We start from the raw sequence: 42,161 nt of genomic DNA on the forward strand, positions 1-42,161 counted from the left end.
TTACCACAAAAACAAGAATGCCTGTTCTATTACAATCAATCTCAGTTGTAAAGCAGGTATAAGTGTTTATAAAGAAAATTGCATAAAAATCAGTAAATAATGCTGACGAGGCAAGCTAAAATATAGACACCCTGAACACCAGTAGTCCATTTAGCCTAGCCCCAAGGATAGGTTAAACCAATTAGTATTTAGGTTAATATTAGAGCTGGGTTTAAAGGTTTATGAGAAAACAATAATGCTGAAATAAAATCACGAAATATTTTAAGTGACATATATATTTCTCCATTTGATAAGTTTTCATCCCAACTTTTTTACCAGCAATGCAACACACTGTAATGTATGATGCTGCAATTTGTGTTCGGATAGCCCTGTACTACCGACAAAATAAGAAGCAGTAACAACGATATCCCGCAAACGAAGACTGGAGTGTCGGAGATTTGAAATGGTTGTAAATACTTTATGTCGTCTACCACATGGCAGATCTGCCAGAATCTTATCCTCTCTCACTCTAGGGGCGCTGATACTCTCCAGCAATGCATTTGGCTGGGGCACAGAAGACCAACGCAAACAGATTTTTGATCGTATCGCAGGGGTTCCGCCATCTGAATCAGAAATGACTGCAATGGATGCTGCCGGCAGTGCAGCCGAGGCAGCTCAGGTAGCCTTGGACAGCCCCTACTTTTATGATGTCACCCTGAAAAACATGGTGACGCCCTGGACAAACGAAGAACAAACCGTCTTCGCACCATTGAACGATTACACTGCCACCGTTATAGGGCTCGTTAGAGATAAAGCGGATTTTCGGAGCGTTCTTTATACTGACCAGGTTTATGTTGCCAAGTCGAGTTACCGGGACGCCAGCAACAATCCCCTTCCTGCTTATTCTCTGGCGAATAATAGCCATTACGAAGAAATTGAAGATTTAATGGACCGGGGCAACAGCCTGTTTGATATTTTGACCCCTACCACCCAAACACTACCTGCAGGTGCCCGGGCCGGAGTCATGAGCACTCGTGCTGCTGGGAGAGCCTTTTTCAGTGCAGGCACCAACCGGGCGATGCTCAGATTTACCTTGATCAACCATCTTTGTATGGATCTGGAACAGTTTAAGGATACATCGCTTCCCGCTGACCGAATTCGGCAGGACGTATCAAGAAGCCCAGGCGGGGACAGCAGCATATTCTTGAACAATTGTATCGGTTGCCATAGTGGAATGGATCCTTTGGTACAAGCCTTTGCCTATTACGACTTTGACTATGGCGGAGATGATACCAACATCGAAAATGGTACCCTGGTATATAACTCCGCAGGAACGGTTGACCCCGACACCGTATCATTGCTCGACGGATCTCCAAATCTCTCTCGCGTATCCGACCCTAACGTTCTATATAGAGTGCAGGACAAATACTTTATCAACTTCACCAACTTCCCCTATGGTTATGTCACCAATTCTGACCAATGGACCAATTATTGGAGAGAAGGAAGAAACAGCGGTGTGGAATGGAATGCAGGCGGCGAATCCCCTGGAGCATCGGGAATAGGAGCTGGAAGCCTCGGTAGAGAACTCGCCAACTCACAGGCATTTGCTCAGTGCCATGTTAAACGAGTATTTAAGACCGTGTGCCTCAGAGATCCGGATAGCGCCGCGGACGCCAATGAAATCACTAATCTGACAACATCGTTTATGGGCAGCGGATACCATCTGGACGAGGTATTCGCTTCGGCCGCTGCCTACTGCGTCGAATAAGAAAAGGATGAGAACAATGACTGACAATGGCAATACATTTGTTCTTGGTAAGAGCGTGATTCTAATCACACACAACTTGTATACCACCAGATAAAGCAGTCGGGCACATTATGATGAATTCAGCAGTTTTAAACGTTTTCACTCGTGCAGTGTCGGGCCTTCTTGTTGCGCTCGCACTGGCAACGGTTACCGGTTGTGGTGGCGGAGGAGCTGGAACTGAAGCACTCCCAAATACCGGAACCGTGACTTCCAGTAATTACAACGGCCCCTCTCCAAAGACGGAAGACGTCCAGCTCTTCAAGCTGAATGTCTGGGACAATCTTGTCGGCTCCAACCGTTGTGGCTCATGTCATGGTACTGGAGGTCAATCACCCCAGTTCGTCCGTTCAGATAACATTAACTCAGCCTACGAGGCAGCCAACACAGTAGTGAATCTGAATGAACCCTCAGAGTCCACTATGGTGCAAAAAGTCGGAGGCGGTCATAACTGCTGGCTGTCTTCACCCCAAGCTTGCGCAGACACTATTACCCAGTACATCACACGATGGGCAGGTGGCAGTACGGGAGAAGTTCAACGTGTTGTATTGCAATCAGTTACAGATCTGCAGGATCCAGGTGAAACACTTACACTAAGTGATGACTCATCAGACTATAGTGCACTCTACGATCTGTTCACGGGTCCGGCAAAATGCAGTCGCTGCCACTCCCAGGACAGCACAGGACAAAAACAATCACCCTATTTTGCAGATACCTCGCAGGCCACCCGCGCAGCCAATCTGGCCATGGCCTACGATGCCGCCAAGTCAAAAATTGATGTCAACAGCCCAGAACTTTCACGGTTTTATATTCGTCTGAAAAATGAATCCCATAACTGCTGGACAGACTGTGACAGTGATGCCCAGGCAATTCTTGATCTTATAGTCGCCCTTGCCGGCAGCCTGGAGACAACGGCCCTGCCTGACGGTACCATATCGAGCAAACTTTCTCCCAAACTGGCCGATGGAACTCCCGCCAGCTCTGGAGGTCGTTATGAATCAAACGTCATCGCCAAGTGGGAATTCAAGACTGGTGACGGAACTATTGCCTATGACACCAGCGGCGTGGAACCTGCTATCAACCTGAACCTTATTGGAGACGTCTCCTGGGTAGGTGGCTGGGGTATTAGCCTTAACGGTGGCAAGGCTCAAGGAACTACAGCCAGTAGTAAGAAAGTTCACGACCTGATTAAAACTACCGGCGAATATTCCGTCGAAGCCTGGGTCGCCCCTGGCAATGTGACACAAGAAGGTCCGGCAGTGATTGTTAACTATGGTGGCAGCGATATACGTCGCAACTTTACCATTGGTCAAACAATGTATAACTATGACTATCTCCATCGCAGCAGTACCACTGGCCTAAATGGAGACCCAGCTCTTTCCACTCCGGATGGAGATGAAGTATTACAAGCAACTCTGCAGCATGTTGTAGCGACTTTCAGTCCATCAGCAGGACGTAAACTTTACGTCAACGGTCGTTTGATTGATGAGCCGGATCCATCCTCCCCCGGAAATCTGGTTGACTGGAATGATACCTATGCATTGGTTATGGGCAGCGAGCCCTCAGGAGCCAATGTCTGGCAAGGCACCATTCGGATGGTTGCAATTCACAATCGGGCGCTGACTGCTGAACAAATTGAGAACAACTATGATGTAGGTGTCGGCCAGAAGTTTTATCTCCTGTTCAACATTTCTGAACATATCGATTTGCCGGAGAGTTATATCGTATTCGAGGTAAGTCAGTTCGACAGTTACAGCTATCTGTTCAATGCGCCCTTCTTTATCAGCCTTGACTCAAATGTTACTCCAGAAAACATTTCCATTGGGGGAATGCGCATTGGCATCAACGGTGAAGAAGCCAAGGCTGGGCAGGCCTTTACCAATCTGCTCGTCGACGAGCTTGATTCTGCCTATTACACCCCTGAGCAAGGAGAGCAATTGTCGAATGTTGGAACAATTATTGGTCTCAAGTCCGGACCAGACAATGATCAGTTCTTCCTGATATTTGACGAACTAAATGGGGAAACAGGCGTCGTCAGCGATCCCGGCGATAAGGCGGACCATTTGGCGATCGATATTGCTGACTCTCCACAACCCCGAATTGGCGTGAGAAACTTTGGAGAGATCAGCGCCTCAATGGCCAAGCTAACAGGCGTTACTCCAGAGGTAGTGAACTCGCAGTTTGATAATTTCAGCGAATTTGAACGGTCTATGCCGGCTGACGACAACGCATTATCCTTTGTCCCATCACACCCTGTTGCCATTACTCAGTTGGCCATTCTGTACTGCGATGCACTGATCAATGACACCAGCCTCAGAGATGGCGTATTTGATAGTGGCTTATTCAGTGGCGCAGATTTTTCCGGCCCGGACAAAAACACATTAATCGATAATCTTTACGATGCCTTTATCGGCAACGGCTTTGAATTTCAGCCAGAAAATGCTGATGTAGAAGATGCTGTTGGTACGTTAGTCGATAATCTAGCAGCAGACTGTGCAGGTAGCTGTAACAGCACACAAACAGCTAACGTTGTAAAAGGGGCCTGCGCTGCAGTACTGGGTAGCGCCACTATGATGGTTCAATAGACGGAAGTAGCGAATAGTCTGACGGCGCGACCAATATCGCGCCTGCTTGAAAGAATTTAACCACTGCTTGCAGTAACGTTTGAGGTAGCCTAGTCATGGCAAGAAAACAAAGAAGTCTTCATCCTGACGAACCACTCCGCCATTCAGACCACCGACGCCCGGTGAGCCGTAGAGAGTTTATATCTCAAGGATTCTTATCTGGCGGTGCAGCAGCTTTTGGCCTATCCCCTTTAGCGTCCTTATTGTTTGCTCGTAAAGCGAACGCATTGGACCTGGGAAGTGCCTTTGACAGTAACCCGGATAATCTTAGATCACTTTGCAACGTAGGCTTCCTAGGAGCGAATAAAGTACCCTTTATTTGTTTCGATTTATCTGGTGGCGCTAATATCGCAGGGTCAAATGTTTTGGTAGGTGGTGAAGGTGGTCAGGAAGATGTACTAACTACCGCTGGTTACTCTAAGCTAGGCATTAAAAGCGACAACATCCCTTCACCCGGAGGGGCATCAAGCTTTATTAATGAAGAGTTTGGCCTCAGGTTCCACAGTACCAGCGCAATGCTGGAAGGCATGATGGAAACTGCACGAGCAACAACTCGGGGCTTTATTAATGGTATGGTTATTCCGGCTCGCTCAGAAAACGACACAGCCAACAATCCTCATAACCCTACTTTCGGGATATATCGAGCAGGTGCCGATGGTGGTCTGCTTTCGCTTATCGGCTCTAGAAACAGTGAGTCTGGCGGCAATTCCATGGCGCCCCCATCTCTCGTCGTGCCTTCTGCACTTCCAACCAAAATAGACCGGGCCTCAGATTCTCTCGGACTGGTAGATACAGGCAAGCTGACCACTCTGCTGGATACAGCAAAAGCCGTTAACGTTATGGAAGCTATGTATAAAATCACTAACGCCAAGCTCTCAACGATTGACAGCGGTGATGGGGATGATACAACCAACCAGATTCGTTGCGCCTACGCAAAGAGCGCAGACAACATTGAAACCTATGGCGACCAAAGCCAGCTAGACATACGCCAAGATGAACATATCCTCCTAGGCGCCGACCCTATCTTCAGTGAAGAGCTTTTTAATCAAAGTCGTGAATATGAGAAAACAGCAACCATTATGAAGCTTGTTATTAATGGCTTCGCCGGTGCTGGCACGATCACCATGGGTGGATATGATTACCATACTGGAGACAGAGTCACTGGTGAAGCCAGGGACAAGCGTGCAGGACACTGTATTGGTGCATGTCTTGAGTACGCACACCGTGTAGGTAAGCCGCTGATGATTTATGTTTTCTCTGATGGAGGTATTTCCAGTAATGGACGCGAAGATCCTAATGCAGGCGGAAAACCTGAGTGGACTGGCGACAACCAAGCCACCGGCGCAGCATTCATTCTTGTCTATAACCCAAGCGGCGTGACCTCCATACGCAATCAATTGGGCTACATGACCCCAGAAGGCAATGCGGCTACCAATGGCAGCCCTGCAGCAAACAGCGTGACTCAGTTGGTTAATACCGTCATTCTAAATTACATGGCGCTGCATGATGAAATAGGTAATTTCTCCAGTATCTTTGGCGGCGCAGACCATGGCCTTGGTAGCGACCTTAATTCACTAGTAGGATTCGAACCCATAGTCAGCGGGACGATCAGTTAAACTGGTTCTGCATCCCAGAGGTATATAAAGGGACGATAGCATCGTCCCTTTTCTCTTAGGCAAATTTACTTTATACCTTTCCGTTTCAGCCTTAGTACCATCCTCAGACTTCAACACTTTGCCATAGACCATTTGCCCTACTCCCAATCCCCTTTCATAAATGTTAAATTACGCCCGCGTAATGTAATTATTTGTAACTATTCACCTTAGCAGTTTCCTGATTCTGACATGGAACTCAAACAGACCAGCTCAAGGAAGGTTTCTTTGTTTGCCTGTAACTCCCTGAAAAAACACAAGCTTTCATCTTTAACTGTAGCTTTGGCAGCGATTGGTGCAGTCAGTCATACACTTGCGGCCTCTCCTACTGCAGTAGATGACACCCGCACGGTACCGGCTAATTCGAGCATCACGATCAATGTACTGAGTAACGATTTCGATACAGATGGTGATCCAGTTCACGTTACGGAAATTCTCCAGCCGGAACATGGAGCCGTTAAACTGAATTCAGACAGCAGCATTACCTATACGCCGGACAAGGATTATCAGGGAGCCGACAGCTTTACCTATTTTATAGAGGACGAAACCGATCGACCTTCAGTTTCATCAGCGGTCGTCTCTATCAGTGTGACCTCTCCCACTACCTACATCAGCGAGACATCCAACACAGCCAAAGTAGCAACAACCTTGTCTGATACCTGTACCACACTCCAGGACAAGCCGACAGAACAGCTAACCGCCAGCCAACGGGATCTGCTGGAACGATGCCTGGAAGTCTCCGAGTTGGAAATCAGCAATCCAGAACAACTAGAGGAAGTCGTACGCCAGATTGCACCAGAGGAAACGACGGCAAAAATGCGTACCGCCACCAACTCCAGCCGTTCTCAAACCCAAGCGGTTCAGCAACGCATAGGATTGGTAAAAGGCAGCTCCGGCTCTGTCTCATTTAACGGTCAGTCATTAACGAATGGGTTAGCTTCCTCAGCAGGATTCCAGGGAGGAAGTGCCGGAGACAATCAAAGTCCATGGTCCAGACTCGGTATATTTGCCTCGATCCAGCAGGAAGGTGCAGAGCATGACGAAACCACACTTGAATCAGGTTATGAATACACCGGGAACAATGTCACTGTTGGTGCTGACTACTTAGTTACCCCACATTTAATTTTTGGCGGCGCGTTGGGCTGGACCCAGAGTGACACCGACCTAACCGGTGGAAATGGGAACTTCACCTCCGATATCTATACCTTCATCGCCTACGGTACCTATTTCACTGATTCCTTCAGTGTTGACCTGCAGGCTGGATACGGAAACCTGGATTTTGAATCCAGCCGCCGGATTCACTATACCGCCACGAAAACAACTGACGTGACGGCTGAGGGCTTCACTTCAGGTGATCAGTTCCTGCTTAACGGCCAGGTTGATTGGCAATGGAATAGCAATGCTCTTACCGTTCTGCCATTTCTCCGTTTTGACTACGTGACCAGCCAGATCGATGGGTATGGCGAGAATGGTGCCGGCGGTTTGAATATGACCATTGGCGAACAAACTATTGACCAGCTGACCCTATCGACCGGATTTCAGACTACCTACGCTATCAGCAACACATGGGGAGTTTTGATCCCGACGGCAAATGTACGTCTGCTTAGTGAAGTTCAATCCAACCGCGATCCGGTCTATGGGCAATTTGCCTCGGATCCGGATCCCGACAATAGATTTACCCTTTCCTCCGATGACGCAGACACTCTGTACTATCAGGTTGGGGTCGGAACTTCTGCCGTATTGAAAGGTGGAATGTCGCTATTTATTGAATACCAGCAGCTCTTGGGACAGGACAATCTGTCCACATACCAGATTCAATCCGGTATTCGCTGCGAATTATAAGAGAAACAAGTGCAACCTTTTCATCAGGGACCGACCGTGTTTAAAAAACTTATCAGAAATATCGTTCTACTGACATTACTGGCAGTTATCACTACCGCTTGTGGCGGGGGGTCATCGAGCACCAGCCCGGAAGAAAATTCTGGAAATAACACCTCCACCAGTGGCCAGGGCGGCACGCCAGGAAGAACTGATGGAGACGTCAACTCCAATGACAACGGCACTCCTTCACCCAGCACGGTACGGCCCCTGGTGTATGCAGGCATTGATCAATATGCGGATTCAAATGTCGCTCTGACATTATCCGGAAGTGCCCAGGGCAAAAATGACGCCCAGATTGTTCATACCGTCTGGACACAACGCTACGGACCAACTCTCGATATCCCTACCCCCGAGAGTTTAACGAATATATTGGTAGCACCTGACGTAACAGAGCTTCAGAGATACACATTCGAGTTGGTCGCCACTGATTCTTACGGAAATATTAACTCCGACACTGTTAACCTCTTTATACGACCACTGTATAGCGCAGCCCGCATCACTAGCAACAGCATCAATGAGAACTCCGGAGAAGCAGAACTCAGGGTGATTCTGTCCGGCCCTCAACACAGTCCATTGACGTTGGATTATGAAACCTTAGATGGATCTGCAAGAGCAGGGTCGGATTTTGTCTACAAGAGAGGCTCCATAACCTTTGAGCCCGGTACAACCGAGAAAACACTCCGTGTCAGTATCATCGATGATTCCGTCAACGAGGTTGATGAACTCTTCTACGTAAGAATCAGCAATGCAGAAAACGGCTCCATTGCCCAAAGTACAGGAACGATCATCATCCGTAGAGGGGAAGACTCAAATCCGGAATTGCAACCTCAGTCCATTCGGTTCATGGCACAAGGTCCGGTGGATGTTGAAATTGGTGAGGGCTTTACCAATGTGGCCGTTGATGCCAATGAAGCTCAGCACGGCACTGGAGTAGTAAGCTATAGTTCAAGCAGACCTGAAGTGGCCGCAGTAGACCCAAATACCGGGGTTGTACAGACGTTTTCCCAGGGCAACGGTATTATTATTACCGCCGTCAAAGAAGCCGACGCTAACTTCCGTTCGGCAGTGAGCAGTTATACCCTCAATGTGGTCAAGCACTCCCAGGTTTTGAGTTTTGAAGATCCCGGCCCCATTGACGTGGAGGTTAGCACCAGCTTTAGCAATCCTGTAGTGGTTGATCCAGACCAGTCTCCAGGAACCGGGGCCGTCACCTATGCTTCAAGTAATGAGAATGTTGCCGTCGTCGATCCGCTTACCGGTGAAGTCGATACCCTGACAGTCGGCTCGGCAATCATTACTGTAACCAAAGAGGCGGACACCGACTATGAAACAGCAACAGCCACTTATGCACTAACCGTATCTCTTCCCTCAACCGGCCGTTTGGAGCAATCAATTTCCTTCTCAGGAGATGAAACCAGAAGCTGCCAGGTCACCAAAACGTTGACTATCCCATTATCCGAGACAGGAACCGGGACTGGTGCGATCACCTACTCTTCCAACCAGCCGAGCCTGGCAAGTGTTAATGCCAGCACCGGGAAAATCAACTTGCTGGCACCCGGCACGGCCATCATTACGGTGACCAAAGCTGGAGATGACACCTACCTTCCAGCCTCGGATTCAGTAACCTTGAACATTGAAAGATTACCTCAAAGTATTGAGTTTACTGACACAGGTCCGATTAACGGCTACGTTGGCAGCACACTGACCAATATTATTGCGGTCGGCAGCCCAGGTACCGGCCTGATATCCTATTCTTCTGACAGTCCTGCTGTGGCGACCGTCGACAAAGATACCGGAAAAGTTGAATTGGTAAGTCAGGGAAGCGCCACGATTACGGCTGTAAAAGCACAGGATAATACCTATGCAGAAGCAACAGCCAGCTATCAATTGAATGTCAGCAAACAGACCCAAACCGTCAACTTTACTCAACCGTCAATTTCAGGATCTGTGGGCGATGTCATCACCAACACTGCCAGTGGTCAGGGCTCTGGGGCTATCACCTACTCTACAAGTGATCTCTCTATAGCACGTGTGGATACCAATACCGGGGAGCTCACCCTGGCAGGTGCAGGCACAGCCACTATCACTGCCAATATCGAAGCAGATACAAAATTTGAAGCAGCCTCTGCCACTTATCAGGTAACAGTAGGAAAACTGGTACAGACTCTGGCATTTGACCAGAGCGGTCCACTTAATGGTACTGTCGGTGATGTGCTTTCAAACAAGGCAAGTGGATCCGGCTCCGGACAGGTCGCCTACGTATCAAGCGATTCTGGGGTTGTGAGTGTAGATGCTCAAACCGGCGAGGCAACCTTGCTTGGTCAAGGGTCCGCTACCATTACAGCGACTATTGAAGCGGATACTCAGTACGAGTCTGCGACAGCTAGCTATGTCATCAACGTAGGGCTCAAATCAGTAGCCTTGTCCTTTACCGATAGCGGCCCTTTGAGCGGACAGACCGGCACCTCACTATCTAATCCGGTGATTGTCTCTCCATCTGATGCCAATACCAACATCACCATCACTTCCTCTGATAACAGTGTCGCAACCTATAACAATGCCACGAAGAAATTTGATCTATTAACCTCCGGCAGTGTACAGATTACTGCAACCAAAGCAGCGGATTCTGTTTACGGTAGCGCTACTGCCAGTTTTACCCTGAGCGTTACCACTCAGGAACAATCGTTCGAATTTAGCAATCGAGGACCAATAACTGCCGGTGTTGGTGAGACTTTTACCAATACGGCTACTGGTGACGGCACTGGAGCAGTGAGCTATAACACTCCCGACTCCGATATTGCTTCAGTGGATCCTGAAACTGGATTTATAACTCCCTTAAGTGCTGGGACTGCGATTATATATGCTGAGAAAGCTGCAGATCCCGTGTACAGCTTCGCCTCCACTAAATTCACATTAACTGTTGTAAAAGTGGACCAGACTCTGACTTTCGCTAACCCGGCGGGGATAACCGGCACTGTCGGCGAACAGTACAGCAACCCGGCCACCGCACCGGGAAGCGGCACCATCACCTATGCCTCAGCAAACACCGGTATTGCCACTGTTGACAATACCGGGAAAGTGACCCTGGTTGGCGGCGGAAGTACGACGATTACAGCATCAATCGCCGCTGACTCAAAATATAACGCCACATCAGCTGCCTACTCACTGACGGCAAATAACGACACTACCCCTGATGATTTTGAACTGGGTTCCATCAGCAACGCCACGTTGGGTGGTGAAGCCAATTCAAACACCGTCACCATCAGCGGTCTTACTGCCACTGCGACCATCAGTATTACCGGCGGTGAATATACAATTAACGGCAGTGGTAGGACGAGTAGTCCTGGGGTTGTCAGTAATGGGAATAATGTCACTGTGATTGTTCCCGTTGGGACTGATCCGGGTGTGACAAAAACCGCCGTTCTGACCGTCGGTACTTTCAGTGACGATTTTATCGTCACCTCCGAGCCGGCAGATACCGTGCCCGATGAATTTTCCTTTACCAGTATCAGCGATGTTCCTGCCAATACACTTCAGATCTCCTCGGCAATCACAGTAACAGGCATTAACGTTGAAACGCCGATTCAGGTAACTAACGGAGAGTACTCTCTCGACAGCAACATTTACACCACGGCAGACGGCGTCGTGAATAACGGTGATAGTGTCTGGCTGAGACTAACCTCTTCGTCGACTGCTGGAGAAACCGTTACCGCCTCACTGTCCATCGGGGGCATTGAAGGAACCTTTAGCGTCACCACTGAGGCCAATCAGCCACCTACAGTCACCAATGTGAAGCTGACAGATGACAATGGGGGCTATGCGTTGGCGGGTGACCAGATTACTGCAACCTACTCCTATAGCGATCCTGACGGGGACCCTGAAGGTGCCACCAATATACGCTGGAGAAGCAAAGGTACCGTTATATTTGGACAGACCGGACTGACCTATACTCTCAAGTCAACTGATGTGCCAGCCTTGATCACGATAGAAGTAACTCCTGTCGCAACCACAGGAACGACGCAGGGCTCCACTGTAACAGCGGAGATTGCAACGGGCACTCCACCGACGGTAAGTAGCGGAAAAAGTGCAACTTATCTCGACAGCAATATGAATGCTACCGTGGATGCCGGAGATCAAATCGTCATCCCATTCAGCAGCCTGATCAGAGTCAATGGAGGAGATGAGAGTGAACTTCAGATGCCTCTCTCATCAGACAGCTTAGGCACGGGTGCTGTTCTATCTCCACAATACACCAGCGGTAACTCTGGTGTAATTGTAACACTTGGAGAGTTCCCTTCTCTTTCCACCCGTGGCGAATACTCAGAATCAGACACGAGTTTCGGCTCACCTTCAGGTATAGACGTCAGCTCCAGCCCTACCCCTAATATGATTGAAGATTATTGGAGCAAATTGGATGCGGTTGCCTCAACGCCCATTGATATCAAAGCAGGGTTTGTTTATACCGGCAGTGACCTTGGCAGCTCGGATAGCCATGGCATCGTTCTCGGGGACCTGGATAATGACGAAGATCTGGACATTGTTGTCGCCAACCACGGTGGAAATCATGTTTATCTGAATAATGGCAACGGGGAGTTCAGCCCCACAGATCAGGAACTTGGCTCTTACGATACCGAAGAAATTAAGCTTGCTGATGTAAACAATGACAAAAAACTGGACATCATTACATGCAATATTTCCAATGAAGGCAGCCGCATTTACCTCAATCAAGGCCTGGGCAGCTTCAGCGATTCCGGTCAGACATTAGGGGATGGCGCATGCCGAGATATTGCGGTGGGAGACATTGATCACGATAACGATATAGACCTTGTGGTGGCCAATGTAGGAACCACGGGATCACTTAAAACGACCAGAGTATGGCTTAACAATGGCTCAGGAACATTTACCGACAGCGGGCAGCAATATGGAACCAATGACAGTATAGCGGTTGAACTTGGTGACTTGGATGGCGACGACTACCCAGATCTGATTATCGGTCAATCCAGAAACCCAACTCTCGTGCTGATGAATCACCGGGAGGGCGGATTCTATACGTCAGAACCTGTCCAGCTAGGGAGCTTTGCTTATGACATTAAGATCGAAGATATGGACGGCGATGGCGATCGGGATGTTGTCCTTGGCCTGGATAAAGAAGATCAGATCTGGACCAACACCGGTGGAGGAAACCTATCCTTAACCAGCACCGTCGGAAAAAGCACTTCTCCAAGTTATACCATCGCGGTAATAGACTTGGACGGTGATGGCTTCAAAGATGTGCTCGCCACCGGAGCATCCTCTTCTTATGTCTATATGTACATGAACAAACAGAATGGGGTTTTTACTCTTTCTGACCTTACCCTATATTCTGAAAACAAAGGGGTTTACGGTATGAGCACAGGAGATATTGACGGTGACGGAGATGAAGATTTAGTGCAAGCTGCAGGAACTTACCTGGAGAAGCCCAGAGGTAATAACGTCTTCAAGCATTCTTTGGCCGGATCGTATTTTACGATAACGCCGATGTAGCCCTATCAAACAAAAAAGCCTCTGAAAATTCAGAGGCTTTTTTTATTCCGGGGCCTGGTAGTAAAAATTGCGTTTTGATCAGCTTGCCAATTGCTGACACTTATCAATGACGTCTAAACAGATCTTGAGACCGGTCGTCTCCGTCTGCATACATGACAAACAAATAATTGAGGAGTTAATACCAACAGAGTTACCGGGTTCATCCATGCGATGAGACTGCCATTCAATGAAATTGCTCTGCCCACAGTCTTTGCATACGTATCTTGATAGGTCTTCCATAACGTCTTCCATGAATTTCAGTGCACTTGAAGTGTTTTTCGAGAAGCGGAGATGATATCCCTTCCGCTAATCGAAAACTATCAGTAGTTGTACAAAATGTTAACAGTTGGACATTTATTCACCGGGTGTCGACAGTTCAGAAGAATAGTGCATTTTCCTGTGCTGATCTACGATGATGGCATCGATTCCCGGCAGACGTTCTACCAATTCAAGACCCTTCTCCACACCCAGAACAAACACCGTTGTCGACAGAGCATCAGTCGTGGTGGAGTCAGGACCAAGAATCGTCACGCTTTGCACTTCTCCTGCTGACCTACCGGTTTTTGGGGAAATGATATGGTGATAACGAACACCGTCCTGAATAAAGTAGCGCTCATAGTCACCGGAGGTGGATATCGCCGTATTTTCCAAAGGTAACAGTACCGCACTCTCTTCTTCCCGACGGGGATCTTTAATTCCCACAATCCAGGGTTTGCCCAATTTGTTGCCTATTAGTTGAGTATCTCCACCAGCACTGACCATCCCGGAAATAACTCCTCCTTGTCTCAAGATATCGATAGCCCGATCAACAGCATATCCCTTCGCAATACCGCCAAGGTCGATATATACATGAGGATGAGTAAAGGAAATCGTGGAAGCCTTCTCATCGACCACCACATGGCGATAATCGATCGCATCCAGGTTAGCCTCGATCTGACTCTCATCCGGTGCCTGATTTTTCCGATAATCGTAATAGCGCCCGACGGAGGCATAGGTAATATCAAATGCGCCGTTGCTGATCTTTGATACCTGGAATGACTTCTTTATCAAATCGATCAGTTCCCTGCTGACCTTGACCGGTGCTTCAGCGGCGTTTTGGTTCACTATTGAAACTTCGCTGGTGTCTATATAGCTGCTCATCGATTCTTCCAGGCGATAAAATTCCCTGAATACCTGATCAAACAGTAGATTCGCATGGGACTCGGATTCATCCGAAACTTCCACATGGATTCGTGTCCCCATCGCATTCCAGGAGCGCTCGTACCACTGCGCATTGGTAAACGCCGATATCAGCAATAGAAGACTTCCGGTCAACAGGCGGCAGTATCTTTCTATAAATAAATGGCGGGCTTTAAATTGATAGCTGACTCTATAAAGGCAGCTGAATTTTTCAAATTGTATGAGTGACATAAAAACCAATTAGTGATCGATTATGGAATTGATTGGGTCAAAGTATATTTATCAAGCGGCAGTATCGTTGAGCTCCTCTGTAACAATATCGAAGATATCCGCCGTATCTGAGAGAATTCTATAGTGCTTTCTGCTGGTTCTGAAACCATTGCTGTAGAAAAGTCACACATTTAATCAAAGGAGGCGGCAGATGATGTCTTGCCGGATATAATGCGTAGAGTGTCAGCTTTGGCCGTTCAGCATCGGGCAGAATCTCTTCCACCTCTCCTTCAGCCAACATCTTGCGACATACAAAACTCGGAATGAAGCCAACCCCCAAACCAGCCTTGATGCACTCCATCATAAAAGGCGTGCTGTTCACACGGAGTTTCCCTTTTACTGCAACGCCCTCCCCCAGCGGCCACACACTCCTGCCCTGAAAATAGCTATAGATAAAACAGTTATGACCTGCCAGATCATCGGGTGTTTGTATTTTCTCATGAGCATCAAGATAAGCTCGAGCTGCGCATACCTTGTAGGTAAATTGCGTCAGTGGTCTGCCGATGTAGCTGGAGTCCATCAACCGGCTGGAGACCCTGAAGCCAAGATCGAATCCCTGCTCGATTAAGTCGATAGGTTCATCATTCAAATGGATATCCAATTCTACATCCGGGTATTGTTTCATGAATTCAGCAAACAGAGTCGCCAGATCAAGAACTCCCAATGCCATGGGCGCATTGATGCGCAATCTGCCTTTAGGCATTGTCTGTTGACTACTCACATAGCTCTCAGCATCCGCCAGTTTTATCAGGATTTCCCTGCAGTGCTGTAAATACCCTTCCCCCACAGGGGTCAATTGCAGGTTACGCGTTGATCTGTGCAGCAAGCGTGCGCCAATGTCGTCTTCCAGTCTCGTAATTTCCTTGCTGATCATTGATTTGGAAGCGTTTATTTCTTCCGCAACCCGGGTAAAGCTTCCCACATCAGCCAAGCGTACAAAGAGTTTGATCGCCCTGAGCTTATCCATTTTGTTTCCATTTCATAAACGCCGAGTTTCTATTGTAGCTATTTTTAGAACATTACCAACTCCCTAGAATGTCTCCATGTTCCAACTGAGCTGAATATCCAGCAGTAAAACCTTTAAGGAGAGATACATGTATACCCTCTACTACCTTCCAAATGCCTGTTCACTCGCCACTCAAATCGTCCTCAGAGAACTTGGACAGGAAATGACTTTGGTCAACAAGAATTCTTCTGAAGATTTTTCCGCCCTTAATCCCGTCGGTATGGTTCCAGTTCTGATTGATAACGACACCACCGTCCGGGAAGGCGCAGCTGTCATGCTTCACATCCTGAGCAAGCACCAGAATAGTTTTCTTCCCACTGAACACAGCGCTAGAACCAAGGCAATTCAGGACATCATGTTCGCCAATGCAACCATGCACCCTGCCTACAGCAGACTCTTCTTCATCGCTAACAACCTGGCGGATGGTGATGCGAAAAATCAGGCATTCGAAAGTGCCGCCACAGCCATCAATAAACTGTGGCAGGTGGTTGATGAACAGCTGTCCAAGCAGCCATTCCTCGGAGGATCTCAGTTTGGAGTGGCAGATATCATGCTGACCGTATACTCCCGCTGGGGAGAGTTTTTCCCAGTGGATATCCGGTTTGGAGAAAACACGGAACGTATGCTGGCGGCCATTCAGAGCCTTCCTTCATTTCAGGAATCAATTGCAGCAGAACAGGCTCAAGCTGCCTGACTATAGGCTGGCATTGATCCCCCTGGAGACCCAGGTCTCCAGGAGACTAACGGCCCCCAGAAAACTCAATTACTCAGGAAGCTTTCGCATGTCAGCGAACCCCAGGAATACATCCGGTCAGCAGAGCTTTGAAATACTGCAGTCCATGATTCAGGAATATTTCGACGGACTCTATTACGCCGATACAGAAAAACTACGTCGCATATTCCATCGAGACACCGTACTAAAAGCTCCCGGACTCAGGCGTACACGCGATGAATGGCTGGAACAGGTGGCCAACAGGCCGGTTCCTTCAGAAGTCGGCTCCCCTTATGGATTTCGCTTGATCTCCCTTGAAGTTGTACAGGATCAGGCCATGGCAAAGGTGGAATGCCCGTTGTTTGATTTTTCCTATGTGGACTTTCTGGGGTTTCTTCGAGAAAACGGCCAATGGATGATCGTCAGCAAAATGTATGTCGATACGAAAGCTGAACAGCACTGAGAGCGCTCGCTCTCTTCTGCCATCCCTCGCCTTTACCATTTTTTATAGCAACAGAATCAGGAGCCAATCATGCCCTATGTAAATATTAAAGTGACTGACGAAAATGTTACCCGGGACCAGAAAGAGAAACTGGTAAAAGGCGTGACCCAATTACTGGTGGATGTTTTGAACAAAAGCCCGGCAACCACTTTTGTCGTGATAGACGAAGTTAACTCTGACAATTGGGGGATAGGTTACGATCTTGTCTCGGATCTTCGAAGGGTCGCAGGCTAATCCGTTTATAGCGCCTATTCGTATTATGGAACTTATCTGTTTTATAGAGCCTAGCCGTTTTATAGTACCCAACCGATACTAAGCAGATAACGGCGGCCTTTCTCCACTTTGGTTACCGAATGCTCTGATACATCCGGCCGGAAAAGTTTAATCCGTCTTGTTTCGAAGATAGGATTTTGACAAATAAATTCCCCACCTTTTCCGGCTTCTTTCAATACAACATTCAACCGAAAATGACGCCCTTGTTTCACTTCATCTACATGAGGTTTAATTGCACTGCCTTCAGGGAATCTGAGCAAATATGAGTCAAACCTGAGCGGCCACATTGCCGTGCACAGGAGCATCTTGTCATAACCTGACTGCTGACGCCCCTGCTCCCACCTGAATAGTTTCTGAAATATCGACACGATCAATAATTCATCATAGAGCAGTCATTCATCAGATAGGCGCTCTCTCTCAAAAAAGCTACTAGCCATCAAAAAGCCGCTAGCCGTCGGAAAGCGCCAGCTTGATTCCCAAAGCGCCGAATGCACTGGCAAAGCCTCTGCGAAACCACTTCATCACACCTGGTCTGGAAATGACATAACGCCTTGTAGCAGAGGCAAAAGCGCCATAGCCAAGGAAAACAACAAATGTCATAAGCATAAAAACACCAGCTAATTCCAGCATATATTGCGTGGCGCTGGCAGCATTCACAGGTACAAATTGAGGTAGGAAGGCCAGGAAAAACAAAGAGAGTTTCGGGTTCAGAATATTAAATAGAATGGCATTGGCAATAATTCGACGAGAGCTATTGTCGGCGTTGCTGTCACTGATTTCCATCGTCCCACCGTCACGCAGGATTCCCCAGGCCATATAGAACAAATAAGCAACCCCCAGATATTTCACTACCTGAAATGCCACAGCACTCGTATGCAGAAGAGCAGCCAACCCGGCAATACTGGCAGCAATATGCGGCAGGATCCCCAAAGTACAGCCAAAAGCTGCCACCGCACTGGCCTTCCACCCACGACTAAGCCCATAGGCCATGGTATATAACACCCCGGTACCAGGTAAAAGTACGATGACCAAAGATGTCAGAATATATTCCAATGACATTTAACGCCTCCATATAAGGTAACTCGCCAATATTTGGCAGACTATCCTTGCGATTGAGCGACTCCGAAAGACCGATCTGAATCCAGCGCCCTCCATCTTACAATTTCTGGATCGCCATTTTCACCAACTGTACGATTCGTTCGACATCACTGTTCTCTACAATAGGTAACTCAATCCACTGAGAGTTCTTTGAGCGGTTCGGATGAACTCTTGAGTTTTCAGGATGACTCAGGCCTTCCCGGGCAATCAACGTCTTGGTTAACTTCAGATCCAGCTCAAAGTCGTCATGAAAATGAGCAAATTCCTTTCCTCGATACAGCAAGGATGAAAATCCATCATCCCGGCCCGGCCAATGCTTTTCCTCCAATCCGGGAATCTGCATAAGCTCATCCAGAAGCTTTTCTTTCATTCGTTTATTCGTTCATTCAAAGGAGCCATGTTCTTCGTTTCCAATCAGGCCAGATCCTAACACGCTATTTGGATCATTCACCTTCCCAATAGTCCATATTGAGATCTTCTTTTCCGACAAACCTGAATCCTCGCGGCTGGCCATCTGCACCGGGAGGAAATTCGGCCAACACCCCAAATTTACCAGAATCAGGGTACTCGGCTATTTCAGGACTCATTTTGGTACTGACAGCAAGATATTTTAACTCCGACATCCCCGTATTAATGATCTGATGCGCTGATTCTTCCCCTCCCGCAGGACAGGCGATAATATCCCCTGGCCTTATGGGGTAAATCTCCCCACCAATTCGAACCTCCCCATGGCCCTCAATAACAAAAAACATTTCTTCATTAACACGGTGGTTATGAAACGGGAAAGCCCGTTTTCCCGGCGGGACAGCCGTCAGATTATAACCAAGTTTCTGAGCGCCGATTCTCGGGCCGATGAATCCCATCCGAGCATCAAACCGTTGGGCCGCAGGCCCTGTCGCAGCGAATCCTGGGGGGCGGGGTTGTAGCTCCACTTCAGATATATTCATTACTGGCTTTTTCACGACTTTTCTCCGTGCAAATAAAGGTCTCCGTGCAGATAAGGGCTCTTCATACAAATCTGGATCTTCCGTTCGGACCCGGACTTCTCTTCAGATCAAGAGTCTCCGTTCAGATCAAGATTCTATTGTCGGAGGTAGATCTCACGTACTAACACTATGCCAATCTCTGTGATAATAAATATCTGATCACATAAGAACACTGTAGCGCGGATTCTGTAGAAGAACCATTACAGGATAGGCCAGGTGAAGTAAGGGTTTGCGGACCCCCTCTTTAGGTCGCCAGCCAGATGATTGACCATCACAAAATCCAGCAAGGCTAGCATTCAGCGGCCCTTGCAGTAATTTCAGCAAAGCGACCAAAGTCGTTATTGCCGCCACTTAGAATACAGACCACTGTCCGCCCACGTATGCGGTCCTGTAACGAATCCAGCGCAGCAATGCTGAGACACCCAGCCGGCTCAGCCACAATCCCCTGTTCCTGATAGATTTCAATAAGAGCCCTGCAAACACTGGACTCAGAGACTCTGAGAACATCGTTAAGATATCTTCGGCAAATGGAAAATCCCAAGCTCCCTATCATTTGTGTAGCCGCGCCATCGACAAACGGGTCGATTTCGCTTAATCGGGTGTTGGCTCCAGATTGTAGGGACGCATATAGGGCAGCAGCTTGCAGAGGTTCAACGCCAATGACTCGAGTATTGGGAGACAAGGTCTTGAAGACCGTACTGACACCGGAAGCTAATCCCCCGCCTCCTACAGGAGTCACCAGGAAGTCGATTGCCTGTACAGACTCGGTGAGCACTTCCAGTGCAACAGTCCCCTGCCCACAGATCACATTGAAGTCATCAAAGGGGTGTACAAATACAGAGCCGGTTCGCTGTTCGAACGTTCTGGCTTCATGGCAGCATTCATCAAAATTTCTTCCTGTCAGCACGACTTTCACGCACTCTTTTCCGTACTTACGGACCTGATCAATCTTCTGCTGAGGAGTATTTTCCGGCATGTAGATCACTCCAGGAACTCCCAGATAGTTACATGCATAGGCCACGCCCTGGGAATGGTTTCCGGCACTGGCACAGACGACGCCCCAGGTTCTTTCGATATCATCCAGCTGCAGCATCTTATTTAATGCCCCGCGAATCTTGAATGACCGAATTATTTGCAAGTCTTCGCGTTTCAGGAAAACTCTGGCCTGATATTTTTGGCTTAAGTACTCATTAAACTGAAGAGGCGTCTTGCGAACCACGGGATACACCCGGTCAGCAGCGCTGACAATGTCATTGAATACCGGCAACAGCATGTCAGGCTCATGAGTCATTGAAGCGGTTTCATTGTGAACGGAATCCATAGTGAAGTTCCCTTGAAGTTTTTTCCGGCCATAAAAAAACCCGCCAGGTGGCGGGTTTTTTCAATGCAATTTTCAAATACAGGCTAGCCCACCGAAAGCCTCTCAGTGATGGACATAATAATAATCTGCGCTGTATTCAAAGGTTGCATAACAAATTGACGACCAAGTTAAATTGACACAGAACGATATTTGATCAGTATGACGCTAATGTCAAGAGGCTTGTCAGAATTCAATATCTACCTCTGCCCTCATGAAATCTACGCCACTCCCGGTCAAAACAACCCTATCGTTCCTGAGTTCACAGTTTACTGTGCCGCCCCTCTTTGATAGCTGGCGGGCCGTCATGCATTCCTTATCCAGTTCCCTGGCCCAATAAGGCACCAGTTCACAATGCGCGGAACCTGTCACGGGATCTTCATTAACCCTTAATTTTGGAAAAAACGCACGGCTGACAAAATCACAGCTCCGGCCTCGTGCGGTCACAATCACCCCCCGTAGCCCTATGGTTAGCCAGTCAGCAAAATCAGGCTGGAGTGAACCAACCTGTTCTTCCGAATCCAGCACCACAATGTAATCAAAAGCCGCGAGTATCGCCTTAGGCTTCACACCTGCTCCCAAACCCCGGAGCAATGCCTCAGGAATGTCAGTGTTTTCGGGTACAGACGCCGGAAAATCCATGCTGTAGCCGTTAGCTGACCGTTTCACATGCAGGTTGCCACTGCGGGTGGAGAATACGATCTCCTCCGCTGGATATTTCATATGGGTGAATAACACATGGGCAGCCGCCAGTGTCGCATGTCCACAAAGATCAACTTCTGCCTCCGGCGTAAACCACCGCAGCTCAACCTTCGAGTCCGAGATCACAAAAAATGCTGTTTCAGATAGATTATTTTCTTCAGCTATCGCCTGAAGTAAGTGGTCCTCCGGCCAGGCTTCCAACGGACATACCGCGGCAGGATTTCCCTCAAACTGTCGGGTAGCAAAAGCATCTACCTGATACATCGTGATTTTCATATGGCTGTCCTCAATGCTTGTCCTCAATACTTGAACCCTAGAATACTTGAACCCTTAACTACTTGAACCATAGCTAGAACTATTTATGCGGTCATGATTATTGATCCGTCAGAAAGGCCCCGGGATCAATATAAAAAGCCTTCTTATATCCCTGTGTGGCACTGTCTATTGCCCAAGGCGCCGGAATCATTCTCACAATCGAATAATGCAGGTGTGGCGGCTTCCCTTTTGCGTTACCGCTGTCCCCGAGAATACCAATAAGACTACCGGTTTTTAGCGGAGTAAGAGTCGAAGTCTCAACCGATTGCAGATGTGCAAAGTAATGGAACCGCCATTTTGGGCCTAATATGACCACCACGTTTCCGCCCATTTTGATATTTCCTGCATAAATCACCAGACCATCGACAGCGCTGACGACCGGAGTGCCTTTAGTGCCAAAAATATCTATTCCCTTGTGAACAATGGATTTACCCCAGGGTTCATACCAAAAGGTGTCGGAATTCCAGTCAGACTGAGAGGCCCCTGAGACAGGCATGCTGATCCTTTCCGGCAACATAAACCCAATCATCAAGACTCCGAGCACTATCAGAGCTATCACTTTTAATGTTTTCAACAGAGTATTCCGGTAGGTATTTGTTTTAGCCTGGAATTATCATCCAAGCTGACGCTGTGCATTATTTGTACTATTGAGGTCAACCATTTCCTGCTCTATGCTGAAAAGAAGGCTAAATGGACGATCACCTATCCTGCAGTTTGCCATTGGGGAGTGAAGAGCCTTTCCCTCACTCCAATCAGGAAGATAACCGGGTACCAGATATCCTGGGAGCTTACCAATGAAACTCTCCATTCTGCAAAAGATGCTGCTAATTGTCTTGCCTGCTGCGATCAGCCTCCTGGCATTTGCCCTGTTTCATATTGTGACCGCACAACATGACTCCAGGCAGGCCAGCGGAGTGGCGGACTTGGTTCGGTTAACCAGCAATAACAGTATATTAGTGCATGAGCTTCAGAAAGAGAGAGGAGCAACAGCTGGCTTTTTAGGTTCAAAAGGCCAAAATTTTGGAGATATTCTTAGCAGGCAGCGGACGGAAACCGATGCCAAAGTTGCAGCATTGGACGCCTATCTGAGAGAACAGCTCGCGAATATTAGCGATGACCGGATACTCAATCTGGTAAGCGATGCCAAACAACGCCTCAGCCAATTATCTTCCATTCGCAACCGGGTTGACCAGCTTCAGATCCCCCTTGGAGAAGCTCTTGGCTACTATACCCAGTTAAATGCAGTGTTATTATCCTCATCCGCCCTGATTGCCCGGGATGCCCCGACGGCTGAACTCAGCAACGCTTTATCTGCCTATTATAATTTTCTCCAGGGTAAGGAACGTGCAGGGATTGAGAGAGCGGTTTTGAGCAATACTTTTTCGGCCGGGAAATTTGCCGACGGAATTTATCAAAAGTTCATCCAATTAGTGACCGAGCAAAATGTTTATGAGAACACCTTCAAACAGTTTGCCAAACCGGAGCAGATTAACTTCGCCGACACAACCCTGAGAAGCCCTGCTGTCGATGCTGTAATGGATTTTCGACGCAAAGCGATGGAAAGTGACCTGAACCAGAATGCAAGTGAGTGGTTTCAGCAGGCAACCAACAGAATCAACCTTCTTAAGAAGGTTGAAGACCGCTTAACCGGAGATATTCTTCTACTGGCCGACAAAGTTCATTCCGATGCAGTGACAGAACTCTGGACCAGCATTCTTACCGGGCTGGTGGCAATCGGCGCTGTCGTGATTATTTCCAGCGTTTTACTCCAGGGGATCTATAAACAGATTCGCAGCCTGCTTGCGACAATTGAGGAAGCATCAAAACAAAAAAACTTATCCAGGCGATGCCAGATATTTGTCCAGGATGAGTTGGGAGTCATCGGCCAAAACCTGAACTCCATGATGGATACCTTTAGCCAGGCGATCAACCAGATATCCCGGAATAGTGAGCTGTTGGCGACCGCAGCCAACCAAACCACACAGACCGTCAATCTGGCATCAGCCAATCTTGACCACCAGAAACAGGACACCATGCTTGTTGCCACCTCTGTGGAAGAGATGACCGCTGCGACCAGAGAAATTGCCGAGAATGCAACCAGCGCCTCTGATGCCGCTTTGTCAGCGGATAGCCTGGTGACCAACAGCAACCGTATTATGACCACGGCCAACGAGACGATTAACCATGTCTCCGAGCAGGTAAGCCAGGTGGCGGATGCCATCGATCACCTGAATAAAAGTAACGAACAAATCTTTCAGATCGTCGACGTGATTAAAAGCATTGCGGAACAGACCAATCTGCTGGCGCTCAATGCAGCCATAGAAGCGGCAAGAGCCGGCGAACAGGGACGCGGTTTTGCCGTGGTTGCAGATGAAGTCAGAACACTGGCACAAAGAACTCAAACCTCCACCACGGAAATCGAGGACACTATTCAGCGCCTGCAAACCGAAACCGGAGACGTGGTCAAAAAAGTGGAAGCCAGTCAAAAACTCGCCGTTGACAGTGTCTCGCAGAATGAAAAAGTACAGGGCATGCTAGAGGAAGTCCTGGAAACTATCGGGAATATCAGTAATCAAGCCTCACAAATTGCGACAGCGACCGAAGAGCAAGTCTCGGTCAGCAACGAAATTGCGTTGAAGATGCAGTCCATAGGCGATCAGTCCCAGCAAGCGGCCGACTCCGGCATTGAGATTGCCAGTGCCGCGCGAAAACAGGCTGAACTGGCTAGCGAACTGCAGATCCTCGCCAGCGGCTTTAAGGTCTGAGATGACACCTCAGAGAACGATGACCCTTGAGGAAGTTCATCAAATTGAGTGAGTTTGTCGCTGATATCATACCAGGGCGCTTTGGAACCAACGAATATATGGGTACTGGGTTTCTGGCTGGGTGCGTCATTCAAAATGCCCAGCCTGACGATACTCTTGCCTCTTTTGAGTTTCTTCGAGAACAGGCTTGAGCCGCAATTCTTACAAAATGCCAAATCAGTTTCTTCAGACTTATGAAAATAGGAGACCGACTCCTCGCCTTTCGTAATCTGGAAATCAGCCGAATCGACCAGGCCACCTGACGTAAATGCGGAACCCGACCACTTACGGCACTCCGAACAATGGCAATAACCGATAAAATGAAAGTTATCAGGCACCTGAATTTCAACACTGCCGCACAGACAGCTTCCCTTAAGATGTTTCATATAGACTTTCCTGTTCTCAGTTCTCAGTTCTCAGTTCTCAGTAGCAAGACTGATCCCGATTGTTGATTTATCAATCACAGCACAATTTGCCACAATCAAAATTATGTTGTTCCACAATTAAAACAAAGCTTTCCGTATGAGAACAGTCTCAACGCACCAGACAATCATCTTGCATATCGAGGGCCTTTCGCAGACACTTTGAGGCTTTCTGATCGATTCTTTCGGAGTTCTATATGTCCTTGTCTGCCTGGCTTACCATTGTCGGAATCTGTTGCCTTGGCGCTTTGTCGCCGGGGCCTTCGCTGGCGGTGGTACTTAAACACACAGTGGCCGGTGGACGAGGGAAAGGGATGGCAGCCGCCATTGCTCACGGTCTTGGTGTCGGACTCTATGCCTTTATCTGTATTTCCGGGCTGGCAGTGATCATCTTTGCCTCGGAAACCCTGTTTACTGTCTTTCAATGGGCTGGTGCAGGCTATCTACTGTGGCTTGGCATCAAAGGCCTTCTCAGCCGCTCTAACCCAAACCAGAAGCTACCGGAAGTACAGACTCATACCAGCATGCGGGACGGGTTCATGATCGTGTTCCTGAACCCTAAGATCGCTGTTTTCTTCATCGCCTTGTTCAGTCAGGTGGTTGGCACCCATACCACCTTGCTTGGAAAAGTGGTTTATGCTTCGACAGCGATGGTGATTGATGGCCTCTGGTATGTGATTGTTGCCTGGTTGTTTTCCAATCCCAGTTGGCTGAAGGCTTTACAGGAAAAGGCCGTATGGCTGGACCGGGTATTCGGTGTTGTCTTAATCGGACTGGCAAGCAAGCTCGCGATCGAACTCACCTGATCAGATTAATGTCTCCCAACTGAGTAATTGGATGCCAGTCATCTATACTATCAATGACTGGCGTCTATTAGTCAGGCTCAGGATCAGCCTTGACAGTTAAGTAACAGGGTTCTCTGAGATGTACTTGTCAGATGTTGAACTATTTCTTTACTGTTGGATCATTATTTCATCATTCCCGAAGGGATAATGGCAGCATCATATTACGGTCGGGCAGTCCGTTTATTCTTCTGAGGTTCCGTCCATGGCCTCTCTTGCTGCTATTTCAGCTTCTATACCATCAGTATCTATACCATCAGTTGCTATATCGTCAATTGCCAGCTCTTCAGTTACGGCCTCTCCCCTTACGGTTTCTCCCGTTGTTCTTTACCCCACTGCTATTCCTCTTGTCGACATCTGCACTGGGCCAACCACCTCTACTGGTCGATAACCATGAAAATGGCCAACAGCTGACAGGACAAGCCGAAGTATTCCACGATGCGCAGAATAAACTGTCTCTAGAGGAGGTTTTCAGGAGTCACCGGGAAGGGCAATTCATCTCTCTGCACAGCGCCGGCTCAACGGGATTAAAACCAGGAGCGTACTGGTCTCACTTTTCCTTGAAAAACGTGACCAGCCAACCTCTGGTACTGTATCTGGAGTATGTTGACCATCAACTGATTGCATTGGATGCCTACAATAAGGACCAGGCATCAGACAATTATGCTCTCCTGACCCGCCTCTCTATGAGTGCACCATTCGAACAACGGCCTATTCCCCATAACCGGTTTGTATTTGAAGTGCAGTTAAAACCAGAGCAGACCATGGAGTATCTGGTTAAATTCAGCTCCGATGAGGTCGGATTTTTGTTTCCAGGCATGCGAATCTGGACGCCGACTAACTTTCGCGCCAATCATACATTCGAAATCAGCGCCGTCGCCTTTCTTTTCGGCGGATTCTTCTTAATGTCAGTATTTGCATTGGTGGCGGCAATCGCCAGTGGAGAAAAATCTTTTTACGCCTACTCCATCTATTCGTTTTCAAAAATCACCGTGTGGTCGACCGTTCTCGGCTATACCCACCAGTATCTGATCACTGAGCACTTCCACTGGAGTTACATGTCGATCAGCGCAGCCATTACCATTTTCTGCGGCTTGCTGTTTGCTCGAATATTCCTGCAAACCACGAAATTTACGCCGAAACTGGACTACCTGCTGCTGTTCATGATGTCCAACACCCTCATTCTTGCCATATCAGCGTTGCTGGATATCAAAGTGCTTGCCCTGCTCTCGATTACACTCGCCTTACTGCTATACCCGGTGATGACCGTAGTCGGGATTGTCCGTTGGCGCCAAGGGTCCAAAGAAGCGGCCGTCTTTGCCATTGCCTGGAGTTTGCTGGTTTTTGGCCTGGTGGTACAAGCCCTGAGAGATATGGGATACGTGGAGCACAACTTCATTAATTACTACTGGCCACCGGTAGCATCTTTTTCAGAGATGCTCGTCATCATGGCCGCCATGGGGGTGAAAGTCAGACGACTCCGGCACCAGAAGGATGCAGCGGAAACCAAATACCGATTACACCTTGAGCAATCCAAAGCCGAGCTGGAACAACTGGTCAGAGAGAGAACCAGCGAACTTGAGAAAGCCAAACAATATGCCGAGGAAGAGGCACGGACTGATCCTCTGACGGGAATCTGCAACCGCCGAAGTTTTCTGATGGAATCGGAAAAGCGAATGAAACTGGCCCAGCGCAAACGCGAACCTCTAAGCCTTCTCATGTTTGATATTGACCACTTCAAAACGATCAACGATACCCATGGGCATAGCGTCGGCGATGAAGCGCTTCGTTCATTCACTCACACTATCCTGAAAAGTATCAGGGAGACCGACATATTCGGTCGTCTGGGAGGCGAGGAGTTCGGATTACTACTGAATGAAGCGAAAGAAAATGCCGTTCACACCGCCGAGCGTCTGCGCAGTAATATTTCCCGAATAGGTCTAAAGACACCGGAAGGTACGTTCAACTTCACTTCCAGCATCGGCATCGCCCATAGAGAAGGAGACAGCACCATTGACGACCTGCTGAAAAATGCTGACCGGGCACTATACGAGGCGAAGAATCAGGGCCGTAACATTGTGGTGGAACATCATCATCCGCCTGACTCGACACCTAATAAAACGGCTATTTAAAGATCCTGATACCAGCATCGTTTCCTGTAACGTTGGGGAGAGTCTCCAAAGTGCCTGCCGAAAACCTCATAGAATCTCGTTAGCGATGAAAAGCCACTGGCATAGGCAATTGAAGTAATATTTTCCTGAGTATTCAGCAGTAACTTTTCCGCATAGCGAATTCTCAGGCTGGTGGTAAATTCCAGCAGCGACTGTCCCATGATCTTCTTGAATAGGTTCATCGCAAAGTTTTTGTGCAATCCTACGTGTCCGGCGATCTTCTCGACAGACAACTCTTCGCGAAAATTATCTGAAATGAAAAGCACCATTTTATACACCTGATAACATCCTCTTTCCCGAACGGGCTCCATATCAGCCAAGTGAGGTCGGCGGGAGGCATACTGGGACAGCCTCCTCAGCAGCAACTTCAACTCTTCCAAAGCAATTTCCTTCATCACTTCGTCTTTCGCCTTCAATTCTTCCGTTTGACGAAGGAGCTGTTGACGCTCCAGATCATTACAAACGGCCAGAGAAAAGACCTTTCCACAAAACAGGTCCAGCTCAAAAGAGCGACAGAGCTTTAACTCCATCGCCAGAACAATTGGCAGATCAATACGAATCAGCAGAGAGGAATGGTCAAGATCCACCAGGCTGGGATGACTTCCCTTAAGGCTCCAGAGCATTTCTCCGGCTTTTATGGAGACCTCTCTCTGCCCTAACCTGAATTGCCCGCTCCCTGCGATCAGAATATCGATTCGGTGATGCAGTTCTCCCTGATAACCGACAAAACCATCAAAGGAACTGTTGAACGAAGCTTCGCAAACCTGCTCTACAGGTAGAGAAGTATCTTTTTTCTCTCCATGACTGTTTATTTCCTGGATAGAAAACAGACCAGAAGCCACCATAATCTTCACCGCCAGTTATTATTTTAGTGATGCGATATTTGAAAGGGGTTCCATTCGAAGCTAACCAATGGAATCCCCTGATTTCATTGCAAATACGGCTCTCCTGCCGTCAAAAAGAACAGAACCTCCCTGCTAAAAGAGGTCTCTGACCTCCTCAAGGATATTTTCGGTAGTGAATCCATAGGCCTTGAACAGCTCATTGGCGGGAGCTGATTTGGCGAACTGGTTCATTCCGATCACTTTTCCTTGAGATCCGACAATCCGATACCAGCTAGTGGGTTCACCACACTCAATGGCCACTCGCCGTGAGACTGCTGCCGGCAACACAGCTTCCTGATATTCGGCATCCTGTGACAGAAACCGCTCCAGACAAGGCATGGATACCAACCTGACGGAGCGACCTTCACGATGTATATGCTCGGCGACCTGTCCTGCCAGCGATACTTCCGAGCCGGTGGCAATCAGAATCAATTCGGGATTTTCACCAAGCTCACGCAATACGTAACCTCCACGGCTGATATTGTCGATTTGGCTGGCTGTTCTGGGTTGCTGATCAAGCCCTTGCCTTGATAACACCAGGGCTGAGGGGCCGTCTTTTCTTTCCAGTGCACAGAACCATGCCTGAGCTGTCTCTACCTGATCGCAGGGTCTCCAGGTTTCAAAGTTGGGAATCAGCCTCAGGCTGGCCGTCTGCTCAATTGGTTGATGGGTAGGTCCGTCTTCTCCCAGACCGATGGAGTCATGGGTATAAACAAACAGCGTTCTGATGCCCATCAGGGCTGCCATGCGCACGGCATTACGGGAATACTCCATGAACATCAGGAAGGTTCCGCCAAACGGGATAAAGCCTGAGTGCAGAGCAATACCGTTCATGACAGCCGCCATACCAAACTCACGAACACCATAGTGCATATAGTTTCCACCAGGCGACACAAGCTCTATCGATTGGGAGGTTTTCCAGTCCGTCAGATTAGAAGGCGTCAGATCGGCAGAACCACCAAGCAGCTCAGGAAGGCCGTCTGCCATCATATCCAAGACATTCTGCGAACATTTTCGAGTGGCGATGGCTTTGTCAGTCTCAGCAAAGGTTGCCAGATAACGCTTCTTCGCGTCCTCCCACCCAATGGGAAGCTCTCCCCTGGTTCTTCGAATGAACTCAGCCGCGAGTTCCGGAAACTCCTTTTCGTATTTATGGAAATGGCTGCTCCACTCAGACTCCGCCAACTCGCCCCGGTCCGTTGCATCCCATTCCTGATAGATTTCATCAGGAATAGCGAACGCCGGGTGAGGCCAGTTCAATTCACGCCGGACTTCGGCGGTTTCCTCAACCCCCAGAGGAGCACCGTGACATTGATGAGAACCGGCTTTGTTCGGCGATCCAAATCCAATCCGAGTTTTGCAGCAAATCAGACTGGGCTTGGATGTATCATTCTTTGCCTCTAATATTGCCCGATGGATTTCACCACTATCGTGCCCATCCACCGACTCAATTACATGCCAACCATAGGCACGGAACCGGGCGGGAGTGTCATCTGAGAACCAACCGGATACGTCACCATCAATGGAAATCTGGTTATCATCGTAGAAAGCAATCAGCTTCCCTAGTTGATGGGTCCCTGCCAATGACGCCGCTTCATGGGAAATACCTTCCATCATGCAGCCATCTCCAAGGAACACATAGGTTCTGTGATCCACTATGCTGTGGTCACCCCGGTTGAACTGGGCGGCCAGTATCTTTTCTGCCAAAGCAAACCCCACCGCGTTGGCAAAGCCCTGCCCCAAAGGGCCTGTAGTTGTTTCCACTCCGGGAGTATGTCTGTATTCAGGATGGCCCGGTGTTTTGGAATCCAGTTGACGAAAGCGCTTAAGTTCATCGATCGGCAGATCGTAACCACTCAGGTGAAGAAGGCTGTATAACAGCATGGAAGCATGACCATTCGACAGGACAAATCTGTCCCGATCCGGCCAATGGGGATTCTTCGGATTATGCTTTAAGTGGCCTCGCCACAGTACCTCGGCAATATCCGCCATGCCCATAGGAGCGCCCGGATGCCCTGATCCGGCCGCTTCTACTGCATCGATACTCAGCATACGGACTGCGTCAGCGAGCTCTTTCCTTGAGACTCTGGTTTCACTCAAACTATTCATCTTTTTTTTCCTTCTAAGGATTGTTGGTCCAACGTACTTCACACTTGAAACTGACTGACCAGCCCCCGCAGGGTGGTAGACAATTCATTCAGGTCACTACTCGTACTGGCGATATTATTGACTCCATTCATGGTCAGCTCGCCTGACTCAGAAATGGATACAACGCTTTTGTTAATACTTTCTGTTACCGCGGTCTGTTCTTCGGACGCACTGGCTATCTGGGTATTCATATTGCTGATCACCGACACCGCCTCTGCGACAGAAAGAATCGACTCGCCTGCCAAACGGGCAGAATCCGCCGATTTCGTTCCACTTTGCTTACTCGCCTGCATGACCTCTACTGCCTTGGTCGAGCCGGACTGTAATCTTTCAATCATGTCCTGGATCTCGTGAGTACTGTCCTGGGTTTTACCGGCAAGCGCCCGGACCTCATCTGCCACCACCGCAAATCCCCTGCCCGCCTCTCCTGCTCGGGCGGCTTCAATCGCAGCATTTAGAGCCAGCAGATTGGTCTGCTCGGCAATTCCCCTGATCACATCCAGAATCGAAACGATGTCGACGACATGTCCTTCCAGTTCAGTGATGACCTCTGCCGCTTCATCAATCTCCCGCGAAAGACCTTCAATCGAATCCAGCGCGTCCTTAACGGTTTCCTGCACCTTCACACCAGATTCATCAGCCCTTTGTGCAGCCTCCGCGGCCTGCAGTGCATTACCGGCAATTTCCTGAGCAGCTGCCGACATTTCATTAATGGCCGTCGCTACCATTTCGGTCTCATGTTGCTGGGTGGTCACCGCCGCACTGCCGTCTTCGGAGATCTTCGCCATACTCGCCACAGACGTCGCCAGGGACTCAGCCGATTTTGTGATATCAGATACCAGCCCATGAATACGGCCAACAAAGCTGTTGAATTCCGTTCCGAGCTCACCTAATTCATCTTTTCTATCTGCATCGAGGCGCTTCGTCAGATCACCGTCACCCATGGCAATCTCTTTCAGGGAACGGCTGGTTTCCCGAATAGGACGAACTATCGAGCGGCTGAGGAAATAGCCCACGACACAGCCAATCAGAATCACTATGGCCACTGTCAGCACCGAGTAGATGAGAATGTTCTGCTTAAGGGTGGTAATTTCCGCAACCGTCTCTTCCATGGTGATTTCGTTCAGGAGTAACCAGCGCTTTCCAAATACCTCAATAGGCTCAAAAGCACTCAGCACCAACTGGCCCAGATAGTTTTCAGCCACGGTGGTTCCCGACTGACCTTCAAGAGCTTCCGTGACAGGGTTGGTTTTTATTTGATGCATGGCTGCATTGGTTTTCAGCGTCTGCATTTTTTTCAGTGTGTTTTCATCCACCCCCTGATCAGCAAGCGTTGCAGAAAACTTTTCAGGGTCTTCCAAAAGCAATCGGCTGGCGCTTCTGGGTTTATAATCTTCTCCCACCAGGTAGGTTTCGCCGGTGGCTCCCAATCCTGATTTCTGCCATCCGGATCCGTAGGTCACCAATGAAGTAATTTTCTGCGAGGAAAGTTCAAATATCAGGACCGCACTACGCTCATTACTCTCGTTAAACACCGGTGTTGCCAGGAAGGCAACAGGAGCCCCATAAGTGGCCGGATAAGTCTGGAAATCGACGAAAGCGAACTCTCCAGCAGCAAGTTCGGCGGCCTGTGTAAAGGCACTTGCCAAGGGAGAATTCGCATACGGCCCGGTCTTCAGCGAGGTCGCAAAATCCAGGTATTTCTTTGTTGAATACACCACATGGCCTTCGCCGGTTTCGACGATAATGAAATCCTTCAACTCAAATCGATCCAGAAACTCTTTGAAGTAAGGATGGAATTTCTTATGGGTTCTGGTGTATGAGGTTTTATCCGGTGTCTCCAGAAGTTCATCTTTCTGGCTGCTCTTATTGGGGTTTGCAGCGATATATTCAGACTGCAGGGCCACTGCAAACTCGGTCATTCCGTCAACCAATCGCTCAGGACTGAATGTACTTCCGGGGTTCAGGTTCCGATACTCTGTTGAGACCTGATCCCGGTAGTACTTCTTCAACCCTTCGATCTGGCTGTCCCGGTCTTTTCGTCCCACAAAGAACGAATAAGCCTTGAAGGAAGAAGAAAACAACTGGGTGGCATCTGTCAGGATCTTGGCCTGCGCCATGTTAATGATCTGATTTTCCAGGGAACTGAAATATTGATTTAAGGATTGTTTGGTCACATTGCGTAGTGACACCATCTGGTCACTACGTGCTGTAAGTAATGAATCCTCCATCGCTTTCGATGCATACATGTTCAAAATTATTGCCGTGCTGAATGCGGCTAAGGTGGCAACGGTTACCACACTGGTAATCACCTTGGATGCAATCTTCATTGGGTATACCTCCCCCAGTTGCTGGACCTAATGTTTGTGTGACATTGCATACCTTTGCCTCTGCGTACTCCTTAGCTCCCTAACTCCCTTTTTCTCGTTTTAATTTGTATTTATTTGTTTCCTGACGAATTCATACTGCCAGCGGCCACTTAGCTCATGTGTTATGCGGCCACCGTCGCTGTTACATCATGCGGCCTTCTTTCCACGCTTGAAGAAGCTTGTCATAAGGCACCGTAATACCTTTAGGCTTCTCATTACTTAATCTGGGTTTGGGCGCTCCCGGCTGTTGCAGCCAGTACTGCTCTCCCTTGACCTCACTTGCCTTGCTGATTCGTGGACCGCACTTCAACAGCTCGGATTTACGTTGAATGACGGCCAACGCCCTGTCCTGCTTTTCTGCCAGATGATCCAGCGCCTGCTTGGGAGACGCTTCACCTGTGACGGCCTCTGCGATGGTCTGCCACCAATAATTAGCCAGCTTGGGATAGTCAGGAACATTCGGACCGGTGGGTGTCCACGCCTTCCGTGCAGGACTCAGGTAAAACTCCACCAGGCCACCTAATTTCGGCGCTAATCTCTGCATCGCAGGAGACTTGAGATCAGACTCCCGAATGGGCGTCAGGCCTACCAGGGTTTTACGAAGAGAAACGGTTTTGGCAACGGTGAACTGGGCATATAGCCAGGCGGCTTTCTGGCGGGAAATGGTCATATTCTTCGGGATCGTCCAGGCTCCAACATCCTGATAGCCGAGCTTCATCCCCTCGCTCCAATATGCACCATGGGGAGACGGCGCAACTCGCCATTTCGGTGTCCCGTCTTCATTGACGAATGCCAGCCCGGGTTTGGTCATGTCGGCGGTATACACTGCATACCAGAATATCTGTTGGGCAATGTCATTCCCGTTGGTGTGGTAGGCTACCGCCTCGTCCTGGTTCATACTGATCGCCCCGGGCGGCGCATACTTCTTTAACCAGGAAATATATTTATCCAGAGCATAAACAGATGCCGGGCTGTTGGTAGCTCCCCCGCGGGCTACACTGGAGCCCACCGGGTTACAACCGTCAATCCGAATGCCCCATTCGTCAACCGGCCGACCGTTTGGAAACCCCCGATCCCCCATGCCCGCCATAGAAAACCAGGCATCCGTGAAGCGCCAACCAAGAGACGGATGACGCTTTCCGTAGTCCATGTGCCCATAGACACGATGACCATCGAGCTTCTTCACATGATTGGTAAAGAAGTCAGCAATATCTTCGTAGGCTGACCAGTTGACCGGCACGCCCAACTCATATCCATAGATCTCGCGAAACCGCTTCTTTAAGTCTGGACGCTGGAACCAGTCGTACCGGAACCAGTAAAGGTTAGCGAACTGTTGATCCGGCAGTTGATATACCTTTCCGTCCAGGCCAGTCACGAAACTCATCCCTATAAAATCGCTTATATCCAGTGTCGGCAATGTGACGTCCCGACCCTCACCTTTCATATAATCATCCAGGGCCAGAACCTTCCCAGACCTTGAATGTGTGCCAATATTGTCGGAATCGTTGATAAAAGCATCGTACCTGTGTTGATCCGAAATAAATTGTATCCAAAGCTTTTGAACCACCTCTCCTTCGGGTAGAAGTTCGTGGTTTACCTTAATTCCTGTTATTTCTTCAAAGGCCTTGGCTAACACCTGGGATTCATATCGATGGGTTGTAATAGGTTCAGACAAAATATTCAGCTGCATACCCCGGTAGGGTTCTGCAGTTCGGGCAAACCAGCTGAGTTCTTCGATCTGCTCCGGTCGAGTAATGGATGAATCGGAAAACTCCTTATCAATCCACTGCTCGATAATTGCTCTTTTTTCCGGGCTGACCTTATCTGACGAGGAAGCCCATGCCATTGTGTTGCTGACGACAGACGCCGTTGTCAGAGCAATTGCTGAGATTATTACGGGGATTCTTGTTGTTCTTTTTGAAATCATCGTTTTCACCACATATGCCTCGGTAACCTCAACTCCTCGTTTCTATGCTCATTCCTTTATTCGCTACACGGTTCATTCCTTTGCGCAGGACAAGCGAATCCGTAGCTCCTGGGTACCAGGAACGGCAAGAAGTCTCTGTGAGATTAAAGATGACGGTTTTAAATCAAATCGGTTTTCACCATTCAGGCGATTTTCTATAGCGACGAAGGTGCGTGGCGGAGGCTCGATCTCAACAGGCAGATGAATCACACCCGTTAGAGAATACGCAGCCTCCTCATATCAGTACTGCAATAATGACCGGCAGTATCGCAACCCGTACCAGATAATCGGCCTACCAACTGAATCCGGCAGCATTGCTTTTATCGATCAGCTTAACGTCTACCGGTACGGTGTCCGGCACCTTGGCTCCCCAGTATTTAGCAAGAGCAATTGCCAGGCCCAGACGTACCTGATCACGAGGGTATTGGGCAGACGTAGCAATAAACTTGGATCCCGGTTTCAACAGCGCTTTGATCGCTTCAGGGTGTCCATCCACACTCACCAGTTTCACATCCTGTCCACTGGCTTCAATGGCAGTCAAGGCACCAAGCGCTCCGGTGTCGTTGACGCTGAATATTCCATCCAGACCAGGATTGGCCTGCAGCATATTCTCGGTAACATTCATCGCCATATCGCGTTCCTGCCTCCCATTCTGCTTGCCGACAATCTTGATATTCGGAAACTCCTTTATGGCATCATTGAACCCTCTCACTCGTTCCAGAATGGGCACTACGGGGATACCGTCGAGTATGGCGACCTCACCTTTTCCTCCAAGCTGCTCAGCCAGGTATTTCCCGGCCATATAACCTGCATCATAATTTTTGGAGCCGACGAATGAATCCAGCGGACCTTCTGCCTGGGCATCCACAGCAACAGTGATGACACCGGCTTCATGGGCGGTCATCACGGCGGACTGTATACCGACGGAGTCTGTGGGGTTCAGCAGCAGAATATCCACACCGCGTTGCAACATGTCTTCCACATCACTGATTTGTTTGGAAACATCATGGCGGGCATCGGTAATAATCACTTCAGCTCCCATGGAATTGGCAGCACTCTCCAATGCTTCTTTCATGGTGACGAAATAAGCATTGTTAAGTTCCTGAAAAGACATACCGATTTTAATTTTTTCAGCCTGAGCAGATCCGACCAGACCTAGAGTAAGCGCAACGCCGCTAACGACAGAAAGGACTTTGTTTTTAAAGGCAAACATAGCTTTACCCTTTGTTATTTTTAGAGGTTAAACACCCGATGCCAGAAATGTTGACGTTTACATTTCAATCCATCAAAAAACCCGAACACCTCGGGCTCGCCTGATATCCATTAAGGACAGCCAGACTTTCATCACTTCTGCTTGCATCTCGTAATGCAAACGTTGACATTTCGACAACCGCTCATGCCAGCAAGTGCTGTATTTTTAAGTTTTAGCACCGGAGTTTTGGTATTGCAACCTTAAAAATTCCCGGAGAACGAAGAGTGTGTATTCAGAAATATTGAAAAATCGTCTTTTTTTCAAAGATATAGATGAGTTTTCCAGTTAGGTAGATATACTTACAAGAAATAAAAAATTACATTTAGTCCCGACTCAATTCACCTGGTTCGACAATCGGAATCGACAAATTGATCCCAATCCACGCCAATAATTCACTTCATTTTGCAAACTTCATCACATTTGAGAAATAGTCCAGGCAATCATCAAAAGCTCTAATGTAAACGTTTGCTATTGCTCATTTTTTCGAGAATCTGATAGTTCTCTACCCTCAATTTGTGTGACATGTCTCACAAAAATATATATAAAATGGACTATATATCACCTTACAAACGATCCCTATAATTGCGGCTCCAGTCTTGAAGCAGTTCCCTAATGGAGTAGACAATGACGAAGACGTCACGCAGTAGCGACGCCCCACGACACATCCCCGCTAATCGATCAGACCGCTTTTATGTCGAAGATGGCGAGTGGTTCTATACTACCCGGGAAAACCTTTCGATCGGCCCCTACCCTAATCAGGAAAAAGCCCTCGCAGGATTGGATGCCTATTTGGAATATATGCAGGGTGAAGCGGAAGGCCTGTGATGGTTCTTCTAAAGTCAATGCTCAGATGGTAATTCTTCAACTATTTTTGTGCACCGAAGTCCACTTGGCTAATTAATATTATTTTTAGCTGCATTAACCATATGTGATAAGTTTGCTTCCGGAAATTTATCACTCAACTCTTCAATTGCTGCGATAAATCTTTCATCTTGTAACGTTAATGCTACATCATCAAATACAGTGCTTAGATCCTCAGCTACCTCTTCATTATCTATAGCTTTAATGAAACTTAAAGTTTCATTCCTATCCTCGATTAAGCATTCAGTCAATTGATCCCAATATTCATAAATTTTGGGATCTTCTTTATGAAGAACATTAATATTCCGAATTATTCCATCAATCTTTTGTTTTAATGTCATAATGCTCATTCACTCTTATGGTTGCATACTTCCATCTGGGAATCATGATAGGTCTGCCCTTGGGCCTTCACTTCAGATTCTTGAGTTTCCCCTTCCTAACACCTCACTACGCAGTACAACGAAGCCAAGAGCGGAGGGCCGGGGCTTCTGGCGAGACCAAGTTGCTTTCAATGCTTTTTCTTTTATAGGTCAGAGATTCAGGCTAGTAGGATGTAAAGTGTAGGACGCGATCCCGTTTATTCCGCTATATTCATTTAAAAACTACGTCTAGACGCAATTAATTAGACCTGCTTAATAACGCCTATAGCATTCCCAATTATTAGGGTTTATTGATGAATCATCGTCTTCAAATTCTGGACATTCAACAATGAACTCATTGCCATCAGGGTCAATAACAATGCCACCATAACCGCCAGGAGTCATTGCAATGATTCTGAACTCAACGCCCTTATCCATGAGATTTTTACAATACGTTAGAAAATTAGACTCTATTTCATAACGAAAATAGCAATGCCCTGCAGGATATTTATCACCACCAATCTGTGGACGAATACATATATTCTCATAGCCCTTTATATTGAGTCTATAACCATGCACATCATCATAAAACCCCATGATATTTTCATAGAAGTTTTCTGATTCATCTATTTTTTGCGAAGGTAAAAAAACAACAAACATTTATATTAATCCAGCTTCTTTTCATCTACACATTGACTTAGTATGCTGACTCATGGGGGCACCTTCAGAAGTTTTCCAAATTTATGGTGCCTTTTATCCAACTCAAAGCTTCAATAGGAAGCTCTGACTGATTTTCTGTGTTCGACTTAAGCCCCATGCTAATTCTATAAAAAAGCAAATAACCATCTGCTTCATAAATTTCAAGGTAGCTTTTTCCATCCTCATCCCTTTGAATAACAGCAGGCTGCTTATGTTTAGAACGTTCCAGATCATTGTTTACAACATTAAACATTTTCACTGTATCTGATTCTTTTCTACTTTTAGTGCAAAGGAGTATCGACGATTTTCCTTAGCTTGGTCAGACCCGGAATACTCTCTAATAATGCATCAGATGCCCTTTTGTAAGGCTTCCCGCCACATGTGAATGCACCATATGAAAACCTGGAGGACTGAAGGGCAAAGTGATGTTCGAAGTAGTCAACAGTTGAGGTCTCGAGTGTGAGGATCACACGATGTGAAACGTAAGAAATGCTTCTGTTATTCACGACTGTACGCTTCCCAATCACGGATCAGGCACTTCAAACTTTTTAAAGTAATCATAATTCTTTTTGATTTCTTCTGCCTTGTTACTCAAGTATTCATCATCAAGATTATCTAATTCCACTTTAAAAGCTCTAGAAAAATCCACAAAGCTATGGCCGAACGGGATCGACATAATATACTCATCACCTGCTCGATATACGCAATAAGTCCAATTATTTCTTGCAATAATCTCCATCTCAGTTCAGCCTTTTTCCATTCTTTAGGTCTGTAACAATATGATCCTTTCTATATAGATTCTTCGCAGAAATAACTGCCTTGTCTTCTCCCTTAGGTAACTTACTTCCAGCGCCCCCATCAATCTATCGCCACTTATCTATAGGACCACTAACAGTTCTATCTTCAACATTTATTTCATGCTGCCAGAATCTTTCACCTTTATGCTCAGGATCATGCGCCATAACAATAGTCACACCTAAACCAGTCAAAGCGCTCTTTGTCAAAACATAAAATTTACAACCCTCGGAATTACCATAAGAAAACACCGATAACAGACTTCCATCAGCCCGCAGAAGGCGTATCAAACCATCTGTACTAACAGTGACCACTATATCTTTTGACTCAGAGTACTCTGCTTCAACTCTCCCTGGAAATCTGACAGAGACCTTCTCACCCAAATACTGCCATCTCAAAGTGGTTGTTTTCTTTCCAACGGATGTATCGATATTCATGTATTCACCTGCTTCTGTGGCAGCTTTGAGTTCTTTAAAGCATTTCCATTATCAGGCCACGATCTGCATCATCTGAGGCGATTCAGCTCATCATGACGCTGGTAACACAGAATTTTGCCCCTCCTCTCCGGTGAATTTACATGGCATCCCATTTATTGATCTATATCTTCCATCAATATGATGGGCAATGCCTAAAAAGACTATGCCCCTTCAAATCCAAACCAAAATGCCAATCGTGCCAACCATCAATAGAATTTGATGAGACACATACAACAGAGGCACCTAATTCTGGATGCTCACTTAAATAGTAAAACTGGAATCCATCTGGTGGAGAGAAACTGGCAAGCTTTTTCCCATCACATGAAAAAACCAACAGGATTTCAGGTAAAGTACTAACATCAGTTAAAACGACCACAACATTCTGCTTTACATCTGCTACGGCTTGGTCAATTCCATCTAGATTAATGGATATATTCTGGTCTCGACATTTCCACGTTAGTGTCCCTTTATTCTTATCAGCGACTACACCACATATATCAGACATCATCCGTTCTCATTACCTGATTGGGCTCTCTTCAACAATATTCAGACCGAATCATGAGTCAGGCACTTCGAATTCTTTAAAGTATTCGTAATTATTTCTGATTTCTTCGGCCTTATTGCTCAGGTATTCTTCGTCAAGATTGTCTAATTCCACCTTAAAAGCTCTCGAGAAATCTACAAAGCTATGGCCGAAAGGGACCGACATAATATACTCGTTTCCTACCCGGTATACGCAATAATTCCAACTCTTTTTGCAACAATCTCCATCTCATTTATCCCTTGCCTTTTTAAACCTTTAGTAGATTCTACGACAATATAAAGGACAGTTTTAGCGAAAAGCAGCCGACTTACTTTTCAAAAACGACAGATCTAAAATATATATTATATCTCTGGGGCTGTACTTCTTTCACACCTACAACCAACCACAAATAATTTTCACACACATTGCAAACCTGCTTAACAACATAGGCTGGAATTCCTTTCTTAATTACAAGCCCAATATCCTCTTCATGAACTATTTTGTTGGAAAGCAAATATACCAAAAGATCTGAGGGAAGCCCTCTAGGGGCTGTCATATCCCTAACATGATAGGTTACTGAATTCTTACAATGAGGGCAGCCAATACTATAGTCATTCTCAATTATACCAATATCCAAGCCGTCCCAGATAAGTTGATTACGCTTACCCTGATGAAAATATGGCATAGCTATAAAATTTCCACATTATTTGAAGGCTTAACTGGCGTCAGTCTCTTGAACTCTATGGCATCATCTATTTTTTTTAAAGCGGAACACCACGGTCAGCTCCTGGTGCCATATATAAATCATTGTCTCTCTTCCTCATTCGGCACTCTTCTGCGATATACTCTAACTCAGCAAGATTGTGCTTATGTGAATCAAAAATATCACGATCTAGCTTATAGTATTCTTCATAATCTACTCTGCTATTACTAACTGGTATAGCGAGATAATATCCACCGCTGTCCTCTTCGATTCCTACTGAGAAAAACTTCTCCTTAGAAAAAAAAAGTTCTTTAAATTTCAAAAGATCAATCTCCCAAATCCACTTTATGACTTGTAAATACAGCACCTTTAACATCGACAATAGCTTCTGAGTTACCATCGGGCAGTTTTCCTCCAGGCAACCAAAATTCATTAGCGCCAGCTTCATTTCCAGAAGGCATTCTTAAACCGTTTTCACTAGGTTGAGGAAAATCAACTCTATATAACTCATTAGTTTCCAGGAAGTTGTCTGGCAACCCCAGAGCTTTCTCCATTGCTCTTTTATTACCATTGGTTGTTAATAATAGCTCGTCAGCTTCACTAGACGGCATGACAAAGGCTGTGCCATCTCTTTGTCCAGGACCATATTTTTCCAAATTAGACTTAGTCATATACCGAGACGCCCCATTTTCAAACTGCGCCAAATGTGCATCAATATATGACTGAGATAGATAATCGGATGGGAGTGGGCGTTTGCCTTTCTCTATCTCTCTAATTTCAGATAATTCCTTACAACTCAACCCAAACGGATCAATCCACGCTATGGGATTAGGGGCATACTGATAATTGTTCGTGCCACCCAGAAGCCCAATCGGATCCTGGTTAATAAACCGCCCACATCCCGGATCATAGTAGCGGAAGCGGTTGTAGTGTAATCCGGATTCTTCGTCAAAATACTGACCCTGGAACCGTAGGTTGTTCTCGA

General features: G+C 47.5%; 35 protein-coding genes. 12 read left to right on the top strand and 23 right to left on the bottom strand.

Annotation, left to right across the window (positions count from 1 at the left end; genetic code table 11):
• Positions 1-442 precede the first annotated feature (442 nt).
• The 5 genes from BTA51_RS11015 to BTA51_RS11035 all read left to right on the top strand — a co-directional run bounded on the left by BTA51_RS11015 (position 443) and on the right by BTA51_RS11035 (position 13,463).
• Positions 443-1,747, top strand: coding sequence for a hypothetical protein (locus BTA51_RS11015; protein WP_094707496.1), 1,305 nt, complete (start codon positions 443-445; stop codon positions 1,745-1,747).
• 110 nt (positions 1,748-1,857) lie between these two features.
• Positions 1,858-4,368 carry a LamG domain-containing protein gene (locus BTA51_RS11020; protein ID WP_246841001.1) on the top strand — a complete coding sequence of 837 codons (2,511 nt, stop codon included), beginning with the start codon at positions 1,858-1,860 and terminating at the stop codon, positions 4,366-4,368.
• Between the two features lie 95 nt (positions 4,369-4,463).
• On the top strand, positions 4,464-6,023 hold the full coding sequence (locus BTA51_RS11025) for a general secretion pathway protein GspF (protein ID WP_094707498.1): 1,560 nt from the start codon (positions 4,464-4,466) through the stop codon (positions 6,021-6,023).
• Positions 6,024-6,251: 228 nt separating this feature from the next.
• On the top strand, positions 6,252-7,901 hold the full coding sequence (locus BTA51_RS11030) for an autotransporter domain-containing protein (RefSeq protein WP_094707499.1): 1,650 nt from the start codon (positions 6,252-6,254) through the stop codon (positions 7,899-7,901).
• A gap of 36 nt (positions 7,902-7,937) precedes the next feature.
• Positions 7,938-13,463 carry an FG-GAP-like repeat-containing protein gene (locus BTA51_RS11035; RefSeq protein ID WP_168188131.1) on the top strand — a complete coding sequence of 1,842 codons (5,526 nt, stop codon included), beginning with the start codon at positions 7,938-7,940 and terminating at the stop codon, positions 13,461-13,463.
• 393 nt (positions 13,464-13,856) lie between these two features.
• Here BTA51_RS11035 and BTA51_RS11040 read toward each other — a convergent pair whose 3' ends face one another.
• Both BTA51_RS11040 and BTA51_RS11045 read right to left on the bottom strand, forming a co-directional pair.
• Complete coding sequence (locus BTA51_RS11040; protein WP_246841002.1) at positions 13,857-14,816, bottom strand: FAD:protein FMN transferase; 960 nt, start codon at positions 14,814-14,816, stop codon at positions 13,857-13,859.
• A gap of 214 nt (positions 14,817-15,030) precedes the next feature.
• Positions 15,031-15,918, bottom strand: a complete 888-nt coding sequence (locus BTA51_RS11045; RefSeq protein WP_094707502.1) for a LysR family transcriptional regulator — start codon at positions 15,916-15,918, stop codon at positions 15,031-15,033.
• A 127-nt stretch (positions 15,919-16,045) separates the two neighbouring features.
• Between BTA51_RS11045 and BTA51_RS11050 the strand changes: the two genes are divergently transcribed.
• From BTA51_RS11050 to BTA51_RS11060, 3 genes are all read left to right on the top strand, one after another.
• Positions 16,046-16,651: a glutathione S-transferase family protein gene (locus tag BTA51_RS11050; protein WP_094707503.1), complete on the top strand. Its 606-nt coding sequence runs from the start codon at positions 16,046-16,048 to the stop codon at positions 16,649-16,651.
• An 88-nt stretch (positions 16,652-16,739) separates the two neighbouring features.
• Complete coding sequence (locus BTA51_RS11055) at positions 16,740-17,132, top strand: nuclear transport factor 2 family protein (RefSeq protein WP_094707504.1); 393 nt, start codon at positions 16,740-16,742, stop codon at positions 17,130-17,132.
• Between the two features lie 69 nt (positions 17,133-17,201).
• Entirely contained in the window at positions 17,202-17,405 is a 204-nt protein-coding gene (locus BTA51_RS11060; protein WP_094707505.1) for a 2-hydroxymuconate tautomerase family protein, read from the top strand.
• 486 nt (positions 17,406-17,891) lie between these two features.
• Here BTA51_RS11060 and BTA51_RS11070 read toward each other — a convergent pair whose 3' ends face one another.
• The 6 genes from BTA51_RS11070 to BTA51_RS11095 all read right to left on the bottom strand — a co-directional run bounded on the left by BTA51_RS11070 (position 17,892) and on the right by BTA51_RS11095 (position 22,476).
• Positions 17,892-18,503 (bottom strand): LysE family translocator, encoded by a 612-nt coding sequence (locus BTA51_RS11070; protein WP_094707507.1) that lies wholly within the window; start codon positions 18,501-18,503, stop codon positions 17,892-17,894.
• 97 nt (positions 18,504-18,600) lie between these two features.
• On the bottom strand, positions 18,601-18,912 hold the full coding sequence (locus tag BTA51_RS11075) for a luciferase family protein (protein ID WP_094707508.1): 312 nt from the start codon (positions 18,910-18,912) through the stop codon (positions 18,601-18,603).
• A 73-nt stretch (positions 18,913-18,985) separates the two neighbouring features.
• Positions 18,986-19,504: a cupin domain-containing protein gene (locus BTA51_RS11080; protein ID WP_094707509.1), complete on the bottom strand. Its 519-nt coding sequence runs from the start codon at positions 19,502-19,504 to the stop codon at positions 18,986-18,988.
• Between the two features lie 313 nt (positions 19,505-19,817).
• On the bottom strand, positions 19,818-20,849 hold the full coding sequence (gene ilvA, locus BTA51_RS11085; RefSeq protein ID WP_246841003.1) for a threonine ammonia-lyase IlvA: 1,032 nt from the start codon (positions 20,847-20,849) through the stop codon (positions 19,818-19,820).
• 222 nt (positions 20,850-21,071) lie between these two features.
• On the bottom strand, positions 21,072-21,863 hold the full coding sequence (locus tag BTA51_RS11090) for a PhzF family phenazine biosynthesis protein (RefSeq protein WP_094707510.1): 792 nt from the start codon (positions 21,861-21,863) through the stop codon (positions 21,072-21,074).
• Between the two features lie 97 nt (positions 21,864-21,960).
• Positions 21,961-22,476: a M23 family metallopeptidase gene (locus BTA51_RS11095; protein WP_094707511.1), complete on the bottom strand. Its 516-nt coding sequence runs from the start codon at positions 22,474-22,476 to the stop codon at positions 21,961-21,963.
• 220 nt (positions 22,477-22,696) lie between these two features.
• Between BTA51_RS11095 and BTA51_RS11100 the strand changes: the two genes are divergently transcribed.
• Positions 22,697-24,667, top strand: a complete 1,971-nt coding sequence (locus BTA51_RS11100; protein WP_094707512.1) for a methyl-accepting chemotaxis protein — start codon at positions 22,697-22,699, stop codon at positions 24,665-24,667.
• Here the strand turns inward: BTA51_RS11100 and BTA51_RS30895 are convergent.
• Positions 24,559-25,092, bottom strand: a complete 534-nt coding sequence (locus BTA51_RS30895) for a GFA family protein (protein WP_094707513.1) — start codon at positions 25,090-25,092, stop codon at positions 24,559-24,561. The two genes, BTA51_RS11100 and BTA51_RS30895, sit on opposite strands and share 109 nt — an antisense overlap.
• A 233-nt stretch (positions 25,093-25,325) precedes the next feature.
• Between BTA51_RS30895 and BTA51_RS11110 the strand changes: the two genes are divergently transcribed.
• Complete coding sequence (locus tag BTA51_RS11110) at positions 25,326-25,934, top strand: LysE family translocator (RefSeq protein WP_094707514.1); 609 nt, start codon at positions 25,326-25,328, stop codon at positions 25,932-25,934.
• A 383-nt stretch (positions 25,935-26,317) separates the two neighbouring features.
• Complete coding sequence (locus BTA51_RS11115) at positions 26,318-28,102, top strand: diguanylate cyclase (RefSeq protein WP_210404812.1); 1,785 nt, start codon at positions 26,318-26,320, stop codon at positions 28,100-28,102.
• On the opposite strand, the gene BTA51_RS11120 is transcribed toward BTA51_RS11115, so the two are convergent.
• From BTA51_RS11120 to BTA51_RS11145, 5 genes are all read right to left on the bottom strand, one after another.
• Positions 28,099-28,986, bottom strand: a complete 888-nt coding sequence (locus tag BTA51_RS11120; RefSeq protein ID WP_094707516.1) for a helix-turn-helix domain-containing protein — start codon at positions 28,984-28,986, stop codon at positions 28,099-28,101. The two genes, BTA51_RS11115 and BTA51_RS11120, sit on opposite strands and share 4 nt — an antisense overlap.
• Before the next feature lie 132 nt (positions 28,987-29,118).
• Positions 29,119-31,134 (bottom strand): transketolase, encoded by a 2,016-nt coding sequence (gene tkt / locus BTA51_RS11125; protein ID WP_094707517.1) that lies wholly within the window; start codon positions 31,132-31,134, stop codon positions 29,119-29,121.
• A 38-nt stretch (positions 31,135-31,172) separates the two neighbouring features.
• Positions 31,173-33,503: a methyl-accepting chemotaxis protein gene (locus BTA51_RS11130; RefSeq protein ID WP_094707518.1), complete on the bottom strand. Its 2,331-nt coding sequence runs from the start codon at positions 33,501-33,503 to the stop codon at positions 31,173-31,175.
• 181 nt (positions 33,504-33,684) lie between these two features.
• Positions 33,685-35,469 (bottom strand): ABC transporter substrate-binding protein, encoded by a 1,785-nt coding sequence (locus BTA51_RS11135; RefSeq protein ID WP_210404813.1) that lies wholly within the window; start codon positions 35,467-35,469, stop codon positions 33,685-33,687.
• 331 nt (positions 35,470-35,800) lie between these two features.
• Entirely contained in the window at positions 35,801-36,721 is a 921-nt protein-coding gene (locus BTA51_RS11145) for an ABC transporter substrate-binding protein (RefSeq protein ID WP_094707521.1), read from the bottom strand.
• A 663-nt stretch (positions 36,722-37,384) separates the two neighbouring features.
• On the opposite strand from BTA51_RS11145, the gene BTA51_RS11150 reads away from it, so the two are divergent.
• On the top strand, positions 37,385-37,585 hold the full coding sequence (locus BTA51_RS11150; RefSeq protein ID WP_094707522.1) for a DUF6316 family protein: 201 nt from the start codon (positions 37,385-37,387) through the stop codon (positions 37,583-37,585).
• A 68-nt stretch (positions 37,586-37,653) separates the two neighbouring features.
• Here BTA51_RS11150 and BTA51_RS11155 read toward each other — a convergent pair whose 3' ends face one another.
• The 9 genes from BTA51_RS11155 to BTA51_RS30485 form a co-directional block, all read right to left on the bottom strand.
• The gene (locus BTA51_RS11155) at positions 37,654-37,962 is read right to left on the bottom strand and encodes a hypothetical protein (protein WP_141215576.1); all 309 of its coding nucleotides are present in this window, start codon (positions 37,960-37,962) and stop codon (positions 37,654-37,656) included.
• Positions 37,963-38,253: 291 nt separating this feature from the next.
• Positions 38,254-38,640, bottom strand: coding sequence for a VOC family protein (locus BTA51_RS11160; RefSeq protein WP_094707524.1), 387 nt, complete (start codon positions 38,638-38,640; stop codon positions 38,254-38,256).
• A gap of 64 nt (positions 38,641-38,704) precedes the next feature.
• Entirely contained in the window at positions 38,705-38,938 is a 234-nt protein-coding gene (locus tag BTA51_RS11165) for a hypothetical protein (RefSeq protein ID WP_141215577.1), read from the bottom strand.
• Positions 38,939-39,202: 264 nt separating this feature from the next.
• The gene (locus BTA51_RS11170; RefSeq protein ID WP_094707526.1) at positions 39,203-39,418 is read right to left on the bottom strand and encodes a hypothetical protein; all 216 of its coding nucleotides are present in this window, start codon (positions 39,416-39,418) and stop codon (positions 39,203-39,205) included.
• Between the two features lie 124 nt (positions 39,419-39,542).
• Entirely contained in the window at positions 39,543-39,911 is a 369-nt protein-coding gene (locus tag BTA51_RS11175; RefSeq protein WP_094707527.1) for a hypothetical protein, read from the bottom strand.
• A gap of 172 nt (positions 39,912-40,083) precedes the next feature.
• Positions 40,084-40,458 carry a hypothetical protein gene (locus tag BTA51_RS29910; RefSeq protein WP_141215578.1) on the bottom strand — a complete coding sequence of 125 codons (375 nt, stop codon included), beginning with the start codon at positions 40,456-40,458 and terminating at the stop codon, positions 40,084-40,086.
• Between the two features lie 343 nt (positions 40,459-40,801).
• On the bottom strand, positions 40,802-41,158 hold the full coding sequence (locus BTA51_RS11180) for a hypothetical protein (protein ID WP_094707528.1): 357 nt from the start codon (positions 41,156-41,158) through the stop codon (positions 40,802-40,804).
• A 76-nt stretch (positions 41,159-41,234) separates the two neighbouring features.
• A complete protein-coding gene (locus BTA51_RS11185; protein ID WP_141215579.1) occupies positions 41,235-41,498 on the bottom strand; it encodes a hypothetical protein in 264 nt (87 codons plus the stop codon).
• Between the two features lie 4 nt (positions 41,499-41,502).
• On the bottom strand, positions 41,503-42,161 hold a 659-nt coding region (locus BTA51_RS30485), incomplete at its 5' end, for an RHS repeat-associated core domain-containing protein (protein ID WP_210404814.1).

This window comes from Hahella sp. CCB-MM4 (assembly GCF_002260525.1).
Lineage (GTDB): Bacteria > Pseudomonadota > Gammaproteobacteria > Pseudomonadales > Oleiphilaceae > Hahella.

Coding starts and splice junctions, on each gene's coding strand:
- BTA51_RS11025 (WP_094707498.1), top strand. CDS start 4,464: ATGGCAAGAAAACAAAGAAGTCTTCATCCTGACGAACCACTCCGCCAT.
- BTA51_RS11180 (WP_094707528.1), bottom strand. CDS start 41,158: ATGCCATATTTTCATCAGGGTAAGCGTAATCAACTTATCTGGGACGGC.
- BTA51_RS11160 (WP_094707524.1), bottom strand. CDS start 38,640: ATGTTTGTTGTTTTTTTACCTTCGCAAAAAATAGATGAATCAGAAAAC.
- BTA51_RS11075 (WP_094707508.1), bottom strand. CDS start 18,912: ATGAAAGAAAAGCTTCTGGATGAGCTTATGCAGATTCCCGGATTGGAG.
- BTA51_RS11015 (WP_094707496.1), top strand. CDS start 443: ATGGTTGTAAATACTTTATGTCGTCTACCACATGGCAGATCTGCCAGA.
- BTA51_RS11155 (WP_141215576.1), bottom strand. CDS start 37,962: ATGACATTAAAACAAAAGATTGATGGAATAATTCGGAATATTAATGTT.
- BTA51_RS11060 (WP_094707505.1), top strand. CDS start 17,202: ATGCCCTATGTAAATATTAAAGTGACTGACGAAAATGTTACCCGGGAC.
- BTA51_RS11145 (WP_094707521.1), bottom strand. CDS start 36,721: ATGTTTGCCTTTAAAAACAAAGTCCTTTCTGTCGTTAGCGGCGTTGCG.
- BTA51_RS11135 (WP_210404813.1), bottom strand. CDS start 35,469: ATGATTTCAAAAAGAACAACAAGAATCCCCGTAATAATCTCAGCAATT.
- BTA51_RS11045 (WP_094707502.1), bottom strand. CDS start 15,918: ATGGATAAGCTCAGGGCGATCAAACTCTTTGTACGCTTGGCTGATGTG.
- BTA51_RS11120 (WP_094707516.1), bottom strand. CDS start 28,986: ATGGTGGCTTCTGGTCTGTTTTCTATCCAGGAAATAAACAGTCATGGA.
- BTA51_RS11070 (WP_094707507.1), bottom strand. CDS start 18,503: ATGTCATTGGAATATATTCTGACATCTTTGGTCATCGTACTTTTACCT.
- BTA51_RS11175 (WP_094707527.1), bottom strand. CDS start 39,911: ATGAATATCGATACATCCGTTGGAAAGAAAACAACCACTTTGAGATGG.
- BTA51_RS11050 (WP_094707503.1), top strand. CDS start 16,046: ATGTATACCCTCTACTACCTTCCAAATGCCTGTTCACTCGCCACTCAA.
- BTA51_RS29910 (WP_141215578.1), bottom strand. CDS start 40,458: ATGATGTCTGATATATGTGGTGTAGTCGCTGATAAGAATAAAGGGACA.
- BTA51_RS11100 (WP_094707512.1), top strand. CDS start 22,697: ATGAAACTCTCCATTCTGCAAAAGATGCTGCTAATTGTCTTGCCTGCT.
- BTA51_RS11110 (WP_094707514.1), top strand. CDS start 25,326: ATGTCCTTGTCTGCCTGGCTTACCATTGTCGGAATCTGTTGCCTTGGC.
- BTA51_RS11055 (WP_094707504.1), top strand. CDS start 16,740: ATGTCAGCGAACCCCAGGAATACATCCGGTCAGCAGAGCTTTGAAATA.
- BTA51_RS11130 (WP_094707518.1), bottom strand. CDS start 33,503: ATGAAGATTGCATCCAAGGTGATTACCAGTGTGGTAACCGTTGCCACC.
- BTA51_RS11170 (WP_094707526.1), bottom strand. CDS start 39,418: ATGGAGATTATTGCAAGAAATAATTGGACTTATTGCGTATATCGAGCA.
- BTA51_RS11020 (WP_246841001.1), top strand. CDS start 1,858: ATGATGAATTCAGCAGTTTTAAACGTTTTCACTCGTGCAGTGTCGGGC.
- ilvA (WP_246841003.1), bottom strand. CDS start 20,849: ATGGATTCCGTTCACAATGAAACCGCTTCAATGACTCATGAGCCTGAC.
- BTA51_RS11090 (WP_094707510.1), bottom strand. CDS start 21,863: ATGAAAATCACGATGTATCAGGTAGATGCTTTTGCTACCCGACAGTTT.
- BTA51_RS30895 (WP_094707513.1), bottom strand. CDS start 25,092: ATGAAACATCTTAAGGGAAGCTGTCTGTGCGGCAGTGTTGAAATTCAG.
- BTA51_RS11030 (WP_094707499.1), top strand. CDS start 6,252: ATGGAACTCAAACAGACCAGCTCAAGGAAGGTTTCTTTGTTTGCCTGT.
- BTA51_RS11150 (WP_094707522.1), top strand. CDS start 37,385: ATGACGAAGACGTCACGCAGTAGCGACGCCCCACGACACATCCCCGCT.
- tkt (WP_094707517.1), bottom strand. CDS start 31,134: ATGAATAGTTTGAGTGAAACCAGAGTCTCAAGGAAAGAGCTCGCTGAC.